Genomic DNA, 57671 nt, shown 5'->3' with positions numbered 1-57671 from the left:
CGCCTCCACCGGTGAGCAGTCCGACTCGCACGCTGGGGTCTCCTTCATCTGCAGGGTGGGGTGTGCCGCTGCGGTGCGGCGCGACCAGGCTATCCGTGCGCCCGCCGCGACCCGTGAGCCGGAGGTCCCGGGCGCGCCGGGACGCGCGCCGGGACGCACGACGGGACGCACGACGGGGCGCGCGCGGGGTCACCCGGCACGGCTACCGTCGTGCGGGTGACGACCGACGACACCCACCCCGTCGTGGACGGCGACCGCCTCGCGGCCGCCGGCTACCGCGACGTCCCGGCCGCCGCCACGGAGGGCGCGGGGCGCCGCTGGTGGGACCAGAACGCCCGCGAGTACCTGGACGAGCACGGCGCGTTCCTGGGCGACGACGACTTCCTGTGGTGCCCGGAGGGCCTGCGCGAGTCCGACGCCCGGCTGCTCGGCGACGTCACGGGCCGCCGGGTGCTGGAGGTGGGCGCCGGCGCCGCGCAGTGCTCGCGGTGGCTGGCCGCGCACGGTGCGCTGGCCGTCGCGACGGACGTGTCCGCGGGGATGCTCGCCGCCGCGGCCGCCGTCGACCGCGCCGCCGCCGCCGACCCCGCCCGGGACGCCGGGCCGGTGGCCGGCCGCCCCGCGCCTGTGCCGCTGGTGCAGGCCGACGCCCGCGCCCTGCCGTTCCCCGACGCGTCGTTCGACGTCGTGTTCACCGCCTACGGCGCGATCCCGTTCGTCGCGGACGCCCACCGGGTGCACGCCGAGGCCGCCCGGGTGCTCCGCCCGGGCGGCCGCTGGGTCTGCTCGGTGACGCATCCCGTGCGGTGGGCGTTCCCCGACGACCCCGGCCCGCGCGGGCTCACCGCGGACCGCTCGTACTTCGACCGCCGGCCCTACGTGGAGACCGACGAGCACGGCCGGGTCCTGTACTCCGAGCACCACCGCACGATCGGCGACCACGTCGCGGACGTCGTGGGCGCCGGGCTGGTGCTCGACGCCGTCGTCGAGCCGGAGTGGCCCGAGGGGCACGACCGGACGTGGGGCGGCTGGAGCCCGCTGCGCGGGGCGCACCTGCCGGGCACGGCGATCTTCGTCGCGCACCGCCCGGCGTAGCCCGCCGGTCAGTGACCCGCGTCGTGCCAGCTCGGGCCCACGCCCACGGAGACGTCCAGCGGCACGTCCAGGGCGTACGCCCCGCCCATCTGGGAGCGCACCAGCGCCTCGACCGCCTCGCGCTCCCCCGGCGCGACCTCGAGCACGAGCTCGTCGTGCACCTGCAGCAGCAGCCGCGAGGCCAGCCCCTGCGCGTCGAGCTCGCGCTGCACGCCCAGCATCGCCAGCTTGATGATGTCCGCCGCGCTGCCCTGGATGGGGGCGTTCAGGGCCATCCGCTCCGCCGCCTCCCGGCGGACCCGGTTGTCGCTCGTGAGGTCCGGGAGGTAGCGCCGCCGCTCGAGGATGGTCGCGGTGTACCCGGTGGCCCGGGCCTCGTCCGCGACGCCCTCGAGGTAGTCCCGCACGCCGCCGAACCGCGAGAAGTAGTCGCGCATCAGCGCGGAGGCCTCGGCGACGTCGATCTTCAGCTGCTGCGACAGGCCGTACGAGGACAGCCCGTACGCCAGGCCGTAGCTCATCGCCTTGATCTTGGACCGCTGCGCGCTGGTCACCTCGTCGGTCGGCACGCCGAACACCCGCGAGCCGACGTACGAGTGCAGGTCCTCGCCCGCGGTGAACGCCTCGATCAGCCCGGCGTCGCCGGACAGGTGCGCCATGATCCGCATCTCGATCTGCGAGTAGTCGGCGGTCAGCAGCGTCTCGTACCCCACCCCCACGACGAACGCGCGGCGGATCTGGCGGCCCGCCTCGGTGCGGATCGGGATGTTCTGCAGGTTCGGGTCCGTCGACGACAGGCGGCCCGTCGCGGCGATCGTCTGCTGGAACGTCGTGTGGATCCGGCCGTCGTCGGCCACCGAGCGCAGCAGGCCCTCGACGGTCTGCCGGAGCCGGATGGCGTCGCGGTGCGCGAGCAGGTGCTCCAGGAACGGGTGGCCGGTCCGCGCGAACAGGTCGGCGAGCGCGTTCGCGTCGGTGGTGTAGCCGGTCTTGGTCTTCTTGGTCTTCGGCATGTCGAGCTGGTCGAACAGCACCTCCTGGAGCTGCTTCGGCGACCCGAGGTTCACCTCCCGACCGATCGCGTCATACGCCTCGCCCGCGGCGCGCTGGACGGCGCTGTCGTACTCCTTCTCCAGCGCCGACAGGTAGCCGGCGTCCGCGGCGATGCCGACGTGCTCCATCCGCTCCAGGACGCCCTCGAGCGGGAGCTCGACGTCGCGCAGCAGGTGCGCCGCGCCGCGCTCGGCCAGCTGCTCGTCCAGCACGTCCACGAGGTCCACGACCGCGGCGGCGCGGACGGCGCCGCGCACGCCCTCCTGCGAGCCCTCGAGGTCCAGGTCGAGCGCGCCCTGCGCGCCCTCGTCCGCCACGGCGCCGAGCTCGCGGCGCAGGTAGCCGATCGCGAGGTCCGAGAGGTCGTAGCCGCGCCGGTCGGGCTGCAGCAGGTACGCGCCGAGCTCGGTGTCGAACTCGACGCCCGCGAGGGTCAGCCCGCGGCCGGCCAGCGCGTGCCAGGCCTCCTTCGCCGCGTGCAGCACCTTCGGCTGCGCCGGGTCGGCGAGCCACGCGGCGAGCGCCGCCTCGTCGGCCGGGGCGATCTGCGCGAGGTCGTACGCGACGGCCTCGTCGCCGACGACGAGGGCGATCCCCCAGGCGTCGCCGCCCGACGGCGAGGCGGACCCCTGCACGTCGACGCCGGTCCGGGCCCCGGCGTGCCGGGCGAGCCAGTCGGCGAGGCCGCCGTCGACCGGGGTCACGACGACCGGGCCCTCGGCAGGGCCGGCCACCTCGGCGGGGCCGCCGTCCTCGGCGGGCAGCATCGCGAACAGCCGGTCGCGCAGCGTGCGGAACTCGAGCTCGTCGAGGATGGTGTGCAGCGCCTCGCGGTCCCACGGCCGCGCGGCGAGGTCCTCGGGGCCGAGCGGGAGCTCCAGGTCGTCCAGGAGCCGGTTGAGCTGGCGGTTCAGCAGCACCTGGTCGAGGTGCGCGCGCAGCGACTCCCCCGCCTTGCCGGTGATCTGGTCGACGTGCGCGACCACGCCCTGCAGCCCGTCGTAGGTGGCGATCCACTTCGCGGCGGTCTTGGGCCCCACGCCGGGGACGCCGGGCAGGTTGTCGGACGACTCGCCGACGAGCGCGGCGATGTCGGGGTAGCGCTCCGGGGGCACGCCGTACTTGGCCTGCACCGCGTCGGGGGTCATCCGCGCGAGCTCCGAGACGCCCTTCACCGGGTACAGCACGGTGACGCGGTCGGTCACGAGCTGGAGCGCGTCGCGGTCGCCGGAGCAGATGAGCACGTCCAGCCCCTCCGCGGCGCCCTGGCGGGCCAGCGTGGCGAGGATGTCGTCGGCCTCGAATCCCGGCTTGTCGAGCGTCGGGATGTGCATGGTCGCGAGGACCTGCTTGATGACCTCGACCTGGCCGCGGAACGGCTCAGGCGACGCCGAGCGGTTCGCCTTGTACTCCTCGTACTGCTCGGTGCGGAACGTGGTGCGGCCGGCGTCGAACGCGACCGCGACGTGCGTCGGCTCCTCGTCCCGCAGCAGGTTGGCCAGCATCGAGACGAACCCGAACACCGCGTTGGTGGGCTGGCCGGTGGAGGTGGCGAACTTGTCCACCGGGAGGGCGAAGAACGCCCGGTAGGCCATCGAGTGCCCGTCCACCAGGAGGAGCCGTGCGGCGTGGCCGTCGGGCAGGTGTCGCGTCGCGTCAGTCACGGGTGCCAACCTATCGGGCATGGCTGACACCGACGCGCCCGCGAGCCCGACCCCCGACCGCCCGGCGCTGGGCGCCCACGTGCCCCCGGGCACGCTCATGGAGCGCATGGGCATCGAGCTGCTCGAGGTGGGCCCGGACCGCGCCGTGGGCACCATGCCCGTGGCGGGCAACGTGCAGCCGTACGGGCTGCTGCACGGGGGCGCCTCGGCGGTGCTGGCCGAGACGCTCGGCTCCTACGCGGCGAACGCGCACGCCGGACCGGGCCGGCAGGCGGTCGGGATCGAGCTGAGCTGCACCCACCACCGGTCCGCGACCGACGGGGTGGTGACCGGCACGGCCACCGCGGTGCACCTGGGCGGGAAGGTCGCGACCTACGACGTGGTGGTCGAGGACCCGCGGGGCCGGCGGATCTGCTCCGCGCGGCTGACCTGCATGCTGATCGACACCCGGCCGGCCTGAGCCGCCTCGGTGGACGTCACGGCGCGCCCCGCCCGGGCGCGCCGTCGCCGGGCGATCAGGTCGTCCAGGCCGACCCGGCCGGCGCGGCGGGCCGGCGAGGGGGCGTCCGCCACCAGCCGGCGCTGCAGCGCCTCGGTGCTCACCACGCGGTGCGCGGCGGCCGGGGCGAACCCGAGCCGGGCCAGGAACCGCAGCATGCCGCGGGCCCCGGGCAGCGGGACGGCGAGCACGTCGGTGGCGCCGACGCGCTGGGCCTCCTCGAGCACGCCGCCCAGCAGCGCGTGACCGACGCCGCGGCGACGGGCGCCCTCGGCCACGTAGACGGCCTCGATCGAGACGGACACCTCGTCCGTGAACAGGCTCGGGCCGATGATCCGCGCGAGCACCAGCCCGCAGACCTCGCCGTCGAGCATGCCGACCAGCCCGCAGGCGCCGGGCTCGCCGACCAGGGCGCCGATCTGGTGCCGCAGCCGGTCCGCGTCGTCGGTGCAGAGCTGGGAGCCCACCAGGGACTCGGCGCGGGCGGCCAGGCTGAGGTCCACGAGGGCGTCGAGGTCCTCGGGCAGGGCGGGACGGACGGCGACGGGCGTGCGCACGGTTCGACGGCCTCCAGTCGTTCTGGTCACGGCACGGCGACATCGGTGTCGTCGCGAGCCTGCTGCGCCCCCCGCGGCATCGACCGATCATGTCCTACCCGCGGCGCTCCTGCCTAGTCGCCTGCGACAACGGTCGGTGCCCGCGGCGACGCAGCCGCAGGTCACCGCGCCGCACTGTGGGGCTTCTCACCCCTCCGGGTGAACGCTGGGCCGTTCGTGGCGCGGATCGGCGACCGGCGTGCGACCCTCCCGGTGGCCCGACAGGCAGCCGGCAGCGTCGCGAATGCCTCGAACACGCCCGTAATCAGACGGACACAAATTCTCTTTACTGTCACGCCCACTCGTGAGAGCAGCACCGTGAACCCGCTGCCCACGCGTCCGCAAGAAGACTTGCGGCACCCAGCAGATCAGCCGACCACGACCGGACGGAGGACCAGGTGCGCCGAGCCGCGACCAGGGACCGTTCCACCGCCAGGGCCTTGCTGGCCCTCGGCGTGCTCGTCCTCTCCTTCTTCCTCGCCGTCGCCGTCCCGGGCACCGCCCGTGCCGCCGCGGCGGGCTGCGTCGCCGACGCGGCCACCGGATGCATCAACGGCACCATCCGCACGTCCACCCAGCAGCCCGCCGTCGGCGTGGTGCTCGACATCGAGGGCCCCGGCGGCACCAGCCAGGCCACGACGGACGCCGAGGGTCGCTGGACCGCTCCGGTGACCGAGGCCGGCGAGTACACCGTCACCCTCGACACCGCGACGCTGCCCGCCGGCGAGACGCTGCGGGACCCGTCCGCGAACCCGCGCACCGTCACGGTGGCGCTGGGCTCGTCCACGGGCGCGCTGTTCCCGCTCGGCGAGCCGGCAGCGGGCGGGGGGTCGGGCGACGACGCCACCTCCGAGCCGGACCCGGACACCACCGCAGACACCTCCGACGGCGAGGTCGGCGCACCGACCGGCAGCTCGGCCGACGGCGGCTTCTCCTGGCCGCGCCTCGCGCAGCAGGCCTCCAGCGGCCTCGTGTTCGGCCTCCTGCTCGCGCTCGCGTCGGTCGGCCTGTCGCTGATCTACGGCACCACGGGGCTGTCGAACTTCGCGCACGGCGAGCAGGTCACCCTCGGGGCGATCCTCGCGTACGTCGGCGTGCAGTCCCTCGGCCTCCCGCTGCTGGTCGCGGGGCTGCTCGCGGTCCTCCTGGGCGCCGCCTCCGGCTGGGTCCAGGACGCCGGGCTCTGGCACCCGCTGCGCAAGCGGCGCGTCGGCACGACGCAGCAGATGATCGTGACGATCGGCCTCTCGATGGCCCTGCAGTACACGTACCAGTTCTTCTTCGGCGGCAGCGCGCTGCGCATCGTCACGACGAACCCGACGATGGTGACCCTCGGCCCCGTGCGGATCAGCGCCACGTCGCTGTGGTCCCTGCTGATCGCCGCCGTCGTGCTGGCCGCGGTCGCGTACTTCCTGCTCGGCACCCGCGTCGGCCGCGCCACCCGCGCCGTGTCGGACAACCCGGCGCTCGCCGCGGCGTCCGGCATCACGGTCGACCGGATCGTGCGGCTCGTGTGGGTGCTCGGCGCGGCGCTGGCGGCCCTGGGCGGCGTGCTCATGGGCCTCTACCTCAACGCGACCTCGTGGAACATGGGCGGCGCCCTGCTGCTGCTGATGTTCGCCGCCGTCACCCTCGGCGGGCTCGGCCAGGCGTTCGGCGCGCTGGCCGGGTCGATCGTCATCGGCCTGGTCGTCGAGATGTCGAACCTCGTCATCCCGAGCGACATGCGCTACGCCGGCGCGCTGCTCATCCTCATCCTCGTCCTGCTGCTGCGGCCCCAGGGCATCCTCGGTCGCGCCGAGCGGATCGGTTAGGAGCCGTCATGGAGTGGTCCCGCATCCTCGTCAACGTCGCGGGCGAGATCTTCGCCCCGACGACCGCCGCCTACGCGCTCGCCGCCATCGGCCTGAACGTGCACTTCGGCCTCACCGGCCTGCTGAACATGGGCCAGGCCGGGTTCATGCTGCTCGGCGCGTACGGCTTCGCCATCTCGACGATCGCCGGCTGGCCCCTGTGGGCGGCCGTCCTGGTCGCGATCGCCTGCGCCGCGGTCTTCGGCCTGCTGCTCGGCATCCCGACCCTGAAGCTGCGCGGCGACTACCTCGCGATCGTCACGATCGCCGCCGCGGAGATCGTCCGCCTGGTCGGCCGGTCCACCGCGCTGACCGACCTCACCGGCGCCTCGTCGGGCCTGCGCGGCAACTCGTACAAGGACACGTTCCAGGACGCCTCACCGCTCCCGGACGGGACCTTCGCGCTCGGCCCGTTCGAGTACTCGATGAACGCGTCGAACTCCTGGTGGGTGCGCATCGTCGGCTGGGCCGTCGTGGCGCTGGCCTGCCTGCTCGTGTGGCTCCTGATCCGCAGCCCCTGGGGGCGCGTCCTCAAGGGCATCCGCGAGGACGAGGACGCGGTGCGGTCGCTCGGCAAGAACGTCTACTCGTACAAGATGCAGTCCCTGGTCCTCGGCGGCGTGATCGGCGCGGTGGCGGGCATCATCTACGTCCTGCCACGAGCCGTGCAGCCCGACTCGATGGGCCGCCCGATGACGTTCTTCGTCTGGACGATCCTGCTGCTCGGCGGGGCCGCCACGGTGTTCGGGCCCGTCCTGGGGTCGATCATCTTCTGGGTCGCGCTCATGCTGATCAAGTCCGTCATGCGCGCCGGGGTCCCGGAGTCGGTGATGCGCACCGAGCAGATCGAGCAGTTCGGCTGGATCATCGTGGGCGTCACGCTGATGCTGCTGGTGATCTTCCGACCTCAAGGCATCCTCGGCGACAAGAAGGAGCTGGCGATCAATGTCCGCTGAGACTCCCCGGGGCCACGTCCCCGCACCCGTGCCGCACGCCACCACGACGGCCGGCCGGGACCGCGTCACCGCCGACCTCGCGCACGTCGCGCACACGCCCGGCGTGCCGAAGCCGGACGCGATCGTCGTCGCCGACGGGGTGACCCGGCACTTCGGCGGCATGACCGCCGTCGACGTCGAGCACCTCGAGGTCCAGCGCGGCGCGATCACCGCGCTCATCGGGCCCAACGGCGCCGGCAAGACCACGCTGTTCAACCTGCTCACCGGGTTCGACAAGCCCAGCACCGGCACCTGGTCCTTCGAGGGCCGGTCCCTGTCGGGCGTCTCCGCCGCCCGGGTCGCCCGGTCCGGCATGGTCCGGACGTTCCAGCTCACCAAGGCGCTGTCGCGCATGACGGTGATCGAGAACATGCGCCTGGGCGCCACCCGCCAGTCCGGCGAGAACCTGTTCACGGCCCTCGTCCCGCCGCTGTGGAAGGCGCGCGAGAAGGAGATCACCGAGCAGGCCGAGGAGCTCCTCGCACGGTTCAAGCTCGACACCAAGCGGGACGAGTACGCCGGGTCGCTGTCCGGCGGGCAGCGCAAGCTCCTGGAGATGGCCCGGGCGCTCATGAGCAACCCGACCATGGTCATGCTCGACGAGCCGATGGCCGGCGTGAACCCCGCGCTGACCCAGTCGCTGCTCGGGCACATCCAGGCGCTGCGCGAGGACGGCACCACGGTGCTGTTCGTCGAGCACGACATGCACATGGTCCGGCACATCTCGGACTGGGTCGTCGTCATGGCCGAGGGCCGGATCGTCGCCGAGGGACCGCCGGAGGACGTGATGGCCGACCAGGCCGTCATCGACGCCTACCTCGGCGCGCACCACGACACCGACCTCGGTGACGACTCCCTGCTCGACGACGGGATCCAGCGGCTCGAGGCCGAGGAGGCAGCCCACCAGGCGGCCGCCGCGGCCGGTCAGAAGAAGGAGGGCTCGCGATGAGCAGCACCGCCGTGCAGGGGTCCGACCCCTCGACCGTCCACCGCGGGGCGCCCGCCGGGGAGCCGCTGCTCGCGGCGACCGACCTGGTGGCCGGCTACGTGCCGGGCGTGAACATCCTCAACGACTGCAACCTGGTGGTGCACCCCGGGGAGCTCGTCGGCATCATCGGCCCGAACGGTGCCGGGAAGTCGACGCTGCTCAAGGCCCTGTTCGGGCTCGTGACGATCCGCAGCGGATCCGTCGTGCTCAAGGGCGAGGACATCACCAACCACCGCGCCGACTCGCTGGTGCGCCGCGGCGTCGGGTTCGTCCCGCAGACCAACAACGTGTTCCCGTCGCTGTCCATCCAGGAGAACCTCGAGATGGGGCTGTTCCAGGCCCCGAAGCGGTTCAACGAGCGGTTCGACTTCATCGTGGACCTGTTCCCCGTGCTCGGGGAGCGCCGCAAGCAGCGCGCGGGGTCGCTGTCGGGCGGCGAGCGGCAGATGGTCGCCATGGCGCGCGCGCTCATGATGGACCCGTCCGTGCTGCTGCTCGACGAGCCGTCCGCCGGCCTGTCCCCCGTGCGGCAGGACGAGACGTTCATCCGCACCCGGAAGATCAACAAGGCCGGGGTGTCGGTCGTCATCGTCGAGCAGAACGCCCGGCGCTGCCTGCAGATCTGCGACCGCGCCTACGTGCTGGACCAGGGCTCGAACGCCTACTCCGGCCCCGGTCGCGAGCTCATGCACGACCCGAAGGTGATCGAGCTGTACCTCGGCACCCTGGCGACGGACGTCGAGGCGGCCACGAAGCCCGCCCCGCCGGCTCCCCCGGCCTGACCTCTCCCGCCGAGGTCGGCAGTCTGCTGCTGAGGTCGGCACCGCCGGGTGCCGACCTCGTCACCGGAGTGCCGACCTCGGCTCACGCGTGCGCGTGCTCGTGGTCGTGCGGGTGCTCGTGGTCGTGCGGGTGCTCGTGGTCGTGGTCGAAGGCGTCGAGGCCCAGGCGGGCACGGACCTCCGGGCGGCGCAGCGGCGGGACGGTGGCCGGGGGGCGGCGGCGCTCCGGCAGCTCGTCCAGCAGCCGGGTCACGATGTCCGCGACCTCCGCCACGGCGCGTTCGACGGGTCCCTCGGTCGCCGCGCTCGTCGACTGCACGCCGCTGACCTTGCGGACGAACTGCCGCGCGGCCGCCTCGATCTCCTCCGCGGTGGCGCCCGGCTCGAGCCCCCGCAGCGTCGTGATGTTCCGGCACATCAGCCCTGCTCCCCCCGGACGATCTGCTGCACGGCCCAGCGGTTCCCGTCGGGGTCCGCGAAGAACAGGAAACGCCCCCACGCGAAGTCCTGCACGTCGCCGACGTCCAGCCCCCGCCCGGTGAGCTCGGTGCGCGCTGCCTCGATGTCGTCGACCACGAGCTGCAGACCCTCGACGGAGCCCGGTGGCATCGTCGTCATGCCCGTGCCGATCGCGATGGACGCCGGCGACCCCGGCGGCGTCAGCTGCACGAACCGGATGCCGCCGCCGACCTCGTGGTCGTGGTCGAGCACGAAGCCGGCGCGCTGCGTGTAGAAGTCCTTGGCCCGGTCCACGTCGGAGACGGGCACCTGCACGAGCTCCAGTCGAAGGTCCATGCACCGACGCTAGGGCAGGGCACCGACGCACGGGAAGGCCCGGGCGCCCCCTAGAGCCGCACGACCAGGTCGGCACGCTCGCGCGTCGCGGCGACGAGCCGGGCGTTCGCCTCGTCCGAGCGGAGCACCCACTCCCGGGCCGCCTCGGGGGTCCGGCCGTGCTCGACGTGCCGCGCGATCAACCGCTCGACGCGCAGGTCGTCGTCGACGTCGACGAACCAGACCTCGTCGAGCTCCGCGCGCACCGGCGCCCACCCGTGGCCGTCGTGCAGCAGGTAGTTGCCCTCCGTGACGACGAGCGGCACCTCCGCCGGGACGGGCACGGCCCCCGCGACGGACTCCTCGAGGTGCCGGTCGAAGGTCGGGGCGTAGACCACCTCCGGTCCGCGGGCGCGGAGCCGGCGCAGCAGCGCGGTGTAGCCGGCCGCGTCGAACGTGTCGGGCGCGCCCTTGCGGTCCGCGCGGCCCAGCCGGCGCAGCTCGGCGTTCGCGAGATGGAACCCGTCCATCGGCACCAGGACCGCCTGGGCGCCGAGCGCGGCCACGAGCGCGGAGGCGACGGTCGACTTGCCCCCGCCCGGGGCGCCCGCGATGCCGAGCAGCCGCCGCTCGCCGTCGTCCGCGAGCCGCCGTGCCCGCGCCACGAGCTCGTCCAGCTGCTGCACGACGGGCTGCGCCGTCGCTCCCGTCCCGGTCCCGTGCTGCACGTGCTGGCCCTCCTCGTCGACGTCGGTGCGCCGCGATGCTACGCGCACGGCAGCGGGCCCGGGACGCATGTGCGCGTCCCGGGCCCGCCGGTGGTGCTCAGGGATCAGTCGACCGAGCCCTCGACCGCCTTCACCCAGACGTTCTTGTTGTCGGTGCCGTACTTGTAGACGCCGATGAACGCGGACGACGGGTCGTTGTCCTCGTTGAACGGGCCGATGCCGGCCTGGCCGACGTACTGGATGTCGTCACCCGCGTCGAGCAGCTCGGCGCAGTCGGCGAACGTGGTGCACTCCTCGCCGCCGTCGGCGCCGGAGACCGCCGCCAGGTTGGCCTGGATGGTCGGGCCGTCGGTGCCGCCGCCCTTGATCGCCGCGAGGGCCGCCAGGATGGTCGCGTCGTACGACTCCGGGCCGTAGGCGTAGTCGGTGAGGTCCGGGTTGACGCCCTTCAGGCGCTCCTGGAACTCGTCGCTCGGGAACGCGCCCGGGATGGTGCCCTGGGCGCCCTCGAGCGTGCCGGGCTGGAAGTCGGCCGAGTAGTCCGCCGTGTTGCCGTCGACCATGTAGATCGTGGCCGGGTCGACGCCGGCGGCGACGAGCTCGGGGATGATCTGCTTGGTCTGCTCGAAGGCCAGGACCACGACGGCGTCGGGGTTGGTGGCGGTGAGCGCGGTGACGTCGGTCGCGAAGCTGGACGCGGCCGGGTCGAACTCCTCGCCCTCGTTGCCGTAGACGATCGTCGCCCCGGCCTCCTCGACCGTGGACTTCACGACGTCGCGCAGCGAGGTGCCGTAGTCGTCGTTGAAGACCAGGACCCCGATGTTGGAGTGGCCGTCGCCCGTGATCAGGTTGCCGAGCGCGGCGCCCTGGACCGTGTCCGGCGGGGCGGTGCGGAAGTAGAAGTCCGAGTAGCCGGACAGCGAGGTGGCCGTGTTGGCCGGCGAGATCTGCACGACCTCGGCGCCCGTGACGTCGTCGATCACGTTGAGCGTCACCGAGGAGGACGCCGCACCGATGATGACCTGGACGTCCTGGCTCAGCAGGTCCGTCACCGACTGGGTGGCGACCTCGGCGTGGTCGGCGTCGGAGGAGTCGGCGTGCACGACCTCGACGTCGTTGCCGAGGACACCGCCCGCCTCGTTGATCTCCTCGACCGCGAGGTCGACGCCCGCGATCTCGGGCGGGCCGAGGTAGGCGAGCGTGCCGGTCTGCGGGAGCAGCGTGCCGAGGACCAGCGGGCTGGTGTCGCCGCCGCCCGCGGACTCCTCGCTGCCGGAACCGCCGTCGTCCGAGCCGCTGCACGCGGTGAGCACGAGCGCGACGGCACCGGCGAGGGCTGCCGCCTGGACGGCATGTGTCGTACGAGTCATGCGTGGTACTCCTGTCGATGAGTACTGCCGGCGGGGAGCCCCGGCCGGTCGATGTGGCGTGACCGTAATCGCCGCGTGTGTCCAACATGTGTCGATCTCGTCTCACGGACCAGTTGTTGCCGATCTGTGACTTTCGAACCGATTCGCCCGCGCCCGCGCCGTCCGCGCCCCGTCCCCGCGCGGTCCGCGCACAGCACGAGGCCCGGTCCACCACGCGGTGGACCGGGCCTCGGTGAGCAGTCAGGACGCGGCAGGCGTCAGGAGGCGCCGCCGACCTGGTCGATCACGGCGTCCGCGACCTCGCGCATGGTGAGGCGGCGGTCCATCGACGTCTTCTGGATCCAGCGGAACGACTCGGGCTCCGTCAGGCCCATCTTCGTCATGAGCAGGCCCTTGGCGCGGTCGACGCGCTTGCGGGTCTCGAAGCGCTCGGCGAGGTCGGCGACCTCGGACTCCAGCGCGGTGATCTGCGCGTAGCGGGAGATCGCGATCTCCACCGCCGGCAGCAGGTCGGACGGGCTGAACGGCTTGACGACGTACGCCATGGCACCCGCGTCGCGGGCGCGCTCGACGAGCTCGGTCTGCGAGAACGCGGTCAGCAGCACGACCGGCGCGAGGTGCGCCTTGGCGATGCGCTCCGCGGCGGAGATGCCGTCGAGCACGGGCATCTTCACGTCCATGACGACGACGTCCGGCTTGAGCTCGGTCGCGAGCTCCACGGCGCGCTCGCCGTCACCCGCCTCGCCCACGACGTCGAAGCCCGCCTCGCGCAGCGTCTCGACGACGTCCATGCGGATGAGGGCCTCGTCCTCCGCCACGACCGCGCGCCGGGCCGGCTTCGCGCCGGTCTCGGGGGCCTTCTCGGCCGCGCGGTTGTGCGGGATGTCGAGGTCGAGGGTGGTGTCGGCGGCCTGCGGCTCGCTGCTCGACGGCGTGCTCGGCGTCGCGTCCTGGGTGCTCACGAGCAGTGATTCTAGGTCCTCGGCGGCCCGGGCGGACGACGCGGCGCCTGTGAACCTGCGCACGGTGACCGGTCGGTCGGGATTCACGCCCCGTCGGGCCCCGCCGCGACCGCCCCGGCGAGCGTCGAGCGGCCCAGGTCGCGGACGGCGTCGACCGCGTCCACGAGCGCCCCCGGAGCGGTGCCGGCCCGCGCCACCACCGCGTCCACCGGCCCGAGACCGGCGGCCGTGAGCAGCCGCTTGTCGTTGGTGACCCACTCGCCCCGGGCGGCCAGCACCGCGTGCGCGTACTCGCTGGCCGCGACCGCCAGCAGGCCCAGGCACGGCGTGAGACGTCCGTGCCGGGCGTGCGTGTCGCGGGCGTACGCGAGGTGCGCCTCCGCGCGGCCCTGCCACACCGGCGGGGCGGCGCGGCGCAGGGCCTCCGGGTAGGCGTCGACGACCGGCGGCGCGCCCCGCAGCACCCGGTGCGTCGCGAGCTCGGCCACGACCAGGTACGCCGGGATCCCCGCGAGGTGGAACATCAGCGGCTCGACCGCGACCTCCCCGCGCCGGGCGCGCGCCACCTCGCGCTCGACCACGTCGAGGTCCCGGTAGTGCACGTCGACCCGCCGGCCCTCGACCTCGAGCCACGCGCCGCCGTTGAACACCCCGCCGCCCCAGCCGCCGACCTCCGACACCTCCCCCGGCCAGCCCAGGTCCCGGAGCCGCTGCGGCGCGAACGACCCGCGGTAGTACACCGCCACGTCCCAGTCGCTGTCCGGCCGGGCCGTGCCCTGCGCGCGCGAGCCGCCGAGCGTGACCGCCCGCACGCCGGGGAGCGCGGCGAGCGGGTCGGCGAGGCGGTCGAGGAAGCCCTCGTCGGTCATCGGTGCTCCCCTCTCACGCCAGCACGCGGAGCCGGGCCAGCGTCGCCCGCGCCTCGGCGTCCCGCACGGGGTCGTCGTCGCCCAGGGTGATGAGGGCCTTCCACAACGCCCAGCCGGCCGCCCGGGCCCACGTGCCGTCGTCCGCCCCGGTCGCGGTGCGGAACAGCCGGCGCGCGTCGTCGTCGAAGGTGGTCCACGCCAGCACGAGGTCGCACGCCGGGTCGCCGACGCCGCAGCAGCCGAAGTCGATGACCGCCGACAGGCGCCCGTCCCGCGCGAGCAGGTTGCCGACCGCGACGTCGCCGTGGAACCAGACCGCTGGGCCGTCGTGCCGCGCGTCGGTGGCGTCACGCCACAGGCCCGCCGCCCGGTCGGCGTCCACCCGCCCGGCCAGCCGCTCGAGCGCCTGCTCCACCTCGGCGCCCCACCGGTCCGGCGGCGCACCGCGCCCCTGGCTGTGCGCGCCCGCCGGAGGGCCGGACGCGGGGTCGACCGCCCACAGCTCGTGCAGAAAGCCCGCGACGTCGGCCGCGAGCGCCGCCCGGTCGAGCCCCGGGAGGTCGCGGACCACGTCCCCGTCGATCCACCGGCGCACCGTCCACGCGAACGGGTACCCCGCGCCGGGCTGCCCGACGGCGACCACCTCCGGCACGGGCAGGCCGAGCGCGGCGGCCAGGGTCGGGAGGTGGGTGACCTCCTTGCCGACCTGGTCCGCGTAACCGGGTCCGCTCGGCAGCCGCACCGCGAGGTCGTCCCCCAGCCGGAAGGTGCGGTTGTCCCAGCCGTCGACGTCCACCGGGCGGACCGGCAGGCCGCTCCAGCGGGGCAGCTGCGCGTCGACGAGTCGTCGCACGAGGGCGGTGTCGATCGGCGGTACGTCCGGCGCGGGCACGCGGGTCCTTCCCAGGGGCGGTGCCGGCGACGCTAGGGCGGCGCCCGGGGCGGGGGCAACGGATTTCGGTGCCGACCGGGCCTTCCGCGGTGTCGATCCGGGGGCGCATCGTTCGTGCAGAGGGTGAGCGCCGGCCACGGGGGCCGGCTCCGTCACCTCGGAGGTGCGCCATGCCGCAGTACGTCCTCAACCTGTGGGAGCCGGTCGGTCCGCCGCCGCCGCCGGAGCTGCTCCAGCCGATCATGGACCGGGTCGGCGCCCTGGACGCCGAGATGCGCGACGCGGGGGTGTGGCTGTTCGCGGGCGGGCTGCACCAGCCCGGCTCCTCCACCGTGCTCCGGCCGCAGGACGGCGAGGTCCTCGTGACCGACGGCCCGTTCCTGGAGGGCAAGGAGCACCTCGGCGGGTTCACCGTGATCGCCGTCGACGACCTCGACGCCGCCCTCGGCTGGGGCCGCCGCCTCACGGAGGCGGCGGGGCTGCCCGTCGAGGTCCGCCCGTTCCGGCACGACGGGCGGGGCTGAGGCCCGTGGGGGGAGTCCCGCTCGCCGAGGTCGAGGCCGTGTTCCGGGACGTGCACGGGCGCGCGGTCGCCACGCTGACGCGGGCGTTCGGCGACCTCGACCTGGCGGAGGAGTCGGTGCAGGACGCCTTCGTCGAGGCGGTCCGGCGCTGGCCGTCGAGCGGGCTCCCCCCGAGCCCGGCCGGCTGGATCGTCACGACGGCCCGCCGCCGGGCGCTGGACCGGCTGCGCCGGGAGGCGGTGGGCGGGCGCCGGCACGCCGACGCCGCCCTGCTGCACCAGCCGTCGCCGCAGGAGGTGGACGCCCTCGCGGCCGACGACGCCGTGCCGGACGACCGGCTGCGGCTGATCTTCACCTGCTGCCACCCGGCGCTCGCCCCGGCGGCGCAGGTCGCGCTCACGCTGCGGCTGCTCGGGGGCCTGAGCACGGGCGAGATCGCCCGGGCGTTCCTGGTCCCCGAGGCGACCATGGCGCAGCGCCTGGTGCGGGCCAAGGGCAAGATCCGCGACGCGCACATCCCGTACCGGGTGCCCGAGGCCGACGAGCTGCCCGACCGGCTGCGGGCGGTGCTGGCCGTGGTGTACCTCGTGTTCACGGAGGGGTACACGGCGTCCACGGGCACGGCGCTCGTCCGGGACGACCTCTGCGCCGAGGCGATGCGCCTCGGGCGGCTGCTGCTCGACCTCATGCCCGACGAGCCGGAGGTGCGGGGGCTCCTCGCCCTCATGCTGCTCACCGAGGCCCGCCGCCCGGCCCGCACCACCCCGGCCGGTGAGCTCGTCCCGCTTGGCGACCAGGACCGGTCGCGGTGGGACCCGGCTCTCACCGCGGAGGGCCGCGCGCTGGTCCGGCAGTGCCTGCGGCGGGGCCGGCCCGGCCCGTACCAGGTGCAGGCGGCGATCGCCGCGGTGCACAGCTCCGCGCCCACGGCCGACGCGACCGACTGGCGGCAGGTGCTCGCGCTGTACGACCACCTGATGGTGCTGGCGCCGTCCCCGGTCGTCGCGCTGAACCGGGCGGTCGCCCTGGCGGAGGTCGAGGGACCCGGCGCCGCGCTGCCGCTCGTGGACGCGCTCGACCTGGACCGGCTGCACGTCCTGCACGCCGTGCGCGCCGACCTCCTGCGGCGCCTCGGCCGGCACGCGGAGGCGGCCGAGGCGTACGCCGCCGCGATCGCCCGCACCGGGAACGAGGCGGAGCGGGACCTCCTGCGGCGCCGGCTCGCGGGGCCGACCGGCTGAGCCGCGCTTCCTCAGGGAACGGTGACGGGGGCGGGGTCGTGGGTCGCCGGGTCGTGGGTCGCCGGGTCGTGCGCCGCGAGCCAGCGCCCGAACTCCTCGGCGGGCACCGGCCGGCCGTGCAGGTACCCCTGCGTCCGGTCGCAGCCGAGGTCGTCCAGCAGCGCCCGGGTCGCCTCGTCCTCCACGCCCTCCGCGATCAGCCGCAGCCCGAGGTGGTGCGCGAGCTCGACCGTGCCGGACACGATCGCGCGGGTGCGGGGGTCCGTCGTTGCGCGCGCGGTGAACGACCGGTCGAGCTTGAGCTCCTCGGCGGGCAGGTCGTTGAGGTACGCCAGCGAGGAGTACCCCGTGCCGTAGTCGTCGATGCTGATGCCGATCCCCCGCCCGGCGAGCCGGCGTGTGACGTCGATCGCCAGGTCGGGGTCGTGCATGAGGCTCGTCTCGGTGATCTCCACGACGAGCCGGTCGGGCGGCAGCCCGCTGCGCTCCAGGGCGCCGTCGACCATCTCCAGCAGGCCGGGGAGCACGAGGGACGAGGTCGACAGGTTGACCGCCACGCGCAGGTCGTGGCCCGCGAGCGCCCAGCCGCTCGCCGCGCGCGTCGCCTGGTCCAGGACGTGCCAGGTGAGCCGCGGCATCAGGCCGTGCCCCTCGGCGAGGTCCAGGAACGCCGCGGGCGGCAGCAGGCCCCGGTCCGGGTGTGCCCACCGCACGAGCGCCTCGGCGCCGACCACCCGCCCGCTGCGCGCGTCGACCTGCGGCTGGAAGTGCACGGTGAGCGCGCCGTGCCGGCCGTCCCCCTCGGGGTCGAGCGCACCGCGCAGCGCGTCGAGCAGCTCCCGCTCCTCCTGGGCGCGGGAGTCGGCGGCCTCGTCGTAGAGCCGCACGCCGCCGCCGGCCTGCTTGGCGGAGTACATGGCGGCGTCGGCGCGGCGCAGCAGCTCCCCGGGGCGCCGGGCGCCGAGGGCCGTGCTCGCGACGCCGATGCTGGCCTCGAGCTGGACGCGCCGGTGCTCGACGGTCACCGGCTCGGTCACCGTGGCGCACAGGGCCTCGGCGAGCTGCACGGCGGTGACGGGGTCCGGGTCGTGCAGCACCGCGGCGAACTCGTCGCCACCGAGGCGCGCGAGGAACCCCCGGGCGCCGATCCGCCCCTCGATCCGGGCGGCGACCGTGCGGATGACGCCGTCGCCGACCGTGTGCCCGAACCGGTCGTTCACGTCCTTGAACCGGTCGAGGTCGATGACGAGCAGCGCACCCTCACCGCCCGCGGTGACGGCCTCGACGGCCTCGACCAGCGCGCGGCGGTTGCCGACCCCCGTGAGCGGGTCCGTGCGGGCCTCCTGCCGGACCAGCGCGAGCTGCGCGAGGTCCCGCACGAGGCGCACCACCCGGACGCCGCCGCCCGTCGCCCCGACCGCGGCCAGCACCGACGCGACCCGGTGGTCCCCCGGGGCGAGGGCACCGACCACCAGGACGCCGATCCCCGCGACCATCACGACGACCGCCCCGACGGTGGTGTCCTGGGACGACGCTTCCCGGGGCGGCAGGGCACGCGCCGGTCCGACGCGCAGGGCGGCGACCAGCAGGACCAGCGCCGTCCAGGTGGCCACGGCCACCGGGGCCGGCGCCCCCGTGGGCCCGGTGTGTGCGAGGCCGACGAGCTCCACCACGGCGGCGCCCGCGACACCTGCGACGAGCACCTTGACCCGGGAGTCACCGCGCAGACCCGCGATCACCAGCACCGTCGACGCGGTGCCGAGGACGACCAGCAGGACGGAGACGCGCAGCATCCCGAGCTGCAGGCCCCACCACGCGGCACCACCCGGCGCCGGGCGCAGCAGCAGGTTCCCCAGGGCGAGCAGGGCGGCGACCGCGCTGATCCCGTTCAGCCAGTCCCCCGGGTCGGAGATCGCGGACCGGAACCGGTTCCAGTGCACGAGGGCGTGGTAGAGCGCCGCGGCGGCCGCCACCCCGCCCGCGGTGAACGCCGCGCCCGGGACGCCCCCCGGGAGCAGGCCCAGGGCCTCGGCGCCCGCCTCCGCGGCGAGACCGGCCGCGAGCAGCCACGCCGCCGCGCCGGACCACCGCCACATCGTGTGGTCGCCCTCGCGCTGCCGGGTGGAGCGGCGCAGGAGCGTGCCCGCCACCGCGGCACCGACCGCCCCGCCGCCGGACAGCCACACCCGCGGCCCGGCGGGGACCGCGAGCGCCGCGACGACCAGGAGCGCGCCGGCGACGACGAGCCCGGCGGCGCCCGCGGCGGCCCTCCGGGCCGACCGCCCCACCCGCACGCTCCTGCTCATGAGATCCCCCCGGGTGGGCCCGGGCGGACGGCGTGCGGAGGGGTGGCCCACGCCGCGTCGTGCCGGACGGCTCCGCCGCGCGGGCTGTGTGCCCCGCGGCTGTCTGGAGATCTTCGGCCAGCCGGGGGCGGGTCCGCAGGTCAGGGCGGGGTGAAATCCTGACAGGTCAGTCACGTCACACGCAGGTGCGCGGGGCGGGGGGCCCGTAGAGGGCGATGTTCGACGGTGTGGCGACGCTCGTCGCGAGAGCGACGAGCTGATCGACGATGCCGTCGTGCGCCAGCCGGTCCTGATCGACCGACGCCACCTCGCGATCGTCGATCAGGTCGTCGTCGTGCAGGATCGGCGCGCGCGCGTCAGGCGTCCTCTGGAACATGCGGGATCCTCAGTCGATCACGGGGCGTCGTCACCCCGAAGGGACGGACAGATCGGTCCGTCCATCAGTGTACGAACGAGCACGTCAGGGGCGACGCACAGAGGCTCCTCAGTCCGACAAGCATCACCCGACCGGGCCAACGGCACGGTCCAGACGGCTGGCGCGAATCACAGGGCGCTCCGCGGCCACAGGCCCTACACGCGATCAGTCGAACCGCATGCGGTCGGCGATCTCCCGCGCTCGGCGTTCCCGCTCACGACGGGCACCCTCTTGGCGCTCCCTGTCGGCGCGCTGCTGATCGGCGATCAGGGCGCGGTCTCGATTGACGACCTCAACCACTAGACGCAGAGTCGCGAGGTGTACCTGCTCGACCTCCTCGATCGTGGTGCCGTCAAGGAGGATGCGATCGCCGGCCACGGATCCGATCCCGGGTCGGTGCATCGTGGAGAACGAGGGAGGCCGGTTCCAGTGCCTCTCGAATAGCTCGCCCCACAGCGCGTCCGGGGCACGGTCGAGCATGATGGGCACGAGGTACAGCGCGGACCCACGTGAGCCGTCGTTCCTCGGCGTTCCCATACCGTCGAGGTCGATGCCCACCATCCGGACAGGCGAACTCGGGTCGTACTTTCTACGCGCCGGGCTTGGGACGCTGACCCGAGGCGGAGCGGGCGGGGTGGAGGCCCGGCGGCGCGGCGGCAGAGGAGTCGACGGCTGGAGGTGCCGGCGCATGTCCGTATCGAGCCGATCGGCCGCTTCGTCGGCTGCATCTTGGTTGATCTGCAAGTAAAGCTTGTCGGCCAGAGTGGGCGGCATGGTGACGTCCCCTACCCGGCAAGGGAGCACCGTGATGCCGTGCTGAGCAATCTCTCCGGTCATCGCGAGAGCGATCTCTTTCGTGCACCAGTTGGACGTGGCGGACGCGTCGCTGACGAGCGCGATCAGGAAGTCGACTTGGTTGATCGCGGAGGCGACGGCGTCGACGAGACTGTCTCCGACCTTCAGCTCGCCCTCGTCGATCCACACGCGGTACCCGCGGCCGGTCAACGCCGCAGCGAGGCCGGCGGCCAGTGGCTTGTCCGCGTGGCTGTAACTGAGGAAGCAACTGGCCACGACCCCTAGATCGCTCACGCGGTCAATGTAGCCCCGGGACGCAACGTCTGATGGCATCTGGTGGTCGAGCTGCGGTGCGAACGTACGATGAACGTCGCCGCTCAGTGGGCGGAGCCGCCGCCGATCAGCGATCGCGCCAGCCCTGCTAGGTCTGCTAGGCGAGACGTCCTGGCCGCATCCAACACGATCAGTTAGTGCTGGGCGTACTCCCGTCCGCGACTTGGTCGCCCGGTGCAGGCCCCTCCTCCCCGTCGGTCGTCGCGATGTGATGCGGGATCACCACGAGCCGCAGACCGTGCCACCACGCGTACACCGCGCTCGCGCTCCAGGCGCCGCCGTCCGTAAGCAGCCCATGTGCAAGATCGTTACGGACGTTCAACCCAAGCTGCTCGCTGAGCAGGGTCTTCAGCTCGAAGACCCAGTTCTCGCCGAGCACGTGGATCGTCTCGGGAACGTCGAGCAGGGACCCGAGAGCCTTCTCCTTCTCGGTGCCGTCGTCTGCTACGTACAGCGTGTCGACGCCCACCAGCTTGAGATGCCGGCGCAGGAGCTGTTCGATCTGCGGGACCAAGACGGACACCGCGGACGGGAAGTCTCCGGAAAGCCCGTGCTGCAAACCCCGCGCCCACAGCTCCTCGTGGCCTCGGGGCACCAGCGGGGACTCGCGGCACAGCCGGGCGAGGAAAGCCAGGTCGTAACGGTGCTCGCCAGTCAGCACCTGCAACGCGGGGTGGATCACCACCTGAACGTTTAGCTGCACTCGGTTGTGAAAGTCCTTTACGACCTCACGAAGCGCTTGCTCGTCGGAGACTGAGACGCCGCTAATTCCGTCATGCTGGCCGATTTTTCTGCCGTCCCCCGCGAAGGTGACATTGCCCAGCATGCGCGAAAAGAGGTTCGCGGTTTGACTCCGCTGCTCCTCTAGGGCGGCAGGGAGGTCGATCAACGGCGCAATCGCACAGAGCCGAACCAGAGCTTCGAGGGCGCCCAGACCAGCCACCGAGCGTCGCGCCGCGACGACGAACTGGTTCACGTCGAGCGGGTCGCTGGAGATGACGTTCATCTCCTCCAGCGTCTCTTCGCGCAGGTCGACCAGTTCGCGCCGCAGCTCGCGGAGCCAAGGTTCGATGCCAGCCGCGGCGCGGTACTTGCGGGGAAGGCCACGCAGAGTCGTGACTGCCTTCTCCACGAGCATGCTCGCGGCCATCGCAGACCCGTCACCGGCAAGACGCCCTTCGGCCTCCACGACGTACAGCTCGGCTATGGTCTCCGCCGCCCGGTGCACCTGTTCGGTGTCGTGCCCTCGCTGCCAGGCCGCGATCTCGCGCAGCAGCTCCCGTCCGAGCGCCGGAGGCGACACCTCGGTCAACGCCCACAGATGAGCCGCGACCTCGGCGGCGTCGTCTCCACTCGGCTTGCCCGTAAGCCGCAACAGCTCGGCGGCGTCCGCGACGAGCCCGAGGTCGGACACCGACGACGACAGCACGAAGCCGCGTAAAGCGGCGGTCAGACGAGCGACGACAGCGGCGCCTGCTGCTCCGCGACGGCGCGCGAGTTCGAGCGCTCGCCGGTAGCCAACGCCACCGGCGTCGTACCAGGTGTCCGTGTTGATCGGGACGTCGACGTACGCGTCGAGGGCCACGGCGAGAAGGTCGTGATTCGACCGGTCGCCGAAGGTCCAGGCGATGTCCGCCGCGCGAGCACGAAGCGGCGCCGGCGACAGTTGCGGAGCGAGTTCCGTCAGGAGCGCCAGGTCGTCGGCGTCCAAGTCCTGAGGCATGGGGCTGCGGCGCCCGTCGGCTAGCTCCCACGCCGGTCTGAACGGCTCGTTCCAGTCCTCGGCTTGGAGCATGGGTGACGCGGCCCTGGCCAGCAGTGAGAGCACTCGCGCCTTGAGCGACTGCTCACCAGCGGAGTCGACGGCTTCGCGCGCCGCGGCCGCGAGATGGACAGTGACGTGTTCAACGAGCTCGTACTGCGAGTCCGGACCCATCGACTCGTAGACGCCATTCCACCACGCCGGGTCGAACGACGCGTCAGCTTCGTCCTCCGACATGCCCATGTCGCGACCCTAGCGACAGTGCGCTCTCCGACGCCGGACGCACGCCCGAACACGGTTCTCAAGGGCAGGTCATCGGTCGAACCGAGTCTTGGCGCCCTCTCGGCACGGCGCTGCACCCGCAGATCCACGTCGGACGCTACGCACGTAGCGCCGATCATGATGAGCGCGCAGGACCACAGGCCGATCGAGACGACGATGCCGACGTGGAGGGCCACCGAACGACAAGCGCAGCTTGACGCCATCTGGGCCCATCGGCAAGAGGACGGCGTGCGCGACTCTCCGACGATCGCGCCCCACATCAGAACAGCGACGCCGACGGGAGTCGCGGTGATCACCCACATCAACTCGCCCACAGTCCCGGACGCCCCGAATGACGAGTCGCGGACCCCGGCGAGCGCACTGGTCACACCGCACGCAACGCTGGGGGCCGGTCGGCTGGCCCACGCACCGCAATAACAGCGATGTGTTGACGCGCTCGTGAGGTGAGAGCGTGACGCCACGGGCCGCCCGCCGCCCGCTCCAGCTCCTTCATGCCGGCCGGACCACGCGAACCGCCCACCAACCTCCGCCCGCGCTGGAAACATGTCATCTATGTCGACCGACACCACCGCGATGTACGAGGCGCGGATTTCCACTGTCCCCTACGCCGCTACAACGCTGCCGCACTTGCTGACGTACCTGGTGAGCATGTTGGAGTCCGTGGTCACGCAGCACTCGTTGGTGCGCACCGTCGATCTCGAGGTGGAAAAGGGACCTGAGTACGACACCGTGACCACACGCATCCGGTTCGAGGCTGCAACGTACACAGAGGCTTCCACGATCACGCATGCGGCTGGCGATCGGGTCGGCACCACGGACGAGCACTGGCGGCTGGTCGGGGTAGTGGTCGAGCAAGTTGAACGCGCACTGTGATCGGCTCGCGTTTGCTGCCCGACCGTCCGTGACGTTGCGATCGCCGCCTACGGCCTGAGCGAGTGCGATGCGTTCAACTCCGTCGATGATGGACGGCCAGTCACGGCCTACGGAGCGGCCCTTCCCGTGCGTCAATCAACTCAACGTAGCCGACACCGCTGAAGTCTCTGTCGACGTCCACTGAAAAATCCATCACAGCGCGCCTATTCACGCTGGCCCAAATCATCGTTTCGTTCCAATCGTGATCCAGGACGTCGAGATCGGAATTGCCTTCGGAGCCATAGTAGTCCCATTTGTTGACGTAGCCATCAATCGTGATGTCCGCCTCGATAGAGATCTCGAGCGCAAGATCATCGGCGCCGTAAGTACTCGATACCTGCCACGTCAAGTCCGAGAAGTCGAACTCGACGCTATACCACGTTGGATTCTCGAGCGGCGAGGTCGAAATAGAGACGGACGCGTCAGCCCCTGTGAGCCCACTCATCTCCTCCTCGACATGCTCGCGGACCAGATCGATCACCAGGTCGGCGGTGAGCCACTGCCCAGGGTGTTCGATCTCCGCGGTTAGGGCGTCAATCGCCGGAGCGACCAGCGAGATCGCCTCGCCAGCAGTGACACGATGACTGATTTGCGGCCCACCGGCTGGCAGGTCTCGCAGCAAGTCCGCGCTCAACGACCCCGAGTCGACAAAGTCTTGCGTATTGTTGGTCACGAAGATCAGGTGATCGTCGACATCAAGACCTCGCGCGACCTCGACGACCGTCGACCAGATTAACGCGTCTCGATACCCCTTCCCTCCGTTGTCGAAGGGCTTCCGGCGTGCCAGATCACGCTTAACCAACTCGACATGGTCCACTGAGGGAATCGGAGCGACCTCCACCATGTGATCATCAAGCGTCTTGCGCAACCACGTTTCATACTCTTCGGAGGCGACCGTCAGGCGATCGCGCGCGTCCCTCGCGTCGAACCGTGGCAATCCATCAATTATCTCATTCAACGCACGGAGACCATCAGCCACTTTCTTGATCGCCTCATTGCTAGCCTTGTTGGCCTTCTCGGCCTGATGACGACCCGTCTCCAGCACCACCACCTCGGGCACGACGACTCGAATCATTCCCGAACCGGCAGCGTCTAGCACGTCGGCCAAATCGCGGGACAGGCGAAGGTCGACAAAGAACGCGGTGGTATCGATGACCAGCACGGGCTGCCGAGGCCGAAGCGAGTTCTCAGGTTTTGCCATCTTGAGATGGTATCGAGGCTGGTTCCATCGGGCCACCACGTCGGATGACTGAGGCGCCACTTGGGCGTGCAATCCCAAGCGCTGGGGTGGGCTGCGGCCCATCCACGGCGAGCGCGCCCGCGCGTGCGACGCCTATCTCACAATCGTTCGTTACTCATCAGCGTCCTGGTCCTCGGGGCCACCGCGACCACCAAGCTGCCCCCAGAGGCCCGCTAGACGTCGACGTCAGCGGCCCAGCCGAGCGCCGCGCTGTAGCCGCACGCTCGCGGACCCGTTGTGCGTCGTCGCGCCTGCTTTGCCCGGCGCGCGCCCAGCGGCGCCCGAACGGAAGCCGGAAGTGCGAGGGCGGGGCGTGCTCGCGTGTGGGCGAGCTGAGGCTGCCAGCGAGTCACAGCGCACAGCCGGGACCCCGACATTGCAGGGCGGCGGCACCTTCCCGTACCTGTCCCTACAGGTCATCGGGCCTCGGGAATCGTCCAACCCCAAGGCCCGCAAACGTCCAACCTTTCGCGGGTGCCCCGAGTGGGATTCGAACCCACACTGGATCGGGTTTGAGCCGAACGCCTCTGCCGGTTGGGCTATCGGGGCCGCGCGACCAGGCTACCGGCCGGCCCACCCTGCACCTGCAGCGGACCACTCAACCGACGCCGCAGCAGCACTCAGATCGACCCCCTGCGCCACTCAGCCGGGCCTCGCGGCCGCTGCGGTGTGCTGGGCTGGGCTGGCCCGCCGGCCGGGAGGGGTCCGTCGGGCAGGCAGGGTCGGGGCGGCACCCGTGCCGCACCGTCCCCGCCGCACCGTCCGGCTACCGTTCGGCACCGTCCCGTCGCCGTCCCCGCACCGGTTCCTCAGCGGCCCCGGCGGGTCAGCGCTGCACGAGCGCCCCGTACCAGCCGAGCCCCTCGTACGTCTCGTACCCCGGTGTGGCGGCGAACCCGACGGTCGCGTCCTCGTCGGTGTACGAGCCGGCCGCCCGGTCCCCCGTGCGGAGCGCCACGCGCTCGCTCAGCACGCCGGAACGGTCGGAGGCGGCGAGCACGAGCCCGGTGCGGTCGAGGATCAGCACGCGCGTCGCCTCCCGCTCCCCGGGGGCCAGCCGCACGCCGTCGACGATCGCCTGCGCCTGACGCTCCCAGTCGAAGAACACGCCGAGCGCCCCCACGGGCCGGCCGTCGGCGCGGCCACCCTCGCGGACCGCCGTCGCGTACGTCGCGGTCAGCGCGCCCAGCGCCGGGTCGCGCGCCACGTCGAGCGCGGCGTAGTCGTCGCCGGTGCGGGTCCCCATCGCCGCGCGGAACCACGGCCGGTCGGACACGTCGGAGCCGACCACGCCCGCACCGCCGCGATCCGCCGCCGCGCGGGCGACCACCCGGCCGGACGCGTCGGCGAGCCAGAGGTCCAGGTAGACGGTGTAGCTGCGCAGGATCACCGCGAGCCGGTCACCCGCGTGCCGCGCCGCCGCGGGGTCGCCCGTCGTCAGGGCGTCGACCAGGGCGGCGTCGGTCGCCCACCACCGGACGTCGCAGGAGCGCTCGTAGAGGTTCCGGTCCATGAGCTCGATGACGTTGAGCGCGAGGTCCGCGAGGCGCTGCCCGCGGACGCGCCCGACCAGCTGGTGCCCGAGTGCCGTCAGCTCCTCGATCCGCGGGCCGAGCTCGGACGACAGCTCCTCGGACAGCAGCCGGGCGCGGTCCGCCACCTCGCTGACCTCGCGCGCGACCACCGCGAACCCGGCGCCCTGGTCTCCCGCGCGTGCCGACTCGATCAGCGCGTTCAGCGCGAGCATCTTGGTGCTGCGGGCGACCTGCTCGATGCCGTGCAGCTTCTCCCCCGTGACCCGGCCGACCTCCTCGGCCAACCGCACGACCCGTTCCGGCACGGCGGACTTCCCTTCTGGCGGTGGGTGCGGCGCTGTTCTGCCTGCTCATCGGCCGGGGACGCGCCCTCCTGAGCCGCGGGTCGCGGCGTAGATTGCGCTGCGTGCCGCTCCCCCTGCCCCCGGCCGCCCTCGACGCCCTGGTCGCCCGGCTGCGCACCGCCGGGTGCGTGTTCGCCGAGGACGAGGCCGCCCTGCTCGCCGCCGAGGCCGCCGACCCCGGGGCCCTGGAGCGGATGACGGCCCGGCGCGTCGCCGGCGAGCCCCTGGAGCAGGTCGTCGGCTGGGCGGAGTTCCGCGGGCTGCGGGTCGCCGTCGCTCCCGGCGTGTTCGTCCCGCGCGCCCGCACCGCGCTGCTCGTGCGGGAGGCGCTCGGGGTGCTGCCCGCCGGCGGGACGGTCGTGGACCTCTGCTGCGGCAGCGGCGCGGTCGGCCTGGCGCTGGTGACCGAGCGACCCGGGACGCGGCTGTGGGCGGCGGACCTGGACCCCGCGGCCGTCGCGTGCGCCCGGGTGAACCTCGGGGGACGCGGCGAGGTCCTGCAGGGCGACCTCGACGCCCCGCTGCCCGGGGCGCTCGCCGGGCAGGTGGACGTGCTGGTCGCCAACGCGCCCTACGTGCCGACCGCCGAGATCGCGCACATGCCGACGGAGGCGCGGGACCACGAGCCCCGCACGGCGCTCGACGGCGGGGCGGACGGCGTCGACCTGCACCGCAGGATCGCGGCCCTCGCGCCCCGCTGGCTCCGGCCCGGCGGCCACCTGCTGATCGAGACGAGCGTCCGCCAGGCCGGGACGACCGCGGCGGCCTGCGAGGGGCAGGGCATGGTGGTGCGGGTCGTGCACGACGACGACCTGGACGGCACCGTGGTGGTCGCCCGGCGGCGGGACGCCGCTTCGTAGAGTGGACCCGTCGGGCGCGCAGCGGGCGGGTCCGGGCGAGGTGGAGGTCACGGTGGGCCGGGCTCTGATCGTGGTGGACGTGCAGAACGACTTCTGCGAGGGCGGTGCGCTGGCCGTCGCCGGCGGCGCGCGCGTGGCGGAGCAGGTGAGCGCGCTGCTGGACCGGGCCGCGGACGGCTACGGCGTCGTGGTCGCGACCGCCGACTGGCACGAGCCGCTCCCGGACGACAACGCCGGCCACTTCGCGGTGGGCGCCGACCCCGACTACGTCGCCACGTGGCCCGAGCACTGCGTCCGCGGCACCGCCGGCGCCGCCTACCACCCCGCGCTGCGGCTGCCCGCCGGGACCGTGCACGTGCGCAAGGGCCAGGGCCGGCAGGACTACTCGGGGTTCGAGGGCGGCGTGGTGCCCGCGGCGGGCGAGGCCGGCGCCGACGCACCCGGGAGCGCGGCCCCGGCCGGTCTCGCGGACACGCTGCGCGCGCACGGGGTCGACGGGGTCGACGTCGTCGGCCTCGCGACCGACCACTGCGTCACCGCGACGGCGCTCGACGCGCTGGCGGCCGGGTTCGACGTCCGCGTCCTGACGGACCTCACCGCGGGCGTGGGGGTGCGCACGACCATCGACGCGCTCACCGCGCTGGCGGCGCGGGGTGTGACGCTCACGACGTCGGACGCGCGGTAGGCGGGGCGTCGGGGGCGCGTCCTGGCGCGGGGACGGGCCCACTGGCGCGGCGGGCGGGAGCGCTCAGCCCTGGTCGGTGCGCAGGGCCCCGGTCTGGCGGAAGGTGTCGGCGATCTGCTGGGCCTGGGCGGACACGAGGCGGCGGTAGAGGTCGTACGCGGCGTCGACGCGATCGGGCAGGTCACCGCGGGTGCGCGCGAGCTGCCAGTCGCGCTTCGCCGCCGCGATGTCTGCGTTGGTGATGACCACCCGCGCCTCGTCGTCCTCTGCCATACCGTCGAGCATGCGTCCGATTTGCCCGTTATGCGATAGTCCGACGGGGTGAACGAGGGGCGCAGCAGGGGTGAACCATGCGTTTCCGGGGCCCGCGCGGGCTCCCCCGCGGGCCTCGCGCCCGCCGACGCGACGCGCGCTGTGCCGTCCCCCTGTCGTCCTCGCGTCGCCCCTGTGTCGTCCCCAGGCGCTCCGTTCGTCCTGCGGACCTGGGGTGTCCACTGGCACGCTGTGCCATGGGCACGTCGTGCCCGAGCACCAACGGCCCTGCGGAGGACTGACGCGCATGAGGATCTGGCCCGGACGCCCCTACCCCCTGGGCGCGACGTACGACGGGAGCGGCACGAACTTCGCGCTGTTCTCGGGTGTCGCCGAGCGGGTGGAGCTGTGCCTCTTCGACGAGGCCGGCAACGAGACGCGGGTCGACCTGCCCGAGATGGACGCCTTCGTGTGGCACGGCTACGTGCCGGGGATGCAGCCCGGGCAGCGGTACGGCTACCGCGTGCACGGCCCGTACGACCCGGCCCAGGGGCACCGGTGCGACCCCTCCAAGCTGCTGCTCGACCCGTACGCCAAGGCCATCGACGGGCAGATCGACAACGACCCGTCGCTGTACTCGTACACGTTCGGCGCGGAGGGCGAGCGCAACACCGAGGACTCCGCCGGCCACACGATGACGTCGGTCGTAGTCAACCCGTACTTCGACTGGGGCCACGACCGCCCGCCGCAGCGCGAGTACCACGACTCCGTCATCTACGAGGCGCACGTGAAGGGCCTGACGCAGCTGCACCCGGCCGTCCCGGAGGAGCAGCGCGGCACCTACGCGGCCCTCGGGCACCCGGCGGTCATCGAGCACCTCACGAGCCTGGGCGTGACGGCGGTGGAGCTCATGCCCGTGCACCAGTTCGTCAACGACCCGTCGCTGCAGGACCGCGGGCTGTCGAACTACTGGGGCTACAACACGATCGGCTTCTTCGCGCCCCACAACGGCTACGCGGCGTACGGCACGACCGGCCAGCAGGTGCAGGAGTTCAAGGGCATGGTCAAGGCCCTGCACGCCGCCGACATCGAGGTCATCCTCGACGTGGTCTACAACCACACCGCCGAGGGCAACCACCTGGGCCCGACGCTCAGCTTCCGCGGCATCGACAACGCCTCGTACTACCGGCTCGTCGACGACGACCTCGCGCACTACTTCGACACCACCGGCACCGGGAACTCGCTGCTCATGCGGTCCCCGCACGTCCTGCAGCTCATCATGGACTCGCTGCGGTACTGGGTGCAGGACATGCACGTCGACGGCTTCCGGTTCGACCTCGCGGCAACGCTCGCCCGGCAGTTCCACGAGGTCGACCGCCTGTCGGCGTTCTTCGACCTGGTCCAGCAGGACCCGATCATCTCGCAGGTGAAGCTCATCGCGGAGCCGTGGGACCTCGGCGACGGCGGCTACCAGGTCGGCGGGTTCCCGCCCCTGTGGTCGGAGTGGAACGGGCAGTACCGCGACACCGTGCGCGACTTCTGGCGCGGCGAGCCGTCGACCCTGGCGGAGTTCGCGTCGCGCCTGTCCGGGTCCTCCGACCTGTACGAGCACAGCGGCCGCCGGCCCATCGCGAGCGTCAACTTCGTCACCGCGCACGACGGCTTCACGCTGGCCGACCTCGTGTCGTACAACGAGAAGCACAACGAGGCGAACGGCGAGGGGAACCGCGACGGCGAGAGCCACAACCGGTCCTGGAACTCGGGCGTCGAGGGTCCGACGGACGACCCGGAGATCAACGACCTGCGCGGCCGGCAGCAGCGGAACTTCCTCACGACCCTGCTCCTGTCGCAGGGCGTGCCGATGATCGCGCACGGCGACGAGCTGGGCCGCACCCAGCAGGGCAACAACAACGTGTACTGCCAGGACGACGAGCTGTCGTGGGTGGACTGGGAGCTGGACGACGCGCGCACGACGCTGCTCGACTTCGCCCGCCGCGTCGTGCACCTGCGGCGGGACCACCCCGTGTTCCGGCGCCGCCGGTTCTTCGCGGGCGCCCCGGAGCGCGGTGGCGAGTCCGACCTGCGCGACATCGCGTGGCTCACGCCTGGCGGTCAGCACATGTCCGACGCGCAGTGGCAGGAGGAGTTCGCCCGCGCCGTCATGGTGTTCCTCAACGGCGACGCGATCGCCGAGCCGGACCTGCGCGGAGAGGAGATCGTCGACGACTCGTTCCTGGTGCTGTTCAACGCGCAGCCCGAGCCGACGACGTTCACGCTGCCCGACGCCGAGTACGGCGAGACGTGGACGGTCGCGCTGGACACCGACCACCAGTACGAGGTCGGGGACCAGGTGAAGCACGGCGCGGAGGTCCGCCTGGAGCACCGGTCCACGGTCGTGCTCATGCGGCCGCCGACCCAGGCGATCGACCCGGTCACCCAGGCACCCTCGGAGCCGGAGCGCCAGGCGCAGCCGAACCCGGAGCGCGAGGGTTCCACGCTAGGTTCCTCCCCGGCGCCCGAGCCGCGGTCCGGCCGGTGAGCGTCGAGCGCGGACAGGAGCCGCGCACCCCGACCCGACGCCTGCCCGCCCCCGGCCGCCCGGTCCCGACGTCCACCTACCGCGTGCAGCTCGGCGCGGACCTGACGCTGGACGACGTCGCGGAGCGGGTGCCGTACCTCGCGGACCTCGGCGTCACGCACGTGTACCTGTCGCCGATCCTCACCGCGGCGCCGGGCTCGACCCACGGGTACGACGTCGTCGACCACGACGAGGTCTCCCCCGTCATCGGCGGCGAGCCGGCCCTGCGCCGGCTCGCCGACCGCGCCCACGCCGCGGGGCTCGGGCTGGTGCTCGACATCGTGCCGAACCACATGGCCGTCCCCACCCCGGTGTGGCACAACAAGGCCCTGTGGTCCGTGCTCGCCGAGGGTCCCGAGTCGCCGTACGCCGGCTGGTTCGACGTCGATTGGTCCGCGGGCCAGGGCGACGTGCTCATGCCCGTCCTGGGCGACCGCATCGGCACGGTGCTCGCGTCGGGCGAGCTGCACCTCGAGCACGAGGTCGTGCCCGGCCAGGGCGACGAGCCGCAGCCCGTCATCCGCTACTACGACCACACCTTCCCGGTCCGGCCGGGCACGGAGGCCCTGCCGATGGCGGAGCTGCTGGAGCGCCAGCACTACCGCCTCGCGTACTGGCGGGTCGCCGACGAGGAGCTGAACTACCGGCGGTTCTTCGACGTCGGGACGCTCGCCGCGATCCGGGTCGAGGACCCCGCTGTCTTCGACGCGACGCACGCCCTGGTGCTGCGCCTGCTCGACGAGGGGGTCATCGACGGCCTGCGCATCGACCACCCGGACGGCCTCGCCGACCCGGGCGGCTACCTCGAGCGGCTGCGCGAGCAGTCGGGCGGCGCCTGGGTGGTCGTCGAGAAGATCCTGCAGGGCGAGGAGGAGCTGCCCGCCGACTGGGACACCGCCGGCACCACCGGCTACGAGGCCCTGTGGCGGATCCAGCAGGCGTTCGTCGACCCGGGCGGCGGCTCGCTGCTCGGCGCCCTCATGCACCGGCTGACGGGCGAGTCCTCCGACGCGCTGCCCGAGCTGATCGACCAGGCCAAGCGGGAGATCGTCGACCGCGCGCTGTACGCCGAGGTCTACCGCCTGACCGAGCTCGCCGCCGCGGTGTGCCGCGACGACCTGCGGCTGCGGGACCACACGTGGCGCTCGCTGCACGACTGCCTGGTCGAGCTGCTGGTCGCGATGGACCGGTACCGCGCCTACGTGGCGCCCGGCCACACCCCGCACCCCACCGACATCGACGCCCTGGATTCCGCCGCCCGGATCGCCCGGGAGCGCCTGACGCCGGAGCGCGCCGAGACGATGGACGTGCTCGTCGACCTGCTGCTGGGCCGCGAGGTCGGCAGCGCCGGCCGCACGCGCGACGCGCGACGCGACGAGCTGGTCGTGCGGTTCCAGCAGACCTGCGGCGCGGTGATGGCCAAGGGCGTCGAGGACACCGCGTTCTACCGGTGGACGCACCTGGTCGCCCTCACCGAGGTCGGCGGCGAGCCGGGGCGGTTCGCCCTGTCGCCCACCGAGCTGCTCGCGTGGGCGTCCCGGGCGCAGCAGCAGACGCCGCTGGGCATGACGACCCTGTCGACTCACGACACCAAGCGCAGCGAGGACGTCCGGGCCCGGCTCGGCGTGCTGTCCGAGCTGCCGGTCGAGTGGGCGGAGCTCGTCGGGCGCCTGCGCGCGGCGTCGGCGTCGTTCCGCAGCACGCTGCTCGACGGCCGGACCGAGAACCTGCTGTGGCAGACCCTCGCCGGCACGTGGACCGCCGACGGCCCGATCTCCGTCGACCGGCTCACGGAGTACCTGACCAAGGCCGTCCGCGAGGCGAAGGACCACACGTCGTGGACCGCACCGGACGAGGCGTACGAGCGCGCCGTGCTGGACGCCGCGACGCAGGCGCTGCGGGACGAGCGCGTGGCGGAGCTGTTCGGCGAGTGGGAGCACCGCACCCGCGACGCCGTCCGCGCCGCCACGCTCGGCCAGAAGCTCGTGCAGCTGACGCTGCCCGGCATCGCGGACGTCTACCAGGGCACCGAGGTGCCCGCCGTGGCGCTCGTGGACCCGGACAACCGCCGACCCGTCGACGCCGACGCGCTGGCCGCCCGGCTCGCCCGGCTCGACGAGGGCGCGGGGCCGCGGGACCTGGCCGACGAGAAGCTGCTGGTCACGTCTCGGGCCCTGCGGCTGCGACGGGACCTGCCGGAGGCCTTCGTCGGGCCGGGGGCGGGCATCGTCCCGCTGGCGCACTCGTCGGGCCACGTCCTGACGTACGCCCGGACCGCGGACGGGGAGCCGCGGGTCGCGGTGGTCGCGACGCGGCTCGCGGCGATGGTCGACCGGCTCGGCGGCTGGGCGGACCACACGGTGGCCCTCCCCGAGGGCGAGTGGCACGACGTGCTGGCGGACCGGCGCGTGGACGGCGGGGTGCAGCCGCTGGCGGCGCTGCTCGACCGCCTGCCCGTGGCGCTGCTGGTGAGGAGGACGGACGCATGACGCAGGCACCCGAGCGCCGGCCCGGCGAGGTCTGGGCGCCGCAGGCGCGCACCGTGGCGCTGCACCTGCCGGCGGCGGACGACGCCGGCGCCGAGACGGTCCCGCTGCGGGCCGCCGGTGACGGCTGGTGGGTCCCGGACCGCGACCTGCCGCACGGCACGGACTACGCGTTCGTGCTGGACGGCGGCGACCCGCGCCCCGACCCGCGCGGTCCGTGGCAGCCCGCGGGCGTGCACGGACCCAGCCGCGTCTTCGACGCCTCCCGGCACGACTGGGCCGACGGCGGCTGGGCCGGGCGCGACGTGCGCGGGGCGGTCGTCTACGAGCTGCACGTGGGGACGTTCACGCCCGAGGGCACGCTCGACGCGGCCGCCGCGCGCCTGGACCACCTGGCGTCCGTGGGCGTGGACGTCGTCGAGCTGCTGCCCCTCGCGCCGTTCAACGGCACGCACGGCTGGGGTTACGACGGCGTCAGCCTGTACGGCGTGCACGAGCCCTACGGCGGGCCCGCGGCGCTGCAGCGGTTCGTCGACGCCGCGCACGGCGCCGGCATCGCCGTGTGCCTCGACGTGGTGCACAACCACCTCGGGCCGTCCGGCAACTACCTGGGCGAGTTCGGCCCGTACTTCACCGACGCCCACCAGACCCCGTGGGGCGCGGCGATCAACCTCGACGGCGACGGCGCGGAGCACGTGCGCCGGTGGATCGTCGACAGCGCCCTGCGCTGGCTGCGGGACTTCCACGTCGACGCCCTGCGGCTCGACGCGGTGCACGCCCTGGTCGACGACTCCCCGCGCCACGTCCTGGCGCAGCTCTCGGACGAGGTGGCGGAGCTGGCCGCGCAGGTCGGGCGGCCGCTGTCGCTGATCGCGGAGGTGGACCTCAACGACCCGAAGAGCGTGACCCCGACGTCCGAGGGCGGCTGGGGCATGACCGCCCAGTGGGCCGACGACGTGCACCACGCCCTGCACGCCCTGCTCACGGGCGAGCGGCACGGGTACTACGTGGACTTCGGCTCCCCCGCCACGCTCCGGCAGGCGATGACCGGCGTGTTCGTGCACGACGGCGGGTACTCGACGTTCCGCGGCGAGGACTGGGGCCGCCCGGTCCCGCCGGAGGTCGACGGCCACCGGTTCGTCGTGTTCGGCTCCGACCACGACCAGGTCGGCAACCGGGCGCTCGGCGACCGGCCCAGCGCGGCGCTCGACGACGGCGGCCTCGCGGCGACCGCGGCGCTCGTGCTGCTCTCGCCGTTCACCCCGATGCTGTTCATGGGCGAGGAGTGGGGCGCCCGGACGCCGTGGATGTACGTCACCGACCACCCGGAGCCCGAGCTCGCGCAGGCCGTGCGCGAGGGGCGGGCCCGGGAGTTCGGCGGGCACGGCTGGGCCGAGATGTACGGCGAGGACGAGGCGACGTTCCACGTCCCCGACCCGCAGGACCCCGCCACGTTCACCGCGAGCCGCCTGGACTGGACCGAGCCGGAGCTCCCCGGGCACGCCCGGATGCTGGAGTGGTACCGGACGCTGACCGCCCTGCGCCGGGAGGTCCCGGACCTCGCGTCCGGCGACCGGCGGGCCACGGACGTGACGTGGGCGCCCGACGGTGCCGAGGCGGACGGCGCGTGGCAGGACTGGCTGGTGCTGCACCGCGGCGACGCGCGCGTCGTGGTGAACCTGGCCGGCTCGGAGCGGGTCGTCCCGCTGGGCACCGACGCGCCGCTGGAGGTGCGGGCGTCGTGGAGCCAGGCCCGGGTGCTCCCCGGCGAGGGCGAGACGCACGTGGCGCTCCCGGCGCGCTCGGTGGCGGTGCTGGCCTGATCGGGCCTGCCCCCTCTGGCCGGCGCCCGTCGCGGTCCCGGCCAGGGGTGCAGGCCTGATCGGCCCGACCCCGCGAGTCAGGCCCGGGCCGCGGCCTCCTCGCGGCCGCGCTCGGCCAGCGCGCCCAGGCGGGACAGCGCACGGAAGTACTTCTTCCGGTACCCGCCGGCCAGCATCTGCTCGGTGAACAGGGCCGACTCCCCCGCCCCGCCGAGCAGCACCGGGACGTCGCGGTCGTAGAGCCGGTCGACCAGCACGACCAGCCGCAGCGCGACGTCCTGGTCCGGCACGGGTCCGACGCCGGTGAGCCCGACGAGGTCCACGCCGTCGAGCAGGGCGCCGTACCGGGACGCGTGCACCGTCGCGAGGTGCTGCAGCAGCGCCCCGAAGTCGTCGAGCGTCGCGCCGGGCACCCCGGCCACGGCCGCGCGCACCGCGTCGTCGTCCAGCCCAGGGGCGTCCGTGACCGTCTCGCGGCGCCGGTAGTCGTGGCCGTCGATGCGCAGCACCTCGAACCGGTCGGACAGGTCCTGGATCTCGCGCAGGAAGTCGTCGGCCGCGAAGCGCCCCTCCCCGAGGGACTCCGGCAGCGTGTTCGACGTGGCCGCGAGCGCCACCCCGCGGTCGGTGAGCTCGCGCAGCAGCCGGGACATCAGGACGGTGTCGCCCGGGTCGTCCAGCTCGAACTCGTCGATGCACACCAGGCGGCGCGTGGCGAGGGCGTCGACGGTCGGCCGGAACCCCAGGGCGCCGACCAGGTTCGTGTACTCCACGAACGTCCCGTACGACGACGCGTCCGGTCCGACCGCGCTGGCCAGCGACGCGAGCAGGTGGGTCTTGCCGACGCCGAAGCCGCCGTCGAGGTAGACCGCCGGCACGGCCGCGGGCTTGCGGCGGAACCACCGCAGGCCGCCGCCGGAGGGCGCGGTGAGCGTCGCGGCGACCTCCCGCAGCCGGGTGACCGCGGCCTGCTGGCTCGGGAACCCGGGGTCCGGCCGGTACGTGTCGAACGACTCGTGCTCGAAGTGGCGCGGGGGCACGCGCTCGGCGAGCAGCCGGTCGGGTGCCACCTCGGGTCGCCGGGCGGCGAGGCTGGCCGTCGTCGGCGTGGCGGGGCTCGGGGTCACGGCCGCATAGCCTAGGCCGGGCGGGCCGCGGGGGCGACACGGGCCGGGCTAGCCTGACCGCCATGCCCCGTGAGCTCCCGCCCCTGGACGTGCTGCTGCCCCTCGACCGCTCCGGCGTGACGCTCGCGCCGGAGCCCGGCGAGCCGGTGCTGCACGACCTGTACGCCCACCCGGCGCCCCGGCCCGGCAGGACGAGCGCGGTGCGCGCGAACATGATCGCCACGCTCGACGGGGCGGCGCAGGGCCCCGACGGCCGGTCGCGCAGCATCAACGGCCCGGCGGACTGGCGGGTGTTCCGGGTGATGCGCGCCGTCGCGGACGTCGTGCTGGTCGGTGCGGGCACGGCCCGGGCCGAGGGGTACACGCCGCTCGCCGTGCCCGCCGACCTGCGCGAGGCGCGTGCCGCCCGGGGCCAGGCGCCCGACCTGGAGCTGGCGGTCGTCACGGTGTCCGGCGAGCTGCCGCCGGGGCTGCGCGGCACGGACCGGCCCCCGTACGTCGTCACGTCGCGCGCGTGCCCGACCCTCGACGCCCTGCGCGCGGAGGTCGGCCCCGACCGGGTCGTGGTCGCCGGCGGTGCGACCGTGGACCTGCCCGCGGCGCTGGCGGCCCTGGCCGGGCGCGGCCTGACCCGGGTGCTCGCCGAGGGCGGTCCGCGGCTGCTCACCGACCTGGCCGCGGCAGGCCTGGTCGACGAGCTCTGCCTCACCTCCAGCCCGCTGGTGGTCGCCGGGCCGGGACTCCGCGCGATGCAGTCCCCCGACTGGCTGGCGCCGGTGCCCGCCCGCGCGGCGCACCTGCTGCACCACGACGGGATGCTGCTCGGGCGCTGGCTGCTGGGCGACCGATAGTCTCGGACGCGTGACCGACACCATCCTCGTCCTCACGGAGGACACCCTGGCCTCGGCGGACGTCTCCCACATCCTCTCGCTGCACGACGGCGAGACCCTGGAGTACCGCGTCCTCGTCCCCGCCGACACCGAGCGCAACGTCCTCGTGTCGCTCGTCGACCAGCTCAGCCTCGGCGAGCTCCGGGAGGCGCTCGACACCGTGCTGGGCCGCGAGCCGAAGCCCACCCAGGCCACGGCCGACGCCGCCGAGCAGCTCGCCGAGAGCCTCGCGGCGTTCGCGGAGGCCGGCGTGACCGCGACCGGCACCGTCGTCGACGACGACCCGCTGCCCGCCCTGCGGGCCGCCGTCGCGGCCGAGGGCGCGCGGGAGGTCGTCGTCGTGACGTACCCGCACGCACTGGAGGACACGTTCCACCGGGACTGGGCGTCGCGCGCCCGCGAGGAGCTGCACGTCCCCGTGCTGCACCTGTACTCGGGCACGTCCGAGCTGGGCTGACGCGCCCCGGACGCACGACGGCCGGCCCTCCCCCACGGGAAGGCCGGCCGTCGTGCGTGCTGCCGGGGCTCAGAACCGGTGCTCAGAACCGGTGCTCAGAACCGGTGCTCAGAACCCCGTGCTCGTGACCTCCGGGTAGTACCGGCGGAACTTGCGCACCTGGTTCAGCGCGGCCGCGAAGGCGTACCAGCGCCGGCGGGGTCCGGCGTCCCGCGCGTACCGCAGCGGGTGCGCGACCCGCCCGGCACGGATCAGCCCGCGAACCTTCCCGGCCAGCGCCGGGTCCAGCACGTACTTCAGCAGCAGCCGGTGCGGGAGGATCGAGTACAGCACCTCGGTGTCGACCACCACCGGCTCGACGGCGCGGTCCAGCACCCGGTCCTCGACCAGGAACCGCGTGGGGTTCGCCCCGGCGGCCGTCACGTAGTAGTTGTTCCGCCCGATGCGCGGGTTCACCTCGAAGAACCGGAAGGCGCCGTCGCGCGGGTCGACCTTCACGTCGAAGTTCGCGAAGCCCACGTAGCCGACGCCCCGCAGGAACGTCGCCGCCTGCTCCAGCATCGCGTCCTCACGCGTCACGACCATCGCGGCGGGGTTCCCCAGCCCGGACGGCGTGTGCTCCTCGAGCAGGACGTGCGCCGAGCACAGCAGGGTGATCGACCCGCGCCCGTCGACGTACGCGGTGATCGACCGCATCTGGGTGTCGTCGCCCGGGATCATCTCCTGCACGACGAACCGGCCCCGGAACCCCGCGCCGCGCAGCGACGCCCACAGCGCGTCGAGCTCGTCGGGCGTGGAGATCTCGAAGACCTTCTTCTTCCCCGGGAACGTCACGTCCTGGTAGTCGGCGCTGCTGGCCGCCTTGGCGATCAGCGGGTAGCCGACGTCCACCGGGACCGGCGCCCACGCGGGGTCGTCGGCCAGCGCGAAGTCCTGCACGATCGTCCGCGGCACCGCCAGGCCCAGGTCGGTCGCGATCTCCGAGAAGGTCGCCTTGTCCGACAGCCGGTCCAGCAGGTCCTCCGAGAGGAACGGCACCACGTAGTGCGGCTCGAGCTCGGCGCGGTGCTGCACGACGACGCGGACCAGCCAGTCCGAGTTCGCCAGCAGCACCAGGCGCCTGCCGGCCTGCTCGCGGGCGACCCGCAGCAGGGCGTCGACGAGCTGCCGCGGGTCGTGCCCGTCCTCGACCAGCACGTTGTCGAGGATCCGCGAGTGCGCGACGGGCCCGAGGGCCGCCCCGCTCACGACGATCGACCGGACGCCGTACTGCTCGTGGAACGCGCGGGCCAGGGCGTACACGCCGATGTCGGCGCCGAGCATCACGGGCTGCAGCCCGTCGACGCCCGTCGCCGCCGGCGTGGTGTCCGGCGCGCTCACGCCTCGTGCTCGGCGCGGTCGCCGGACCACTCGGTGTGGAACGTGCCCTCGCGGTCGGTGCGCCGGTAGGTGTGCGCGCCGAAGAAGTCGCGCTGCGCCTGGATCAGCGCGGCGGGCAGCCGCTCGGCGCGGACCGCGTCGTAGTACGCCAGGGACGACGCGAACGCGGGCGTCGGGACGCCGGCCAGCGCGGCGTGCGCGACGACCCGGCGCCACGCCGGCACGCCGTTGCCGACCGCGCCGGTGAAGTACTCGTCGGCCAGCAGCAGCGGCAGGTCCGCGTCGCGCTCGTAGGCCTCGGTGATCCGGTTGAGGAACCGCGCGCGGATGATGCAGCCGCCCCGCCAGATCCGGGCCATCGCGCCCCGGTCGATGTCCCAGCCGTTCTCGGCGGAGGCCGCCGCGATCTGGTCGAACCCCTGCGAGTACGCGACCACCTTGGAGGCGTAGAGCGCCAGTCGCACGTCCTCGATGAATGCCTCCCGGTCGGGCACGTCCAGCGGCGCGACGTGCGCGGGCAGGGTGCCGCGGGCGGCGGTGCGCTGCGGCACGGAGCCGGAGAGCGCGCGGGCGAAGGTCGCTTCCGCGATGCCGGTGATCGGCACGCCGAGGTCGAGGGCGTTCTGCACCGTCCAGCGGCCGGTGCCCTTCTGCTCCGCCTGGTCCAGCACGACGTCGACGAACGCCTGCCCGGTCTCCGCGTCGACCTGGGACAGCACCTCGGCGGTGATCTCGATGAGGAACGACTCCAGATCGCCCTCGTTCCACGTCCGGAAGATGTCCGCGATCTCGGCGGCCGACGCGCCCAGCCCCTGCTTGAGCAGGTCGTACGCCTCGGCGATCAGCTGCATGTCGGCGTACTCGATGCCGTTGTGCACCATCTTGACGAAGTGCCCGGCGCCGTCGGGGCCGACGTAGGTGCAGCACGGCACCCCGTCGACCTTCGCCGAGATGTCCTCGAGGATCGGGCCCAGCACCTCGTACGACTCGCGCGAGCCGCCCGGCATGATCGACGGGCCGTTCAGCGCGCCCTCCTCGCCACCGGACACGCCGGACCCGACGAAGTGCAGGCCCTTGGCCTTCAGCGCGGCCTCGCGGCGGCGGGTGTCGGGGAAGTGCGCGTTGCCCGCGTCGATCACGATGTCGCCCTCGTCCAGCAGCGGCACCAGCTCCTCGATCACGGCGTCGGTCGCCGCGCCGGCCTTGACCATCACGATGATCTTGCGCGGCCGCTCCAGCGACGCGACGAAGTCCTCGGTGGACGCCGACGGCACGAAGGTGCCCTCGTCCCCGTGCTCGGCGACCAGCGACTCCGTGCGGCTGTTCGAGCGGTTGTGCACCGCGACCGTGTAGCCGTGCCGGGCGAGGTTGCGGGCCAGGTTGCGGCCCATGACGGCCAGGCCGGTCACGCCGATCTGTGCGGCAGGTGCGGACATGCGCGGGTGCTCCTTCGAAGGCGGTGCCAAGGCACCTTCACCCTAGTGCTGGCCAGGGACGTCCGGCGTGCCGCGACCGCCGCCCGGGCAGCGGCCCCCTACGCTCGGCTGCTGTGAGCACCGGCCCCCGAGACGCGCCACCGGAGTTCCTGCGCGCGCTGCGGTCGCTGCGGGGCGTCACGCTGCGCCCGGAGGTCTCCCTGGAGGAGGCGCCGGGCCCCGCGCGCATCGCGCCGTACACCGCGGCGCTGGTCGCGGACGTCCGCGCGAGCCGCCGGGACCCCGACGCCGAGGAGCTCGCGTCCGGCCGGTTCGTCGTGCTGCACGACCCCGCCGGCCAAGAGGCCTGGGACGGGGCGTTCCGCCTGGTCACGCTGGTGCGCGCGACCCTGGAGCCCGAGGTCGGCCAGGACCCGCTCCTGGCGGAGGTCGCGTGGACCTGGTTCACCGACGCCCTCGCCGGTTCGGGGGTCGACGCCCGCGCGGCGGGCGGCACCGTGACGCGCGTGCTGTCCCAGTCGTTCGGCGCGCTCGACGAGCGCCCGGAGCTGTGCGAGCTGGAGCTGCGTGCCTCCTGGACGGCGCGTGACGAGGACCTGGCCCCGCACCTGGAGGCCTGGGGGGTCCTGCTGTGCACCGTCGCCGGGCTGCCGCCGCTGCCCGAGGGCGTGGTCGCGCTCGGACCCCGGCACTGACCCGGGTGACGCCGCAGGTGGCCGAACCCGTGACACCGGGGTCACGAGCGGGTCACGATGTCACCCGTTCCGCTCAAGACACGAGTGCGCAGGACCGATAGGGGGAGCAAGGAAGTGGACCGTCAAGGGGGCACAGCAGTGAGCATCGAGCCGATTCGACGAGGTCCCGGCCTCGCGCCGGGTTCCGCGCCCGGTGCCCGCGCGGCCACCCTCGCGCCCCAGGTGCGCCGCCCCGGCGCCCCGGCGACCGCCCCCGGTTCCACCCCTGGATCGGCCCCTGACCCCCGCCGCCGCGGCCTCGGCCAGATGTGCGTCGTCGTCACCGAGCTCGCCGAGGGCGACGGCCAGATCCTGGTCCGCAACCTGCGGCGCCGGGGCTCCGGCCGCGTGATCCTGCTCGCCCGCCGCGCCGGTCGCCGCGACCTCGTCGGCCTGCTGACCGGCGGGCTGCGCGGCGCGGTCGCCACCGAGCCCAACGCCGTCGTCGGCCCGGCTGGCTCCGCCCCCGGCGCGGTCCCGTCGCCGTTCGCGCGGTCCCGCCCCGACCTCACCACCCGCGAGATCAGCGTCCTGCGGCTCGTCGCCGACGGCTTCAGCAACCGCGCCATCGGCGAGGAGCTCGGCCTGTCGGCGCTCACCGTGAAGAGCCACCTCGCGCGGATCTCGCGCAAGCTCGGCACCGGCGACCGCGCGGCGCTCGTCGCGATCTCCATCCGGACCGGCCTGCTCGCCTGAGCCCGGCACGCCGCACGGCTGGCCCACGACTGCTCCGCGGCTACTCCACGAGCACGGGCCGCCCCGTCCCGAACCCGAGCAGCACGCCGCCGACGGCCCGCACGTCCGTGAGCCCCTCCGGGAGCGGCTCCGCCCACCGCCGGTCGCCGTCCCGCAGGCCGTAGGCGGCCAGCACGGTGGCCCCCGCACGCCCCGGGTCGTGCTCGGTGCGGAGCAGGTGCACCCCGTCGGTCATGAGCGCGGGGCCGGCCCGGGTCCCGGCGGCGGTCGACCAGACCGCACGCCCGGTGGTCGCGTCGACCGCCCACAGCCCCTCGCGGTCGGTGCCGTAGAGCAGGCCGTCGAGCAGCACGAGCGGGCCCAGCCCGTCCACCTGCGCGGGCCGCTCCCACAGCACCTCGCCGCTCGCGGCCGCCACCGCGCGCAGCCGGCCGCCCGCGCCGGCGTCGACCCGGGCCAGGAGCAGCACGCCGGGGGCCGAGCCGTCGTCCGGCTCGACCGGGACGGGCGCGCCGTCCGCGCGGGCGGTCCCCCGGCCGTCGGGGCCGAGCAGCCGGGTGACCGCGCCGCCGTCGACCGCGACGAGCTGCTCGCCGCGCAGCAGGCGCAGGTCCTGTGCGGCGGCGACGAGCCGGCCGTCCACCGCGTCGAGGGCCCAGGTCCCGGTGCCGCCGGTCACGTGCACCCGGTGGCCCGCGACCACGACCGACGGGTCCGGCGCGTGGCCGACCAGCCGGCCCGCCGGGTCCGCCAGCTCGACGTGCCAGCGTGACGCGCCGGTCGTCAGGTCCGTGGCGTCCACCACTGCCGCGTCACCCACGCGGGACACCGTGACCGCGACGTCGTCCAGGACGACGACGGAGGACGCCCGCGGGAGGTCCGGTGCCGGCACCTCCGCGCGGGCGGTGACGTCGACGAGCACCAGGGTGGCGACCGGCTCGAACGACGCCTCCCCGAACGTGCGCACCGACGTGAAGCTGCACCACACCAGCGGCCCGGCGGCGTCCCCGCACGTCGCGCCGACCGGCTCGCGCCCCCGCGGGTTCTCCTCGCCACCGGCGGCCACCCGCCAGCGCTCCCGCCCGGTGGCGGCGTCGATCCCGACCACGGTGCGGGCGGCGCCGTCCGGGCCCTCCTCGGCCGCGACCACCAGCCCGCCGCCGAGCGGTGCCGACGTCACCACGCCCGTGGAGGCCGGGTCGCCCCAGTCCCGCGTGGTGAGCGGCGGGGCGACGGTCGTCCCGATCACGCCGGGAGTCTCCCGCAGCCGCTCCGCCACCGCGCGCTCCTGCGCACCGGACGCCGCCTGCCACACCACGGCGGCCAGCACCACCGCGACGGGTACGGGCCACCAGCGCCGCAGGACCCGGAGCACCCGGGCGCGCCGGGCGGTGCGTGCCGGCCCGGGATCGGCGCCGCGCGCCGGGGCCTCGACGAGCTCGACGTCGTCCATGCGTCCCTGCCGCGCGCGGCCCCGCCCCATGCGAGGAACCTACGACCTGCTCCCGTGCGCCGCGCCCCGCGATCCCGCCCGCCCTGCGCGGCACCACGGCACGCGCGCGCGGACGCCCTACGGTTGTCCCATGCAGTCCGTCCCGCACCCGGCCGGTACCCCGGCCGAGCCCTCCGGCGCCCCGGGCGGCGCCGACCTCGACGACGCGTCCGTCGCAGCAGCAGCGGCCGAGCCCGCCGCCGACGCGCCCGTCGTCGTCCCCCTGACCGAACCCGCCGAGGGCGTCCCCGCCGTCGTCGACACCCCCGAGGCGTTCGCGCGCGTCGTGGCGGCGTTCGGCGCGGGGACCGGCCCCGTCGCCGTGGACGCGGAGCGCGCGTCCGGCTACCGCTACGGCCAGCACAACTACCTGGTCCAGGTGCGCCGCGAGGGCGCCGGGACCGCGCTGATCGACCCTGTGGCCCTGCCCGACCTGTCCCCGCTGTCCGAGGCGCTCGTCGGCGTCGAGTGGGTCCTGCACGCCGCGTCCCAGGACCTGCCGGCGCTCGCCGAGCAGGGCATGCGGCCCAGCCGGGTCTTCGACACCGAGCTCGGCGCGCGCCTGCTGGGCCTCGAGCGCGTCGGCCTGGCCGCCGTGGTCGCCGAGCTCCTCGGCCTCGGGCTCGCGAAGGAGCACTCCGCCGTCGACTGGTCCACCCGCCCCCTGCCCGAGCAGTGGCTGCGGTACGCCGCGCTGGACGTCGAGGTGCTGGTGGAGCTGCGCGAGGTGCTGGCCGAGCGGCTCGCGCTGGCCGGCAAGGCGCAGTGGGCCGCCGAGGAGTTCGAGGCCGTCCGCCTCGCCCCGCCGCCCGCCCCGCGCGTCGAGGCGTGGCGCCGGGTGTCCGGCGTGCACGCGATCCGCGACCCCCGCCGGCTGGCGGTCGTGCGGTCGCTGTGGGAGACCCGGGACGAGAACGCGCGGCAGCGGGACATCTCCCCGGGCCGGGTGCTGCCGGACGCCGCCATCGTCGCCGCCGCGCAGGCCCTGCCCCGCTCCGTCCCGCAGCTCGTGGCGCTCCCGCAGTTCTCCGGCAAGGGCACCCGCCGGCGCGCGGCGCTGTGGCAGCGGGCGATCGACACCGGGCTCGCCCTCGCGGACGACCAGCTGCCGAACCCCCGCGGCCCGCGGAGCGACGCACCGCCGCCGCCCCGCGCCTGGCCCGACCGCGACCCCGCCGCCGCCGCCCGCCTCACCGCGGCGCGCGCCGTCGTCACCGAGCTCTCCGAGACGCACACCGTCCCCGCGGAGAACCTGCTGCAGCCCGACCTGCTGCGCCGGGTGTGCTGGAGCCCGCCGACACCGCCGGACGCCGAGCACATCGCGCAGCGGCTGAGCGCCGGCGGTGCGCGGCCGTGGCAGGTGGGGCTGCTCGCCGGGCGGCTGGCGGACGCGTTCGCCGCGCAGGGCGCCGTCGCGGGCTGAGCCCCGGTGCGGTCGGGGGCTGACCTGCGGCGCGGCCGCGCTGATCCCCGGCGCAGACCCCCCGCGCGACCGCGCGGCGTCGGTTAGGGTCGCGGGTGTTCCGTCGGACAGAGCAGTCCCAGGAGAGCGCATGCGCCACGCCGGCACCACCGAGCCGTCCCCGTCCTCGTCCCCGCGCGACCCGCGCGACCCGGCCCGACCGGCCGACGCCGTCCGGCCCGGCGCCCTGCCAGGGGAGCCGGACCCGCACGTACTCCGGGTCGTCGTCGAGGACGTGCCGCTGCCCGACGACGGCGGGGTGCTGGCGCTCCTCACGCTGACCGCGACCGACGAGCGCCGCCCGACCACGCTCGGCCCCCGCGGCCTGGCCGTCCTGCACGACGCGCTCGTCGCGGTGCGTGGCCGCGCCGAGGCCGGCGAGGTCGCCGCCGTCGCCGTCACCGGCCGGCCCGGGTGCTTCGTCGCCGGGGCCGACCTCACGGTCGCGCGCTCCCTGCGGGACCTGGCCGACACCCGGGCCCTGGCCGAGCAGGGGCACGCGACGCTCCGGCTGCTCGGCGAGCTGCCCGTGCCGACGTTCGCGTGGCTGACCGGGCACGCGCTCGGCGGCGGCCTGGAGCTCGCACTGCACTGCGACCACCGTGTCGCCGCCGCGGGCGTCCGCTCGATCGGCCTGCCGGAGGCGTCGCTCGGCATCGTGCCCGGCTGGGGCGGCTGCTGGCTGCTCCCCCGCCTGGTCGGCCTGCCCGCCGCCGTCGACCTCGCCGTGCTGCGGCCCCTGGCGAACAACCGGCTCACGACGTCCGAGCAGGCCCTCGAGCTCGGCCTCGTCGACGCCGTGCTGCCCGCCGAGGGCTTCGCGCAGGAGGCCCTCGCCTGGACGGCCGGCACCGTGCGCGCCGGGTCGCCCGACCGTCGCTCCGCCGCGGTGCTGCCCGTGCCGGCCGGGGAGCCCGACCCCGTCGCCCGCGCCGCCGCCGTCCTCGACGCCCGGCTGCACGGCGCTGCCCCCGCCTACGCCCGCGTGCTGGACCTGCTCGCCGCGGCCGGGGACCGGGGCCGGGACGCCGGCTTCCGCGCCGAGGACGACGCCCTGTCCGCGCTGCTCATGTCCGACGAGGCGCGCGCCGCCCTGTACGCCGCGGAGCTCACCGGCCGGGGCGCCCGCCGGGCGGCCCGCACCGACGCCGACGCGGCACCCGCGGAGGTCCGCCGCGTGGGGATCGTCGGCGCCGGGCTGATGGCCGCGCAGCTCGCGGTGCTGCTCGGCACGCGGCTCGACGTGCCCGTCACCATGCGGGAGGTCGACGAGGAGCGCGCCGCCGCCGGCCGCGACCGCGTGCGGACGCTCGCCGAGCAGGCCGCCGCCCGGGGCCGGCTCACGCCGGACGCCGCACGCCGGCTGGTCGAGAACGTGCAGGTCGGCACCGACCTCGCGGCCCTCGCGGACGCGGACCTCGTGATCGAGGCCGTCACCGAGGTGCTCGAGGTCAAGCGCGCCGTGTTCGCCGAGCTCGAGGGTCTCGTGCGGCCGGGCTGCGTCCTCGCGACCAACACCTCCGCCCTGTCCATCACGGCCATGGCCGACGGGCTCGCGCACCCCGAGCGGGTCGTGGGGCTGCACTTCTTCAACCCCGTCGCGCAGATGCCGCTCGTCGAGGTCGTGGCCACCCCCTCCTCCGACGCCACCGCGCTCGCCACCGCCGTGGACGTCGCGCGCCGCGCCGGGAAGACGGTGGTGCGGACCACCGACCGCCCGGGGTTCGTCGTCAACCGGGTGCTGCTGCGGATGCTCGCCGACGTGCTCGGCGCGGTGGAGGAGGGCACGCCCGTCGAGGTCGCGGACACCGCGCTGCGCCCGCTGGGGCTGCCGATGAGCCCGTTCGCCCTCCTGCAGCTCGTCGGCCTGCCCGTGGCCCGGCACGTGCTCGTGACGCTGCACGAGGAGCTCGGCGCGCGCTACCCGCTGTCCCCCGGTTTGGACCGGCTGGTCGAGCAGGGGCGCACGGTCTCCCGGCAGGGTCCCGCGGGGCTCCCGGAGGTGGACCCGGCGATCCAGGACGCGTTCGGGACGCCGGGGACCGGCGACGGCGACGCGGTGCTCGCGCGGGTCGCGACCGGACTGGCCGAGGAGATCGGGCTGCTGCTCGACGAGGGCGTCGTGCCGTCCGCCGAGCAGGTGGACCTGGCGATGCTGCTCGGCGCCGGGTGGCCCGCGCACCTCGGCGGGATCTGCCCGTACCTGGACCGGGCGGGGTGGTCGGAGCGGGTGCTCGGGCGGCGGCTGCTCGCCCCGGGCGTCGCGGACGCCCTCAGAACACCGTGAGGCCGCGGTCCCGGAACTGCTGCCGGACCCGGGCGACCAGCTCCGGCGACGGCGGCTGGGTGTCCTCGAGCTCGTAGGTCATCCCGAGGCTCGCCCACTTGTCCCGGCCCATCTGGTGGAACGGCAGCACCTCCACGCGGCTGACCGTGCCGAGCGTCGCCACGTAGTCGGCGACCGCGTCGACGTTCTCCGGGGCGTCCGTCAGGCCCGGGACCAGCACGAACCGGACCCAGATCTCCGTGCCGCTCGCGGCGGCGCGCCGGCCGAAGTCGAGCGTCGGCTGCAGCTCCCGCCCGGTGGCCCGCTTGTACGTCTCGGGGATGCCGGACTTCACGTCCAGCAGCACCAGGTCGATGTCGGCGAGCATCTCGTCCGTGCAGTGCGCCCCGAGGTAGCCCGAGGTGTCGATCGCCGTGTGGACGCCGAGCTCCTTGGCGCCCCGCAGGATCCGCGCGACGAACGCCGGCTGCATCAGGGGCTCGCCGCCGGAGATCGTCAGGCCGCCGCCGGTCACGCCGAACACGCCGCGGTACCGGGCGACGCGCTTGAGCAGCTCCTCGGCGAGCACCGGCTCGCCGCGGCGCATCTCCATCGTGTCGGGGTTGTGGCAGTACAGGCAGCGCAGCGGGCAGCCCGACAGGAACGTCGTGAGGCGCGTCCCGGGGCCGTCGACCGCCGTGACGAGCTCCCATGAGTGCAGCGACCCGAGCTCGCCGGCGCGCATCTGCGCGAACTTCTCGCTCCGCTCGGCGTCGCTCGTCTCCAGGCCCGCCGTGCCGGCCGACGACCGGTGGTGGGAGCCGCCGACCACGGGCAGGCCGAGCTCGATGACCGGGGCGCCGACCTCCGCGGGGACGGTCTGCGTGGCGACGGTCTGCGTGCCGGTCATCTCGGGCTCCTCCCGGGTGCTGCGGGGTGGTGCTGGGGTGGTGCTGGGGTGGTGCTGGGTGCTGGGTGGCGGGTGCCCGCCGGGGCTGCTCCCCCGGCGGGCACCCGCGCCGGGGTCAGAGCCCGCCGTGGAACGTCCGGGACAGCACGTCGAGCTGCTGCTCGCGCGTCAGCCGGACGAAGTTCACCGCGTAGCCGGAGACCCGGATGGTGAGCTGCGGGTACTTCTCGGGGTGCTCCATGGCGTCCTCGAGGGTGTCCCGGTTCAGCACGTTGACGTTCAGGTGGTACCCGGAGGACACGTTGTACGCGTCCATGAGGCCCACCAGGTTCGTCACCTGCTCCTCCTTGGTGCGGCCGAGGCCCGAGGGCACGACCGTCGAGGTGAGCGAGATGCCGTCCATCGCCTCGGAGTACGGCAGCTTCGCCACGGACATCGCCGAGGCGAGCATCCCGTGCGAGTCGCGGCCGTTCATCGGGTTGGCACCCGGGGCGAACGGCTCGCCGGCGCGGCGGCCGTCGGGCGTGTTGCCGGTGGCCTTGCCGTAGACGACGTTCGAGGTGATGGTCAGCACCGACTGGGTGTGCAGCGCGTCGCGGTACGTCTTGTGCTGGCGGATCTTCGCCATGAACGACTTGACGATCTCCACGGCGATGTCGTCCGCGCGGTCGTCGTCGTTGCCGTAGGCCGGGAAGTCGCCCTCGATGACGTAGTCCGTCACCAGGCCGTCCTCGTCCCGCACCGGGCGGACCGTGGCGTACTTGATGGCCGACAAAGAGTCCGCCACGACCGACAGGCCGGCGATGCCGCAGGCCATCGTGCGCAGGATGGTGCGGTCGTGCAGCGCCATCTCGAGCCGCTCGTACGCGTACTTGTCGTGCATGTAGTGCACGCAGTTCAGCGCGTCGACGTAGGTCTCGGCCAGCCAGTCGAGCAGCTTGTCGTACTTCGCCGCCACGTCCTCGTAGTCCAGGACGTCGCCCTCGACGGGGGCGCTCACCGGCGCGACCTGCTTGCCGGTGATCTCGTCGCGGCCGCCGTTGATCGCGTACAGCAGCGCCTTGGCGATGTTCACGCGGGCGCCGAAGAACTGCATCTGCTTGCCGACCCGCATCGGGGACACGCAGCACGCGATGGCGGCGTCGTCGCCCCACGAGGTGCGGATGAGGTCGTCCGACTCGTACTGGATGGCCGAGGTGTCGATCGAGACCTGGGCGCAGAACTTCTTGAAGCCCTCCGGCAGGCGGTTGCTCCACAGCACCGTCAGGTTCGGCTCCGGGGCCGGGCCGATGTTGTAGAGCGTCTGCAGGAACCGGAACGAGGACTTGGTGACCAGCGGCCGGCCGTCCTCACCGATGCCCGCGATGGACTCGGTGACCCAGGTCGGGTCGCCGGAGAACAGCGCGTCGTACTCGGGGGTGCGCAGGAACCGGACGATGCGCAGCTTGATGACGAAGTCGTCGATCAGCTCCTGCGCGAACTCCTCGGTGATCGCGCCCGACGTGAGGTCGCGCTGCAGGTACACGTCGAGGAACGTCGAGGTGCGGCCCAGCGACATCGCCGCGCCGTTCTGCTCCTTCACCGCGCCCAGGTAGGCGAAGTACAGCCACTGGATCGCCTCGCGGGCGGTGGTCGCGGGCTTGGAGATGTCGTAGCCGTAGGAGGTGGCCATCTGCTTGAGCTCGTTGAGCGCGCGGATCTGCTCCGCGTTCTCCTCGCGGTCGCGGATGACGTCCTCGACGGAGGCCTCCATGTCGAGCTCGTGGCGCTCCAGGCGCTTCGCCTCGATCAGGGCGTCCACCCCGTACAGGGCCACGCGGCGGTAGTCGCCGATGATGCGGCCGCGGCCGTACGCGTCCGGCAGGCCGGTGATCAGGTGCGAGGAGCGGGCGGCGCGGACGTTCGGCGGGTACACGTCGAAGACGCCGTCGTTGTGCGTCTTGCGGTAGGTGCTGAAGATCTTCGCGACGTCGGGGTCGACCTCGTAGCCGTAGGTCTCGAGGCTCTTCTCGACCATGCGCCAGCCCCCGTTGGGGATCATGGCGCGCTTCAACGGGGCGTCGGTCTGCAGGCCGACGATGAGCTCCTGGCCCTGGTCGATGTAGCCGGCGGGGTGGGAGACGATCGTCGACGGGATGTGGTTGTCGATGTCGTAGACGCCCTTGGCGCGCTCGGCGGGGAACATCTCGCTGAGCTTCGCCCAGACACCCGTGGTGCGCTCCGTCGGGCCGGCCAGGAAGTCGGCCTCGCCGGTGTAGGGCGTGTAGTTGCGCTGGATGAAGTCGCGGACGTCGATCCCGTCACACCAGGGTCCGGTGACGAATCCGTCCCAGGCACCCACGGTGGCGTCGGTGCCGGTCTGAGGTACTGCGGTGGTGGACATCTGGGGGTCTCCCTCGCTGAGTGCGTCGTACTAGTGACGCTATTCACGAGGTCATGGGATGTCTTGGGACCTACGGCCCGGGGACGCGCTGACCGGCGGGAAGACGTGCGTGACGCCCCTCACGTCGGTGCTCGTGGCAGCGGGGACGTGCGCCCTCAGGCGTCGGCGCCGAGGGCCGCGAGCACGTCCCGGGCCACGTCCGGGGCCGTCAGGCGCAGCGCAGTCAGCAGCTCGTCGCGCGAGGCGTGCGCGAGGAAGCGGCGCGGGACACCGAACGCCTGCACCGGCGTGCCGATCCCCGCGTCCCGGGCCCGCAGGGCCACCGCGGAGCCGATCCCGCCCTCACGCACGCCGTCCTCCAGCGTGACGACGTGGTCGTGCTCCCCCGCCAGCTTCACCAGCGCCGCGGGGACCGGCAGCACCCACCGGGGGTCGACCACGGTGACGCGCAGCCCGTGCGCGGCGAGCAGCTCCCCGAGGGCCAGCGCGGTGCGCGCCATCGCGCCGACGCCGCAGACGAGCACGGACCGCGCGCCGGGACCGGCGCCGTGGCGCGCGAGGACGTCGACGCCGTCCACCTCGTCCACGGCCGGCAGCGGCTCGGTCAGCGCGCCCTTCGGGTACCGCACCACCGTCGGCGCGTCGTCGACGTCCACCGCCGTCCGCAGGGCCGAGCGCAGCGTGTCCTCGTCGCGGGGCGCCGCGAGGCGCAGGCCCGGGACGACGCCCAGGACGGCGAGGTCCCACATCCCGTTGTGGCTGGCGCCGTCGTCCCCGGTGAGCCCGGCGCGGTCCAGCACGAACGTCACCCCGGCGTGGTGCAGGGCCACGTCCATGAGCACCTGGTCGAAGGCGCGGTTCAGGAAGGTCGCGTACACCGCCACCACCGGGTGCAGACCCGCGAACGCCATGCCCGCGGCCGTCGTGACGGCGTGCTGCTCCGCGATGCCGACGTCGAACGTCCGGTCCGGGAACTCCTCGGCGAACGGCGCCAGCCCCACCGGCGCGAGCATCGCCGCGGTCAGCGCGACCACGTCCGGGCGGCGACGCCCGATCCGCACGATCTCGTCCGCGAACACCCCGGTCCAGCCGAACCGGGACGGCGCGACCGGCAGGCCCGTCTCCGGGTGGATCTGCCCGACGGCGTGGAAGCGGTCGGCGACGTCCTGCTCGGCGGGGCTGTACCCGCGGCCCTTCTCGGTGATGACGTGCACGATGACCGGCCCGCCGAACGCCCGCGCGCGCTGCAGGGCGAACTCCACGTCCGCGATGTCGTGGCCGTCCACCGGTCCGATGTACTTCAGGCCGAGGTCCTCGAACATGCCCTGCGGCGCGACGACGTCCTTGATGCCCTTCTTCAGGCCGTGCAGCGCGTCATAGGCGAACCTGCCCGGCGGGCCCGAGCGCTGCAGGGTCCGCTTCCCCCACGACAGGACGGTCTCGTAGCCGCGCGTCGTGCGCAGGGCGTCGAGGTGCAGCGCGAGCCCGCCGATCGTCGGCGCGTACGACCGGCCGTTGTCGTTGACCACCACGACGAGGTTGCGCTGGGTGCCGTCGGCGATGTTGTTCAGCGCCTCCCACGACATGCCGCCCGTCAGCGCACCGTCCCCGATCACCGCGACCACGTGGCGGTCGGTGCGGCCGCTCAGCGCGTTGGCGTGCGCGATGCCGTCCGCCCAGCTGAGGGCCGTCGAGGCGTGCGAGTTCTCCACCACGTCGTGCGGCGACTCGCTGCGGCTGGGGTACCCGGACAGGCCGTCGCGGCGGCGCAGGCGGCTGAAGTCGCGGCGACCCGTCAGCAGCTTGTGCACGTACGCCTGGTGCCCGGTGTCGAACACCAGCGTGTCCCGGGGGGAGTCGAACACGCGGTGCAGCGCGAGCGTGAGCTCCACGACGCCGAGGTTCGGACCCAGGTGACCGCCCGTGCGGGAGACCTGGTCGACGAGGAACGTCCGGATCTCCGCGGCGAGCGCCCGGACCTGGGGCGCCGACAGCGCGCGCACGTCCGCCGGCGAGCCAATCCGCTGCAGCAGCCCCATCGATCCCACCGCCCGTCACCGTCGTCCGCGCGGCCCGCGGACGAGGCCACCCACGATACGGCGCGGCGTACCCGGGGCGCGAAGGGCCGGGTCACCACGCTCGCGAGCATGGTGAAGGAGTGGTGCAGGAAAGCCGTGGTCCCACGACCCCACCGAGGGTGCCGGGTAGGCTCGGGAGGAAAGGGGACACACACATGCGCTTCCTCACCGGGCACTCGCCCTCCTCCGACCTCACCTACGGCGACGTCTTCCTCGTCCCGTCGCAGTCGGAGGTCGCCTCCCGCTTCGACGTCGACCTGGCAGCCGCCGACGGCACGGGCACGACCATCCCCGTGGTGGTCGCCAACATGACCGCCGTCGCCGGGCGCCGCATGGCCGAGACCGTCGCCCGCCGCGGTGGCCTGGCCGTCCTCCCGCAGGACGTCCCCACCGAGGTCGTCGCCGACGTCGTGGCCTCCGTCAAGGCCAAGCACACCGTCGTGGAGAGCGCCGTCGTCGTCACCCCCCGGGACACCGTGCACACGGCGCTCACCCTCATCGGCAAGCGGTCCCACGGCGCCGCCGTCGTCGTCGAGGGCAACCGGCCCGTCGGCGTCGTGACCCCCGCCGACTGCGAGGGCGTCGACCGGTTCACCCAGATCTCCGAGGTGATGAGCGCCGACCCCACCACCGTCGAGCTGTCCGTCGTCGAGTCCGGCGGCGTGCGCGGGCTCGAGGCGGCGTTCGAGCGGCTGCACGCATCCCGCCGGAAGTTCTCCCCCGTCGTCCGGGACGGTGAGCTCGTCGGTGTGCTCACGCAGGTCGGCGCGCTCCGCTCCTCCATCTACATGCCGGCCCTCGACGCGCAGGGGCGGCTCCGCGTCGCCGCGGCCGTCGGGGTGAACGGCGACGTCAAGGGCAAGGCCGCTGCGCTGCTCGAGGCCGGGGTGGACGTGCTCGTCGTCGACACGGCGCACGGGCACCAGCGCAAGATGCTCGACGCCTTAGAGGCGGTGCGGTCGCTCGATCCGCAGATCCCCGTCGTGGCAGGCAACGTCGTCACAGCCGAGGGCACGCGCGACCTGATCAACGCCGGCGCGGACATCATCAAGGTCGGCGTCGGCCCCGGCGCCATGTGCACCACGCGGATGATGACCGCCGTCGGCCGGCCGCAGTTCTCCGCCGTGCTCGAGTGCGCCACCGAGGCGCGCCGGCTCGGGAAGCACGTGTGGGCGGACGGTGGCGTGCGGCACCCGCGCGACGTCGCGCTCGCGCTCGCCGCCGGCGCGTCGCAGGTGATGGTCGGGTCCTGGTTCGCGGGCACGCACGAGTCCCCGGGGGACCTGCACGCCGACGGCGACGGCCGGCTGTACAAGGAGAGCTTCGGCATGGCCTCGGCGCGCGCCGTCGCCGCCCGCACCCGCGGCGGCTCGGCGTTCGACCGTGCCCGCAAGGGCCTGTACGAGGAGGGCATCTCCTCCTCGCGCATGTACCTGGACCCGCAGCGCCCCGGCGTCGAGGACCTGCTCGATCGAATCACCGCCGGTGTCCGGTCGTCGTGCACGTACGTCGGCGCCACGTCGCTCGAGGAGTTCACGGAGCGAGCGGTCGTGGGGATCCAGTCCGCCGCCGGGTACGACGAGGGACGCCCGCTGCCCGACGGCTGGTGATCAGCGGAGGCTCCTGAGCCACCGCCGGCGTGACACACGACGGGCCGTCCCTCAGTAGGGGGGTGGTCCGTCGGTGTCTGTGGTCGGGGTGAGGTGGTGGACGGGGTCGTCGGTGCCGGGCCGTACGAGGTAGGTGTGGCCGGTGGGGTCGGTCCAGGCGAACAGGCCGGGTTCGACCTGGGCGAGGGTGAACGCGGTCTCGGTCTTGAGGCGGTGGTGGTGCCGGCACGCGGGGCCGAGGTTGTCGGCGCTGGTCGCACCGAGCGGCCGGGCGGGGTCGCCGTCGGGGTCGTTGTCGCGGGGGTGGTACTCGACGGTGTGGTCGAGGTCGGCGAGCTCGGCGGGCACGGTGCAGCCCGGTGCGGTGCAGGTCCGGTCGCGGTAGCGCACGTGCTCGTCCAGGGCGGCGGGTGGTCGGTACCGGGTGCGCCCGACGTCCAGGACGGTGCCGGACAGCGGGTCGGTGACCAGCCGCTGCCAGGTCCCGCCCCAGGCCAGTGCCCGGGCCTGCACCGCGTCGATCGGCCCGTACCCGGCCAGCTCCGCCGGCTGGTCCTCGACCCCGATCAGGGTGGACAGCGGCACCGTGACCAGCACGTGCGCGCGCGGCGCACGCCCGCGTGCCGAGCTCGTGACGTCGTCGGGCGCTGCCTCAGCCGACGACGCCCCGCCGGGCCCGCCGAGGACCAGGTCGCACAACCCGTCCGCGCGCAGCTGCTCCAGCGTCCGCGGGTCGCCCGCCGAGCGGGCGGTGCGCGCCGCGGCGTCCAGCACCGTGTCGACCTGCACCGCTCGCACCGCCGGCAGCAGCACCCACAACCCGGCCATCCCGTCCGGGCGCACCTGCGGGCGACCCACCGCACGGCCCTGCACCGCCGCGTGCCGCCGCTCGGCCGCACCCTCAGGGTCCACCTCGATCAGCGCCCGCTCCACGTCGGCGCGGACCTGGAACGTGGTCCGGCCACCCGCGCGCGGCAGCACCTGGTCCTGCACGTGCGCCGCGACCTGCGGCATCTGGTCCCACAACCGCGTCACGAGCGCCCGCGCCCGCGGCACGTCGATCACCCCCGCACCCAGCGCCGCCCCCGTCCCGGCCAGCACGCCGCCGTAGGACACACCCTCACGCACCAGCGTGTCCGCCTCCCGCGGCGAGCACTGCAACCGCATCGCCAACGTCGCCGCCGTGATGTTCCGCGACACGAACGCCTGACCCGCCGGGATCCGACCCACCGGCGCCCGCATCGACTCGTGCCGGTCCAACGCCGCCGCCGCCCGCGCCTTGACCGCGTGCGCCCACGCCTCCACCCGGGCCGCTGCCGCCACGACCTCCACCCGCTCGAACGCACCCAGCCCGTCCAGGCCCTCGGACTCCAACGCCTCCAGCAGCGCGACCAACGGCGAACCCGTCACCGCACCGGACAGCCGGGCGACGAAGGCGCGCTCGGCCGCCGTCCACGCTCCCGAGGCGCTCACAGCCGCATCGACAGCAGTCGACACAGGAGCGCGTTCCGGCAGGTCATCGGGCATACGCCGACGCTAGGAGCCGCAACCGCCACGAGACCGACAACGACCCCGCACCCTGGGGACCACGCACACACCCCGCACCTGGGGACGCCTCAGCACCCGCCCGACGAGCGGGTCACCCGCGCCCGGCGGCTATCGTCACCCCGTGAGCCAGCCGCGTCCCGTCCTCGTCCTCACGCACGTCGCGCACGAGGGGCCGGGCCTGATCGCCCGCGCGCTGGACGGTCTGGCGATCACGACGCGCACGGTCCTGGACGACCCCGCGCCCCGGCTGCCGGCGATCGGCGACCTGGCCGGGCTGGTGGTGATGGGCGGGCCGCAGGACGCGGACGACGACGCCGGGCACCCCGGGCTGGCCGCTGAGCGCCGACTGCTGGCCGAGGCGGTCGACGCGGACCTCCCGACGCTGGGCGTGTGCCTGGGCATGCAGCTGCTCGCGCTGGCGCTCGGCGCGCGCCTGCACCGCCGCCACGGCACGGAGATCGGCTTCGCCCCGGTGGAGGTGGTCGCGCACGACCCGCTGCTCGCGGGCGCGGGGCCCGAGCCGATGGTGCTGCACTGGCACTCCGACGCGGTGGACCTGCCGGAGGACGCCACGCTGCTGGCCCGCAGCGAGACCACGCCGGTGCAGGCGTTCCGCGCGGGCAGTGCCGTGGGCCTCCAGTTCCACCTGGAGGTCGACGCGTCGGTGCTGGACGTGTGGCTGACCACCCCGATGATGACCGCGGGCCTGGAGCCCGCCGAGGTGGACGCGATCCGGCTGGGTTCCCGCCAGCACCTGAGCGCGCTGCGCCCGGGCGCCGATCTCGGGCTGGCCGCGTTCGCGCGGTCGGTCCGCGAGCGCGCGTGAGTCGTCGTGGCTGACCTCGCACCGACCGCCGCGCTGGCCGACCTCCGCGCCCTGTGCGCGGCGCGTCCGGTGTGGGCGCCCGACCCGGAGCGCGCCTTCACCCCGGGCAACGCGAGCAACGCGGGCACCCCGGCCCAGGCCCGCCCCGTGCGCGCCTCGGCCGTGCTGGTCCTGTTCGGCGTGCTCGACCACGTCGTGGCGCGGACGGACCACCCGGCGCTGGCGGCGGACCTGGACGTGCTGCTGACCCGCCGCTCCCCCACGCTGACGCACCACCCGGGTCAGGTCTCGTTCCCCGGGGGCGGGATCGACCCGGGGGACGCGGGTCCGGAGGCGGCCGCGCTGCGGGAGGCGCAGGAGGAGACGGGGCTGGACCCGGGCGGGGTCCGGGTGCTCGGCACGCTGCCGCCGCTGCCGGTGACCGCGAGCCGCAACCTGGTCACACCGGTGCTCGCCTGGTGGGACCGCCCGTCCGCGGTCGCCGCGGCGGACCCCGCGGAGACCGTCGACGTGTTCCGCGTGCCGGTGGCGGACCTGGTCGATCCCGCGCGGAGGGTCACGGCGACGCTGCGGCACGGTGACCGCGAGTACCGGGGTCCGGCGTTCGACGTGGCGGGCGTGCTGGTGTGGGGCTTCACGGCGTTCGTGCTCGACCGGGTGCTCGACGCGCTCGGCTGGTCGGTGCCGTGGGACGAGGACCGGACGGTGCCCGCGCCGGTGTGACACGCGGGCACCGCCGGGGCCATGGGCGCCGCGACCCACTGCTGCGACGCGCGCCGCCGACCCCGAAGAAAGCGCTGGTCGCGGCCGATCAAAACGATACGATCGACCGCGGTGACCGGCACGCCCCGGCCCCGCCGCCCGCACCGCCTCACCCCGCACC

48 protein-coding genes and 1 tRNA gene (1 of these 49 running past the window's edge) are annotated in these 57671 nt (G+C 74.0%); 23 read left to right on the top strand and 26 right to left on the bottom strand.

Annotation, left to right across the window (positions count from 1 at the left end; all coding sequences use genetic code 11):
• Positions 1–31 carry the start of a 6-phosphofructokinase gene (locus KJP73_RS04580; RefSeq protein ID WP_213281616.1) on the bottom strand. It extends 995 nt beyond the left edge of the window, so only the first 31 of its 1026 coding nucleotides appear in the window; it begins with the start codon at positions 29–31; its stop codon lies beyond the left edge, outside the window.
• Positions 32–216: 185 nt separating this feature from the next.
• Between KJP73_RS04580 and KJP73_RS04575 the strand changes: the two genes are divergently transcribed.
• On the top strand, positions 217–1095 hold the full coding sequence (locus KJP73_RS04575; protein WP_249669100.1) for a class I SAM-dependent methyltransferase: 879 nt from the start codon (positions 217–219) through the stop codon (positions 1093–1095).
• Positions 1096–1103: 8 nt separating this feature from the next.
• On the opposite strand, the gene polA is transcribed toward KJP73_RS04575, so the two are convergent.
• Positions 1104–3833, bottom strand: coding sequence for a DNA polymerase I (gene polA / locus KJP73_RS04570; protein ID WP_213281615.1), 2730 nt, complete (start codon positions 3831–3833; stop codon positions 1104–1106).
• Between polA and KJP73_RS04565 the strand changes: the two genes are divergently transcribed.
• Positions 3832–4272 carry a PaaI family thioesterase gene (locus KJP73_RS04565; RefSeq protein ID WP_213281614.1) on the top strand — a complete coding sequence of 147 codons (441 nt, stop codon included), beginning with the start codon at positions 3832–3834 and terminating at the stop codon, positions 4270–4272. The two genes, polA and KJP73_RS04565, sit on opposite strands and share 2 nt — an antisense overlap.
• On the opposite strand, the gene KJP73_RS04560 is transcribed toward KJP73_RS04565, so the two are convergent.
• On the bottom strand, positions 4185–4868 hold the full coding sequence (locus KJP73_RS04560; protein WP_213281613.1) for a GNAT family N-acetyltransferase: 684 nt from the start codon (positions 4866–4868) through the stop codon (positions 4185–4187). The two genes, KJP73_RS04565 and KJP73_RS04560, sit on opposite strands and share 88 nt — an antisense overlap.
• Before the next feature lie 479 nt (positions 4869–5347).
• On the opposite strand from KJP73_RS04560, the gene KJP73_RS04555 reads away from it, so the two are divergent.
• Genes KJP73_RS04555 through KJP73_RS04540 form a run of 4 tightly spaced genes read left to right on the top strand, consistent with a single transcriptional unit; the run spans position 5348 to position 9525 of the window.
• On the top strand, positions 5348–6721 hold the full coding sequence (locus KJP73_RS04555; RefSeq protein ID WP_249669099.1) for a branched-chain amino acid ABC transporter permease: 1374 nt from the start codon (positions 5348–5350) through the stop codon (positions 6719–6721).
• Between the two features lie 8 nt (positions 6722–6729).
• On the top strand, positions 6730–7716 hold the full coding sequence (locus KJP73_RS04550) for a branched-chain amino acid ABC transporter permease (protein WP_213281611.1): 987 nt from the start codon (positions 6730–6732) through the stop codon (positions 7714–7716).
• On the top strand, positions 7706–8704 hold the full coding sequence (locus KJP73_RS04545; RefSeq protein ID WP_213281610.1) for an ABC transporter ATP-binding protein: 999 nt from the start codon (positions 7706–7708) through the stop codon (positions 8702–8704). Before KJP73_RS04550 ends, KJP73_RS04545 begins: the two co-directional genes overlap by 11 nt.
• Positions 8701–9525, top strand: a complete 825-nt coding sequence (locus tag KJP73_RS04540) for an ABC transporter ATP-binding protein (RefSeq protein WP_213281609.1) — start codon at positions 8701–8703, stop codon at positions 9523–9525. Before KJP73_RS04545 ends, KJP73_RS04540 begins: the two co-directional genes overlap by 4 nt.
• 82 nt (positions 9526–9607) lie before the next feature.
• Here KJP73_RS04540 and KJP73_RS04535 read toward each other — a convergent pair whose 3' ends face one another.
• From KJP73_RS04535 to KJP73_RS04505, 7 genes are all read right to left on the bottom strand, one after another.
• Complete coding sequence (locus KJP73_RS04535; RefSeq protein ID WP_213281608.1) at positions 9608–9943, bottom strand: DUF2277 domain-containing protein; 336 nt, start codon at positions 9941–9943, stop codon at positions 9608–9610.
• Positions 9943–10320, bottom strand: coding sequence for a VOC family protein (locus KJP73_RS04530; RefSeq protein WP_213281607.1), 378 nt, complete (start codon positions 10318–10320; stop codon positions 9943–9945). The genes KJP73_RS04535 and KJP73_RS04530 overlap by 1 nt, the downstream gene beginning before the upstream one ends.
• 50 nt (positions 10321–10370) lie before the next feature.
• Positions 10371–11096 carry a nucleoside/nucleotide kinase family protein gene (locus KJP73_RS04525; RefSeq protein WP_213281606.1) on the bottom strand — a complete coding sequence of 242 codons (726 nt, stop codon included), beginning with the start codon at positions 11094–11096 and terminating at the stop codon, positions 10371–10373.
• 35 nt (positions 11097–11131) lie between these two features.
• A complete protein-coding gene (locus tag KJP73_RS04520; protein ID WP_213281605.1) occupies positions 11132–12397 on the bottom strand; it encodes an ABC transporter substrate-binding protein in 1266 nt (421 codons plus the stop codon).
• 257 nt (positions 12398–12654) lie between these two features.
• Positions 12655–13281, bottom strand: coding sequence for an ANTAR domain-containing response regulator (locus KJP73_RS04515; protein ID WP_213281730.1), 627 nt, complete (start codon positions 13279–13281; stop codon positions 12655–12657).
• Positions 13282–13442: 161 nt separating this feature from the next.
• Positions 13443–14228, bottom strand: a complete 786-nt coding sequence (locus tag KJP73_RS04510; protein WP_213281604.1) for a nucleotidyltransferase domain-containing protein — start codon at positions 14226–14228, stop codon at positions 13443–13445.
• A gap of 13 nt (positions 14229–14241) precedes the next feature.
• Complete coding sequence (locus tag KJP73_RS04505; protein ID WP_213281603.1) at positions 14242–15120, bottom strand: aminoglycoside phosphotransferase family protein; 879 nt, start codon at positions 15118–15120, stop codon at positions 14242–14244.
• 170 nt (positions 15121–15290) lie between these two features.
• Between KJP73_RS04505 and KJP73_RS04500 the strand changes: the two genes are divergently transcribed.
• Together KJP73_RS04500 and KJP73_RS04495 are read left to right on the top strand one after the other, a co-directional pair.
• Positions 15291–15644, top strand: coding sequence for a YciI family protein (locus KJP73_RS04500; protein WP_213281602.1), 354 nt, complete (start codon positions 15291–15293; stop codon positions 15642–15644).
• The gene (locus tag KJP73_RS04495) at positions 15641–16885 is read left to right on the top strand and encodes an RNA polymerase sigma factor (RefSeq protein ID WP_433995145.1); all 1245 of its coding nucleotides are present in this window, start codon (positions 15641–15643) and stop codon (positions 16883–16885) included. Before KJP73_RS04500 ends, KJP73_RS04495 begins: the two co-directional genes overlap by 4 nt.
• Positions 16886–16896: 11 nt before the next feature.
• Here KJP73_RS04495 and KJP73_RS04490 read toward each other — a convergent pair whose 3' ends face one another.
• The 4 genes from KJP73_RS04490 to KJP73_RS04475 form a co-directional block, all read right to left on the bottom strand.
• Complete coding sequence (locus KJP73_RS04490; RefSeq protein ID WP_213281600.1) at positions 16897–19191, bottom strand: putative bifunctional diguanylate cyclase/phosphodiesterase; 2295 nt, start codon at positions 19189–19191, stop codon at positions 16897–16899.
• Between the two features lie 175 nt (positions 19192–19366).
• Positions 19367–19567, bottom strand: a complete 201-nt coding sequence (locus tag KJP73_RS04485; RefSeq protein WP_213281599.1) for a hypothetical protein — start codon at positions 19565–19567, stop codon at positions 19367–19369.
• 204 nt (positions 19568–19771) lie between these two features.
• Positions 19772–20695 carry a toll/interleukin-1 receptor domain-containing protein gene (locus KJP73_RS04480; protein ID WP_213281598.1) on the bottom strand — a complete coding sequence of 308 codons (924 nt, stop codon included), beginning with the start codon at positions 20693–20695 and terminating at the stop codon, positions 19772–19774.
• Positions 20696–20864: 169 nt separating this feature from the next.
• Complete coding sequence (locus tag KJP73_RS04475) at positions 20865–22739, bottom strand: DUF4209 domain-containing protein (RefSeq protein WP_213281597.1); 1875 nt, start codon at positions 22737–22739, stop codon at positions 20865–20867.
• A 591-nt stretch (positions 22740–23330) separates the two neighbouring features.
• Here KJP73_RS04475 and KJP73_RS04470 point away from each other — a divergent pair.
• On the top strand, positions 23331–23651 hold the full coding sequence (locus KJP73_RS04470) for a hypothetical protein (RefSeq protein WP_213281596.1): 321 nt from the start codon (positions 23331–23333) through the stop codon (positions 23649–23651).
• A gap of 100 nt (positions 23652–23751) precedes the next feature.
• On the opposite strand, the gene KJP73_RS04465 is transcribed toward KJP73_RS04470, so the two are convergent.
• The 3 genes from KJP73_RS04465 to KJP73_RS19475 all read right to left on the bottom strand — a co-directional run bounded on the left by KJP73_RS04465 (position 23752) and on the right by KJP73_RS19475 (position 26770).
• On the bottom strand, positions 23752–24891 hold the full coding sequence (locus tag KJP73_RS04465; protein WP_213281595.1) for a PIN domain-containing protein: 1140 nt from the start codon (positions 24889–24891) through the stop codon (positions 23752–23754).
• Positions 24892–25405: 514 nt separating this feature from the next.
• Positions 25406–25479 (bottom strand) — tRNA-Leu (locus tag KJP73_RS04460).
• Positions 25480–25756: 277 nt separating this feature from the next.
• Complete coding sequence (locus KJP73_RS19475) at positions 25757–26770, bottom strand: methyl-accepting chemotaxis protein (RefSeq protein WP_213281594.1); 1014 nt, start codon at positions 26768–26770, stop codon at positions 25757–25759.
• A 101-nt stretch (positions 26771–26871) separates the two neighbouring features.
• Here KJP73_RS19475 and KJP73_RS04450 point away from each other — a divergent pair, with 101 nt between their 5' ends.
• Together KJP73_RS04450 and KJP73_RS04445 are read left to right on the top strand one after the other, a co-directional pair.
• The gene (locus KJP73_RS04450) at positions 26872–27669 is read left to right on the top strand and encodes a putative protein N(5)-glutamine methyltransferase (RefSeq protein ID WP_213281593.1); all 798 of its coding nucleotides are present in this window, start codon (positions 26872–26874) and stop codon (positions 27667–27669) included.
• A 52-nt stretch (positions 27670–27721) separates the two neighbouring features.
• Positions 27722–28354 carry an isochorismatase family protein gene (locus tag KJP73_RS04445; protein WP_213281592.1) on the top strand — a complete coding sequence of 211 codons (633 nt, stop codon included), beginning with the start codon at positions 27722–27724 and terminating at the stop codon, positions 28352–28354.
• Positions 28355–28417: 63 nt separating this feature from the next.
• On the opposite strand, the gene KJP73_RS04440 is transcribed toward KJP73_RS04445, so the two are convergent.
• Complete coding sequence (locus KJP73_RS04440) at positions 28418–28627, bottom strand: hypothetical protein (protein WP_213281591.1); 210 nt, start codon at positions 28625–28627, stop codon at positions 28418–28420.
• A 286-nt stretch (positions 28628–28913) separates the two neighbouring features.
• On the opposite strand from KJP73_RS04440, the gene glgX reads away from it, so the two are divergent.
• From glgX to treZ, 3 genes are read left to right on the top strand one after another with little or no spacing between them, the layout of a single operon-like run.
• A complete protein-coding gene (gene glgX, locus KJP73_RS04435; protein ID WP_213281590.1) occupies positions 28914–31145 on the top strand; it encodes a glycogen debranching protein GlgX in 2232 nt (743 codons plus the stop codon).
• Entirely contained in the window at positions 31142–33673 is a 2532-nt protein-coding gene (gene treY / locus KJP73_RS04430; protein ID WP_213281589.1) for a malto-oligosyltrehalose synthase, read from the top strand. Before glgX ends, treY begins: the two co-directional genes overlap by 4 nt.
• Entirely contained in the window at positions 33670–35493 is a 1824-nt protein-coding gene (treZ, locus tag KJP73_RS04425; protein WP_213281588.1) for a malto-oligosyltrehalose trehalohydrolase, read from the top strand. The genes treY and treZ overlap by 4 nt, the downstream gene beginning before the upstream one ends.
• Before the next feature lie 77 nt (positions 35494–35570).
• Here treZ and zapE read toward each other — a convergent pair whose 3' ends face one another.
• Entirely contained in the window at positions 35571–36620 is a 1050-nt protein-coding gene (gene zapE / locus KJP73_RS04420) for a cell division protein ZapE (protein WP_213281587.1), read from the bottom strand.
• A gap of 62 nt (positions 36621–36682) precedes the next feature.
• Here zapE and KJP73_RS04415 point away from each other — a divergent pair, with 62 nt between their 5' ends.
• Both KJP73_RS04415 and KJP73_RS04410 read left to right on the top strand, forming a co-directional pair.
• Positions 36683–37471, top strand: a complete 789-nt coding sequence (locus tag KJP73_RS04415; protein ID WP_213281586.1) for a dihydrofolate reductase family protein — start codon at positions 36683–36685, stop codon at positions 37469–37471.
• Positions 37472–37481: 10 nt separating this feature from the next.
• Positions 37482–37967 (top strand): hypothetical protein, encoded by a 486-nt coding sequence (locus KJP73_RS04410; RefSeq protein ID WP_213281585.1) that lies wholly within the window; start codon positions 37482–37484, stop codon positions 37965–37967.
• 108 nt (positions 37968–38075) lie between these two features.
• On the opposite strand, the gene KJP73_RS04405 is transcribed toward KJP73_RS04410, so the two are convergent.
• Positions 38076–39347, bottom strand: a complete 1272-nt coding sequence (locus tag KJP73_RS04405; RefSeq protein WP_349628282.1) for a hypothetical protein — start codon at positions 39345–39347, stop codon at positions 38076–38078.
• Positions 39344–40783, bottom strand: a complete 1440-nt coding sequence (gndA, locus tag KJP73_RS04400) for an NADP-dependent phosphogluconate dehydrogenase (RefSeq protein ID WP_213281584.1) — start codon at positions 40781–40783, stop codon at positions 39344–39346. Before gndA ends, KJP73_RS04405 begins: the two co-directional genes overlap by 4 nt.
• A 113-nt stretch (positions 40784–40896) precedes the next feature.
• Between gndA and KJP73_RS04395 the strand changes: the two genes are divergently transcribed.
• Positions 40897–41478: a DUF3000 domain-containing protein gene (locus KJP73_RS04395; protein ID WP_213281583.1), complete on the top strand. Its 582-nt coding sequence runs from the start codon at positions 40897–40899 to the stop codon at positions 41476–41478.
• 306 nt (positions 41479–41784) lie between these two features.
• Entirely contained in the window at positions 41785–42213 is a 429-nt protein-coding gene (locus KJP73_RS19690) for a response regulator transcription factor (protein WP_213281582.1), read from the top strand.
• Positions 42214–42253: 40 nt separating this feature from the next.
• On the opposite strand, the gene KJP73_RS04385 is transcribed toward KJP73_RS19690, so the two are convergent.
• Positions 42254–43666: a PQQ-binding-like beta-propeller repeat protein gene (locus KJP73_RS04385; protein ID WP_213281581.1), complete on the bottom strand. Its 1413-nt coding sequence runs from the start codon at positions 43664–43666 to the stop codon at positions 42254–42256.
• Between the two features lie 130 nt (positions 43667–43796).
• On the opposite strand from KJP73_RS04385, the gene KJP73_RS04380 reads away from it, so the two are divergent.
• Together KJP73_RS04380 and KJP73_RS04375 are read left to right on the top strand one after the other, a co-directional pair.
• Positions 43797–45128 carry an HRDC domain-containing protein gene (locus KJP73_RS04380; protein ID WP_213281580.1) on the top strand — a complete coding sequence of 444 codons (1332 nt, stop codon included), beginning with the start codon at positions 43797–43799 and terminating at the stop codon, positions 45126–45128.
• A gap of 130 nt (positions 45129–45258) precedes the next feature.
• The gene (locus tag KJP73_RS04375; RefSeq protein ID WP_213281579.1) at positions 45259–47454 is read left to right on the top strand and encodes a 3-hydroxyacyl-CoA dehydrogenase NAD-binding domain-containing protein; all 2196 of its coding nucleotides are present in this window, start codon (positions 45259–45261) and stop codon (positions 47452–47454) included.
• On the opposite strand, the gene pflA is transcribed toward KJP73_RS04375, so the two are convergent.
• The 3 genes from pflA to dxs form a co-directional block, all read right to left on the bottom strand.
• Positions 47441–48343 (bottom strand): pyruvate formate-lyase-activating protein, encoded by a 903-nt coding sequence (pflA, locus tag KJP73_RS04370; protein ID WP_213281578.1) that lies wholly within the window; start codon positions 48341–48343, stop codon positions 47441–47443. The two genes, KJP73_RS04375 and pflA, sit on opposite strands and share 14 nt — an antisense overlap.
• Before the next feature lie 115 nt (positions 48344–48458).
• The gene (gene pflB / locus KJP73_RS04365) at positions 48459–50726 is read right to left on the bottom strand and encodes a formate C-acetyltransferase (RefSeq protein WP_213281577.1); all 2268 of its coding nucleotides are present in this window, start codon (positions 50724–50726) and stop codon (positions 48459–48461) included.
• Positions 50727–50881: 155 nt separating this feature from the next.
• Positions 50882–52765: a 1-deoxy-D-xylulose-5-phosphate synthase gene (gene dxs / locus KJP73_RS04360; protein ID WP_213281576.1), complete on the bottom strand. Its 1884-nt coding sequence runs from the start codon at positions 52763–52765 to the stop codon at positions 50882–50884.
• Between the two features lie 194 nt (positions 52766–52959).
• On the opposite strand from dxs, the gene KJP73_RS04355 reads away from it, so the two are divergent.
• Positions 52960–54414, top strand: coding sequence for a GuaB1 family IMP dehydrogenase-related protein (locus tag KJP73_RS04355; RefSeq protein WP_213281575.1), 1455 nt, complete (start codon positions 52960–52962; stop codon positions 54412–54414).
• Between the two features lie 51 nt (positions 54415–54465).
• On the opposite strand, the gene KJP73_RS04350 is transcribed toward KJP73_RS04355, so the two are convergent.
• Entirely contained in the window at positions 54466–55887 is a 1422-nt protein-coding gene (locus tag KJP73_RS04350) for an HNH endonuclease signature motif containing protein (RefSeq protein ID WP_213281574.1), read from the bottom strand.
• Positions 55888–56083: 196 nt separating this feature from the next.
• Here KJP73_RS04350 and KJP73_RS04345 point away from each other — a divergent pair, with 196 nt between their 5' ends.
• Both KJP73_RS04345 and KJP73_RS04340 read left to right on the top strand, forming a co-directional pair.
• Complete coding sequence (locus KJP73_RS04345) at positions 56084–56788, top strand: type 1 glutamine amidotransferase (protein WP_213281573.1); 705 nt, start codon at positions 56084–56086, stop codon at positions 56786–56788.
• Positions 56789–56794: 6 nt separating this feature from the next.
• Complete coding sequence (locus KJP73_RS04340) at positions 56795–57511, top strand: NUDIX hydrolase (protein WP_213281572.1); 717 nt, start codon at positions 56795–56797, stop codon at positions 57509–57511.
• Positions 57512–57671 lie beyond the last annotated feature (160 nt).

The organism is Cellulomonas hominis (assembly GCF_901521055.1).
Lineage (GTDB): Bacteria > Actinomycetota > Actinomycetes > Actinomycetales > Cellulomonadaceae > Cellulomonas > Cellulomonas endometrii.
The sequence above is the reverse complement of the archived record's forward strand: the minus strand, read 5'-3'. Positions and strand labels throughout refer to the sequence as shown.

Coding starts and splice junctions, on each gene's coding strand:
- KJP73_RS04465 (WP_213281595.1), bottom strand. CDS start 24,891: ATGGCAAAACCTGAGAACTCGCTTCGGCCTCGGCAGCCCGTGCTGGTC.
- KJP73_RS04475 (WP_213281597.1), bottom strand. CDS start 22,739: ATGGGCATGTCGGAGGACGAAGCTGACGCGTCGTTCGACCCGGCGTGG.
- KJP73_RS04415 (WP_213281586.1), top strand. CDS start 36,683: ATGCCCCGTGAGCTCCCGCCCCTGGACGTGCTGCTGCCCCTCGACCGC.
- KJP73_RS04530 (WP_213281607.1), bottom strand. CDS start 10,320: ATGGACCTTCGACTGGAGCTCGTGCAGGTGCCCGTCTCCGACGTGGAC.
- polA (WP_213281615.1), bottom strand. CDS start 3,833: ATGCCCGATAGGTTGGCACCCGTGACTGACGCGACGCGACACCTGCCC.
- KJP73_RS04550 (WP_213281611.1), top strand. CDS start 6,730: ATGGAGTGGTCCCGCATCCTCGTCAACGTCGCGGGCGAGATCTTCGCC.
- KJP73_RS04375 (WP_213281579.1), top strand. CDS start 45,259: ATGCGCCACGCCGGCACCACCGAGCCGTCCCCGTCCTCGTCCCCGCGC.
- dxs (WP_213281576.1), bottom strand. CDS start 52,765: ATGGGGCTGCTGCAGCGGATTGGCTCGCCGGCGGACGTGCGCGCGCTG.
- KJP73_RS04355 (WP_213281575.1), top strand. CDS start 52,960: ATGCGCTTCCTCACCGGGCACTCGCCCTCCTCCGACCTCACCTACGGC.
- KJP73_RS04525 (WP_213281606.1), bottom strand. CDS start 11,096: ATGCGTCCCGGGCCCGCTGCCGTGCGCGTAGCATCGCGGCGCACCGAC.
- KJP73_RS04510 (WP_213281604.1), bottom strand. CDS start 14,228: ATGACCGACGAGGGCTTCCTCGACCGCCTCGCCGACCCGCTCGCCGCG.
- KJP73_RS04385 (WP_213281581.1), bottom strand. CDS start 43,666: ATGGACGACGTCGAGCTCGTCGAGGCCCCGGCGCGCGGCGCCGATCCC.
- KJP73_RS04470 (WP_213281596.1), top strand. CDS start 23,331: ATGTCGACCGACACCACCGCGATGTACGAGGCGCGGATTTCCACTGTC.
- pflB (WP_213281577.1), bottom strand. CDS start 50,726: ATGTCCACCACCGCAGTACCTCAGACCGGCACCGACGCCACCGTGGGT.
- KJP73_RS04535 (WP_213281608.1), bottom strand. CDS start 9,943: ATGTGCCGGAACATCACGACGCTGCGGGGGCTCGAGCCGGGCGCCACC.
- KJP73_RS04520 (WP_213281605.1), bottom strand. CDS start 12,397: ATGACTCGTACGACACATGCCGTCCAGGCGGCAGCCCTCGCCGGTGCC.
- KJP73_RS19690 (WP_213281582.1), top strand. CDS start 41,785: ATGTGCGTCGTCGTCACCGAGCTCGCCGAGGGCGACGGCCAGATCCTG.
- KJP73_RS04440 (WP_213281591.1), bottom strand. CDS start 28,627: ATGGCAGAGGACGACGAGGCGCGGGTGGTCATCACCAACGCAGACATC.
- KJP73_RS04380 (WP_213281580.1), top strand. CDS start 43,797: ATGCAGTCCGTCCCGCACCCGGCCGGTACCCCGGCCGAGCCCTCCGGC.
- KJP73_RS04540 (WP_213281609.1), top strand. CDS start 8,701: ATGAGCAGCACCGCCGTGCAGGGGTCCGACCCCTCGACCGTCCACCGC.
- KJP73_RS04545 (WP_213281610.1), top strand. CDS start 7,706: ATGTCCGCTGAGACTCCCCGGGGCCACGTCCCCGCACCCGTGCCGCAC.
- KJP73_RS04500 (WP_213281602.1), top strand. CDS start 15,291: ATGCCGCAGTACGTCCTCAACCTGTGGGAGCCGGTCGGTCCGCCGCCG.
- KJP73_RS04490 (WP_213281600.1), bottom strand. CDS start 19,191: ATGAGCAGGAGCGTGCGGGTGGGGCGGTCGGCCCGGAGGGCCGCCGCG.
- glgX (WP_213281590.1), top strand. CDS start 28,914: ATGAGGATCTGGCCCGGACGCCCCTACCCCCTGGGCGCGACGTACGAC.
- treZ (WP_213281588.1), top strand. CDS start 33,670: ATGACGCAGGCACCCGAGCGCCGGCCCGGCGAGGTCTGGGCGCCGCAG.
- KJP73_RS04565 (WP_213281614.1), top strand. CDS start 3,832: ATGGCTGACACCGACGCGCCCGCGAGCCCGACCCCCGACCGCCCGGCG.
- gndA (WP_213281584.1), bottom strand. CDS start 40,783: ATGTCCGCACCTGCCGCACAGATCGGCGTGACCGGCCTGGCCGTCATG.
- pflA (WP_213281578.1), bottom strand. CDS start 48,343: ATGACCGGCACGCAGACCGTCGCCACGCAGACCGTCCCCGCGGAGGTC.
- KJP73_RS04485 (WP_213281599.1), bottom strand. CDS start 19,567: ATGTTCCAGAGGACGCCTGACGCGCGCGCGCCGATCCTGCACGACGAC.